We start from the raw sequence: 55838 nt of genomic DNA, 5'->3' as shown, positions 1-55838 counted from the left end.
GCTGGTTGCGATGTCATGCGGATCACCTCCGGGTTGAACCTTGAACGGTTTGCCGGATTGCGATCTGTGCTAGCTAAACCCTCCGAGTGGGTGCAGAATTGTGACATGAAACACACGATGAGCGATGATGAATTGCGCCGCGCAATCCGTGAAATTCAGGATCGAGCCCACGACGCACGCAAGCGTGGGGACGATGTAGCGGCGGAAGAACTCGACCGTACGGTCAAGGGCTATCAAGAGCAGATGATGCAGCGTCTCTAGTGCTCGCTGCGGTCGTCTCTGTGCGGTGTTTGCGCGGAGTGCGGCCGTGCCCCCCCAGGTCGTCTTGCGTGTTTCAGGGCGGCCGCATCGTGCGTGCGTAGACTTTCCCGCATGTCCACAGTACGAGTGCGGGGGAGTGTTCATCCATGTCTGTAAGGTCGCTCGACGGCAAGAAATGCCTGATCACCGGCGCCGGTAGTGGAATTGGACGTGCAACTGCGCTGCGTGCATCAGAGGTCGGCGCCGAATTGTTTCTCACCGATATCAACAGCGTCGGATTGGAAGAGACGGTCGCGATGGTCGGCGCCGGCGGCGGCACGGTCAGCATGGCGAAGGCACTCGATATCTCGGACTACGACGAGGTCGTGAAATTCGGTACCGAGATTCACACTCAATTTTCTTCGATGGATGTCGTCATGAATATCGCCGGCATTTCAGCGTGGGGAACTATCGAGAACCTCGAACATCGGCATTGGAAGTCCATGGTGGACGTCAACCTGATGGGGCCGATCCATGTCATGGAGACGTTTGTTCCACCCATGATTCGTGCCGGCAAGGGTGGACACCTGGTCAACGTGTCTTCGGCTGCCGGACTTTTGGCCCTGCCGTGGCACGCCGCCTACAGTGCGAGCAAGTTCGGCCTTCGCGGGGTGTCCGAGGTGCTGCGATTCGATCTGAAGCGGCACGGAATCGGGGTCAGTCTGGTTGTGCCGGGTGGGGTGAAGACGCCATTGGTGGGAACCGTGGAAATAGCGGGTATCGACAGGAACGACCCGCGGGTCGAAAAACTCACGCACCGGTTCGAGGCGCGTGCTGTCTCCCCGGAGAAGGTGGCGTCGTGCATTCTGCGGGGAATCGAGAAGAATACGTACCTCGTATATACGTCCAATGACATCCGATTCGGATACTGGTGGGCGCGCAAATTCGCCCTGCCTTACGAGTTCGTGATGCAAAAAGCGAACGACCAGTTCAGTAAATTGCTCAAGCGATGAGCGTTAACTCCGCCGGGACTTTTATCTAGTCGAATAGGGACCAAAGTCATGCCGAAGAGTTTTCACTTCGATATCGAATTCAAATATCCGATCGACGACGTGCATCGAACTTTGACCGACCCGAATTATTGGAAAGGCAGACTCGGAGACCTTTATGCCACCTCGGACATCGAAGTTCGAGACGGATCGATCGAAGTATCCGTGTCCGAGGAAATCGACTCCGCCTCCCTCCCGAGCCTGGTCGCCAAGGTTGCGCCGAGTCGGCTCGGTCTGAAACGGGTCGATCGGTGGGGACCTCTGTCGGACGGGCGTGCAGCAGGGTCGGTCACCGGAATCGCGCGGGGACTGCCGATCCGAATCGAGACGACGCTCGATCTCACCGCCGCCGAGTCCTGCACGCGGTTGGTCGTCGACGGAACGGCTGAGGTGAAGATGCCGATCATCGGCGGCCAGATCGAGAAGTTGCTGAAGAAGACCGTCGAGGACTTGCTGGGGCGCGATCGGGACGCCGTTGAGTCATTTCTCGCCTGAGCCTGCACCGAAATCTACTTCCAGAACGCGCGCACCCGGGCCGGCGGATGCGAGTTGATCGTGCGGGTTGGCGAGGGCGCACCCCTCCAACGAGAGGCACCCGCAACCGATGCAACCGGTGAGGTTGTCCCGTAGACGTTCCAGTTGCTCGATGCGTAGATCGAGGTGGCGCCGCCACCCGGTCGACAATCTTTCCCAATCTGCGCGGTTCGGGGTACGGCCTTCAGGAAGTGTGCCGAGGGCCTCTCTGATTTCCGACAGCGGAATGCCGACGCGTTGCGAGATTCTGATGAAGGCGACGCGTCGAAGCGTGTCTCGTTGGTATCGGCGCTGGTTTCCGCTGGTCCGGCGACTGACGATGAGGCCTTCTCGTTCGTAGAAATGCAGGGCCGAGACGGCGACACCGCTGCGCTCGGAGAGCTGGCCGGGCGTGAGTTCCTTTGCCTTCCACGACGGCATCTCCATGGCGACTACCGGTCCGTCGCGCGGTGGAGGGTGGCGTGGAGATGATGCGTCAGCGGGGTGTCGCCGTGCGCCATCCACAGGTCGTATGTCAGCGTGTCGCCCTGAACGCGCATGACTCGCCGAACGTCGTGAACCGGTTTTGCGTCGGGTGATGCTGCGAGCGTGAGACGGGTCAAGGCGAGAGTGCCTTCGGAGTCGAGGGTGCCGCGATGGATCTCGACGAATCCGGTGGGCTGGCTGACCAGCAATTCGAGCTCACCACCCGGTGTTGGGCGCAGGTATCCCGATTCCATGTGAAGCGGTCGTCCGTCGGGGAGCCCACGAGTGCGCGACGAGTAGGTGAGAAACGGTTTCGGGGTGGGCGCGAACTCGATCTCCTCGGAGTACTCGAAGTCGTCGATGGTGGGGAAATGTCCGGCTCCAGCGCCGACCCAGCGCCCGGTGAACCTCTCGATTCCGGCGCCGTTCAGCGCCGCCTGATCCGTACTACTCATTGCCTGGTCCTCTCGCCTGCGTCGGATCAGACGTTACGCGGGCCGGTACGACAGCTGCTTGTCCCTGCTGGGTGGGGCCTACGGGATTAGTGTTCACTCATGAACGCTTCTGGCTCCGTCCCCCTCGGTGTCGATTCCGAGGTGGGCCGATTGCGATCGGTCATTCTTCATCGTCCTGGCGACGAGTTGAAACGATTGACTCCGCGCAACAACGACGAGCTGCTGTTCGACGCGTTGCCGTGGGTGGACCGCGCGCAGGAAGAACACGATCAGTTTGCGACCGTCCTTCGTGAGCGCGGCGTCGAGGTACTGCTTTTGTCCGATCTCCTCACCGAGGCGCTCGAGGTCAGTGGCGCAGCGAGGATCCAGGGAATCGCGGCCGCCGTCGACGCACGCAAGATCGGCCACGCGCTCGGGCAACACCTGGCCGCCTACCTGCGAAAGGTGGAGCCGAAGGAGCTTTCGTCGATCCTTACTGCAGGAATGACGTTCGACGAATTGCCGATCGATGCCGACTCGACCTCGTTGGTGCGCAGGATGCATCACGGCGGTGACTTCGTGATCGACCCGTTGCCCAACTTGCTCTTCACCCGTGATTCGTCGTTCTGGGTCGGGCCACGGGTCATCATCACGTCCTTGGCGTTGTCAGCGCGAGCTCGCGAATCCTCGATAACGGATCTCGTCTACGCGCATCACCCTCGATTCAAAGGCGTGCGCCGCGCGTACGAGTCGCACACGGCTCCTGTCGAGGGAGGTGACGTGCTGCTTCTCGCGCCGGGGGTGATCGCAATCGGTGTCGGTGAACGTACGTCACCCGCCGGAGCAGAAGCATTGGCGCGTAGCGTGTTCGACGACGGCCTCGCCCACACGGTGTTGGTTGTTCCGATCGAGCAACGCCGAGCGTCGATGCATCTCGACACGGTCTGCACCATGGTCGAGGCCGACGCGGTCGTCATGTATCCGGCCATTCAGGACACCCTGGCGGCGTTCACTCTGCGCAAGGAAGACGACGGGGTGAGTATTCGCGGTGCGACGCCGTTCCTCGAAGCGGCGGCCGACGCCATGGGAATCGGAAAACTGCGTGTGATCGACACCGGACTCGACACGGTGACTGCCGAGCGTGAGCAGTGGGACGACGGAAACAACACCCTCGCCGTCGAGCCTGGCGTCGTCGTCGCTTACGAGCGCAACGTCGAAACGAACGCCAGGCTGGAGGCCTCGGGTATCGAGGTTTTGCGAATCGCGGGTTCGGAACTGGGGTCCGGCCGAGGTGGTCCTCGGTGCATGTCCTGCCCGATCGCCCGCGATCCGCTGTAAGCCGTCGACGCTGTCAGAGAATTTCTTCCACCTTGGCTGCAGGCCGCGCGAGGACGGTGCCTTTGTCGGTGACCACGAACGGGCGTTCGATCAGAATTGGGTGCTCGATCATCGCGTCGAGGATCTCGGATTCGGATGCATCGGCGAGCCCGAGTTCCTTGTACTGCGTTTCGCGCTTGCGAACGGCTTGGCTGGGCTCGAGGCCGGCGTCGGCGAGGAGTTTTTCCAGCTCGGATCGGGTAGGCGGAGTATCGAGGTACTTCACAATGGTCGGTTCGATGCCGGCGTCGCGGATAAGTCCGAGAACAGTCCGCGACGTGTTGCACCGTTGATTGTGGAAGATGGTTGCAGATGCCATGTCCGTCATTCTGCCTCTGTGTCCGAACTCGTGGGACAAACAGGGGAACAACGGACACCTCCGGCGCGCTGCACTTGAAGTACCGACTTGTGAGGAGAAAACGATGACGGAACATCGAAGTGTGGACGAACGGCGCGTGGTCATTGCCGGTGGGCACGGCAAGATCGCGCAGCACCTGACGTACCTGCTGGCAGGACATGGTGATCGGCCGGTAGCGCTGATCCGCAACTCCGCGCACGAGGGTGCGGTCCGCACACTCGGCGCGTTCCCCGTGGTGATCGATCTGGAATCCTCCACGGTCGAGGAAGTTGCGAAGGTACTCGACGGTGCCGACGTCGCGGTCTTCGCCGCGGGCGCCGGACCTGGTAGCTCGATCGAGCGGAAGGACTCCGTAGACCGAGCTGCGGCGGTGCTGTTGGCCGATGCCGCCGAGAAAGCGGGAGTGCGTCGGTTCATTCAGATCAGCGCCATGGGTGCTGGTGACGAAATACCGGAGAACACCGACGAGATTTTTGCCGCCTACCTGCGGGCGAAGACGGCAGCGGAGGAAGACCTGAAGACAAGGACTTCGCTGGATTGGACGATTCTTCGGCCAGGACTTCTGACAGACGACGACCCCACCGGTGAAGTCCTTCTTGCAGAGCCACCCGTCGATCGAGGCTCTGTGCCTCGTGCAGATGTCGCCGCAGTGATCGAAGCGCTCATCGACGCGCCGTCCAGTGTCGGCAAGATATTGGTTCTGACCTCCGGCCCGCATACGATCCGCGAAGCGATCGAGGGTTTGTGAGAGAGAAGATGCTGTGACCGAGAAGATACGACGAGGGTGACGATGAAGATCGCGATCGAACACGATTCCTCCACAGCTCCGTACGACCAACTGCGGCAACAGATTATCGAGCAGGTTCACGGCGGCGGATTGATTGCGGGAACCAAGATCCCGACGGTGCGTGCATTGGCTTCGGAGCTGGGATTGGCGGCCAACACCGTCGCGAAGGCTTATCGCGCGCTCAGCGATCAGGGCGTGATCGAGACGAGGGGAAAGCAAGGGACGTTCATCGCTTCGGGGACCGATCCGGTGCAGGCGCAGGCGGAGCAGGCGGCGACCGCGTTTGCGCATAAGGTCCGCTCGCTCGAGTACTCCGACACTGAGATCGTCGCCATGGTGGAGTCGGCATTGAGAGGTGCGTGACACATTGATTAAGTTGACGCTTCAACTTAAAGCTGTCAGTCTTGGCTCATGAATTCGTCGATTGCTCGTGACCTCGGACTCCTCATCGCCCGTGTCGGCCTCGGGATCATCTTCATCGCCCACGGTTGGCAGAAGTTCTTCACCTACAAGATCGCCGGAACGCAGGCCGCATTCGAAGGGATGGGCGCCCCGCTCCCCAAGATTTCTGCAGTTCTGGCAGCATCCATCGAACTCGGTGGCGGCATCCTGCTCATCGCGGGTCTGCTGACCCCGCTCGTCGGCGCACTGCTGTTCCTCGACATGGTCGGCGCGTTCTTCATCGTGCACGCCGACAAGGGCGTCTTCATAGACAACGGCGGCTATGAACTCGTCGTCGCACTCGGTGTCGGTTCGCTCTTGATCGCTGTTATCGGCGCAGGACGCATCAGCATCGACGGATTGATCGGCAAGGGCAACGGTTGGGTTAAAACCCCAGCTTGATCGGGGTGAGAAGGCGGGTTCAACGGCTGTTGAGCCCGCCTTCCAGCTTGCTTTTGGCCCACAAAGTGACGAACGTAGTCATCTATGGTGACGAAATCTGATCGATCCGAACAAGATTCCGGGGCCAACGAAGAGCGCCCGGAGACGGGCTTTACTCGGGTAGGCGTTCGGACCGACTACGTGGTGTTTTCCGTGGCGGCCGCAGCGGTGCTGGCTATTGTCGTGTGGGGTCTCGTAGCTCCCGACAACCTGAACTCGGTAACCGGAAGTGTTCTCGGCTGGTTGGTGACGAACATCGGCTGGCTCTTCGTACTCGCAGCTTCGGCTTTCGTGCTGTTTTCCATCTACCTCGCTGTCAGTCGATTCGGCGACATTCCGCTGGGCAAAGACGGTGAGAAGCCCGAGTTCCGAACCGTCAGCTGGATCGCCATGATGTTCAGCGCCGGCATGGGCATCGGCCTGATGTTCTTCGGTGTCGCGGAACCGCTTGCGCACTACGTGACTCCGCCTCCCGGTACCGACGGTGGCGTCGGAACTGCCATGGCTACCACCATGTTTCACTGGGGTCTTCATCCTTGGGCGATGTATGCCGTTGTGGGCCTTGCCATTGCGTACGGGTCGTATCGCCGAGGACGCAAGCAACTGTTCAGTTCGGCCTTCATCCCGTTGCTCGGTCGCAAAGCCGAAGGGCCGATCGGCAAGGTCATCGACATCCTGGCAATCTTTGCGACACTTTTCGGCACCGCAGCATCTTTGGGGCTCGGCGCACTTCAGATCGGCTCCGGTTTCGAGGTAGTCGGCTGGATGGAAGAAGCCGGCGTATTCCTGCTCGTGGCCATCGTTGCGGTGCTGACCCTGGCGTTCGTCGCTTCGGCAGTTTCCGGTGTGGCCAAGGGAATTCAGTGGCTCTCCAACATCAACATGGTGCTAGCGCTGATCTTGGCCCTGTTCGTGTTCGTTCTCGGGCCGACCGTGCTGATTCTCAATCTGCTCCCGACGACCATTGGTGCATACGTTTCCGACCTCGCCCAGATGTCGGCCCGCACGGGTGCATCGTCGAATCCTGAAACCGGCGCGTGGCTTTCGTCGTGGACGATCTTCTACTGGGCATGGTGGGTGTCCTGGACGCCGTTCGTCGGCATGTTCCTGGCCCGCATCAGCCGCGGCCGCACGATCCGCCAGTTCATCGTCGGCGTCATCGCCGTTCCCACGACTGTCAGCTTGCTCTGGTTCGCGATCTTCGGCGGCGCAGGCATCGGCGAGGAACGCGACGGAATCGGCTTGTCCGGCCGAGGCTCGGAAGAGGCTCAACTGTTCGGCATGCTCGACAATCTGCCGTTGGCCGGAGTGACGACTGTCCTGGTCATGCTGCTCGTCGCAGTGTTCTTCGTCTCCGGCGCCGACGCTGCGTCGATGGTGATGGGGACGCTCTCGCAGCGCGGAACGCTCGAACCGAGTCGCTGGGTCGTGGTGTTCTGGGGCATGTTGACCGGTGGCGTCGCGGCGCTTCTGCTGTGGACCGGTGGTTCCGAAGCGCTCGACGGCTTGCAGACCATGACGATCATCGCTGCGGCGCCGTTCGTGCTGGTCATGATCGGATTGTGCTTCTCGCTGTACAAGGATCTTTCGCACGACCCGATCATCATTGCGGCGAAGGAGCAGAAACGTGCTCTCCTACGCCCGCGCCGAGGACGCCGTGTGGGTAAGTCAGTGGAGTAGGACTTGAGCGGAGTAGGACTTGAACCGTGAAGGGGCACCGAACTGCGGTTCGGTGCCCCTTTTGTCGTCCGGTTATTTCCAGCTGGGCAACCACAGATGGTTCTGCCACGATTCCGGCGTGATCGGCATGGCGGTGAGTATCGGCCAGAGGTAGACGAAGTTGGCCACGACCAGACCGATGTACAGACTGACTGCCAGAAGTCCGGTGGTACGACGCTCGACGGACGCGCTCGCCTTGCCCAGTACATCGCCGAGGACCAGCGCAAATCCCATGACCATGAACGGGGCGAGTGCAACTGCGTAGAAGTAGTACATCTGGCGGTCGAGCGTCGCGAACCACGGGAGGTAAGCGGCACCGTAGCCCGTCAGGACCACGGCGTATCGCCAGTCCCTGCGCACGAACGTCTGCCAGATCGCCCACGCCAACATCGGTAGGGCCAGCCACCACATCGCCGGTGTGCCGATCAGCATCACGGCCTTGACGCAGCTGGCGGCCCCGCAACCGGTGACCTGCTCGCCGTCGGCGTAGTAGTAGAGCATCGGTCGTAGCCCCATCGGCCACGTCCACGGTTTCGACTCCCACGGGTGGTGGTTTCCGGCGGAGTTGGTCAGACCGGCGTGGAACTGGAGAACGTTTCCGCTGTAGTACCAGAGTGAGCGCAGCGCGGAGGGAATGAAGCTCCACGTGCCGCCCTCACCGATCTCGTTACCGACGGCGTGACGGTCGACGCCGGTCTCGCTGGTGAACCAGGCCCAGTAGCTAGCGAGGTACACACCGAGCGGAATGATCACCAACGCATACAGAGCAGGCCCGATGTCGCGAACTGCAGTGCCGACCCATGGGCGCTGCACGCGGTAGGCGCGGCGCGCTGACAGGTCGAAGGCAACACTGAGCAATCCGAAGAACAGAATGAAGTACATGCCGGACCACTTGGTTCCGCAGGCCAGGCCGAGCAGGATGCCGGCGCCGAACCTCCACCACCGGAAACCCAGCCGCGGACCCCAGGCAGAGTCGCCGATTCGGCCCTCTTCGTATACCTTCGCCATCCGTTCGCGGACTTGGTCGCGATCGACCACCAGGCATCCGAGGGCGGCGAGAACGAAGAAAGCCAGGAAGATGTCGAGCATCCCCAGGCGTGAGGAGACGAAGGTGACGCCGTCGACGATGAGCAGGATTCCGGCAATCGCGCCGATCAGCGTGGAGCGCGTCATGCGGCGCACGATCCGGATGATTAGCAAGACCATCAGTGTCCCGACCAGGGCCGACGAGAATCGCCACCCCCAACCGTTGTAACCGAAGAGTGCTTCGCCGATCGCGATCATCTGCTTACCGATCGGCGGGTGTACCACCAATCCGTAACCGGGATTGTCTTCGATGCCGCCACCGGTCAGAACTTGCCAGCCCTGCGGAACGTAGTGCTTCTCGTCGAAGACAGGTGTGCCGGCGTCGGTCGGGTAGGCGAGCATCGTGAAGCGTGTGATCGCCGCGATAGCGGTGACGAAAGCGGTGACGATCCAGCCGCGCAATCTGTCGGTCGGGCCGAAATCAGGATCCGGTACCAGCGGGCCGGGACTACGCATTACCCGATCGCTCGTGGCGGGCGTTGGCCGCTCGTCCGTCTGCACAGTCACCTGGCAATCGTAGGCTGTCAGGTATGACTGGTCGCTTGGTACTCGCCGCAACACCCATGGGAGATGTCGGTGACGCGTCTCCGCGTCTTCGGTCTGCTCTCGCAACCGCCGACGTCGTTGCTGCGGAGGACACACGACGCACCAAGTCTCTGGCGTCCGCGCTCGAGGTAACCATCACCGGGAAGATCGTCAGTTTCTACGATCAGGTCGAGATTTCCCGGCTGCCCGCGCTGGTCGCCGACGTCGCCGAAGGCAAGACCGTCCTGCTGGTCACGGACGCGGGCATGCCGTCGGTCAGCGATCCCGGATATCGCCTTGTCGCCGCCTGCGTAGCCGAGAACCTCGCCGTCACGTGCTTGCCCGGTCCGTCGGCGGTGACGACGGCGCTGGCACTCTCCGGATTGCCCGTCGAGCGGTTCTGCTTCGACGGGTTCCCGCCGCGCAAGCAGGGGCAGCGCAAGACGTGGCTCTCTGCCTTGGCAACCGAGCAGCGAGCGTGTGTGTTCTTCGAAGCGCCTCATCGCCTTGCCGACTGCCTCGCAGATGCGGTGGAAGTGCTCGGGCCGAATCGCCGCGCAGCCGTGTGCCGGGAATTGACCAAGACCTACGAGGAAGTGAAGCGCGGCACTCTCGGGGAGTTAGCTGCTTGGGCCGCCGAGGGCGTTCGCGGTGAGATCACGGTGGTGCTCGAAGGCGCAGTGCTGGTGGCATCTGATCCTGCCGATCTGGTCGACGAGGTGGAAAGGCTGGTCGAGGGGGGAGCACGATTGAAGGACGCGTGTGCTCTGGTCGCAACGGCCGGAGTCTCCAAGCGTGAGTTGTACGAGACGGTCCTGGCCGCTCGAAAGGACTAGCGGGAGCGGTTCACGGCGGGTGCGCCGGGATGCAGGTTGGCGTCGTCGGCTGCAGCCTGGCCGGCGTGCCAGCCTTCGGCGTCCACGGACCGTCCGCGAGTCTTGCGGGTTGTCGGGAACAATCGATCGAATTCGGCGTCGACGGCCTCGGATGTGGTGGCGAGGATCGGCAGAAGATCCGCGACGTCCATCGATGCCGCGTCGGCCGCTTCGGCGGTGGCTTTGGTGCCGGCGTCACGCAGGCGGTGTCCGATGCGGCTGGCGAACCCGGCCAGGAATCCCTTGCGGAACGAGGTGGTGCGTGAGCCGCCACGATTGCTCGAGTCGGCGAATTGCATTGCACGGGTTGCCTGTACGAGCAGGGAAGTGAACAGCATGTCGACTTGCTGAAGGTCGACCGGAGTGCCGACGACGGTCGCGAGTGCAATGTCGCTGAACCAGACAGTCCTGACTCGATTCGATTCGCCGATCTCGGTCAGGAGGTGAACCTTTTCCTTCACGTACGGGTTCTCGATGTGAATGCGTCGGGCATTGACGGATGTGTCGGTGACCCCGGCGCGACTGTGGAGCAGTGCGGAGTCGATTGCGTACCGGGTCATCAACTCCTGGGCCTTCGCGGTGAAAATCTCGGCTTCTTCCGCGAAGTTGGTTGCTTCCGCTTTGGCGAGTAGTCCACGAATTCGCTTGAGTACCTTGGCGTCGACCTCGGTATCGCCGACGCCGGCATAGCTGGTATCGGTGCGTTGCGACGGCCAGGTGGATGGTGGCGCGAGCAACACCGTCCACTGAGGTAGGCGCATCCACGATCGCGCGACGTCGACGATCTGCGAAACGAGGAAGTAGGGATCCTGGAACAGAAGGCCGGCCGCGAGGGAGCGAAAAACGTCGTCGTCCACGGTGATTCGAGAAGCGATGTGCCGAGACTTCGGATACTGCTCGCCGATTGTCTGCAACTGCCCCACCCATTCGAGCGGAGCGCGATCGGAGGCGCGGGATGCGTTCGCGTCGAACAGGATGGTGGTGGCAGCGAGATCGGCGTCGGACGCGTCTTTGCTTCGGCGAGCCAGATGGATCAGATCCGCCGGTTGCCATCCGCGTTCGTAGGCGGCCGTCAGTTCGCTGACGAGACCCTGCGCCGCAGAGACGGATTGAGGGCTGACCTCCTGAGTGGACACCCGTGCTCCGTTCCAAGGCAGTGTCTGCGCCGAAGCGCTGGTTCGAATGTATGTTCTATTCGTCGTCATGGCTGGAGTGTGCACGTGGGGTCCGACACATCCGCCTGTAACCGGATATCTCGGACCCCACGTGCGGCACTCTCGCTTAGCTCATTCCTCGACGAAGCGGGGGAAAACTGGCGCCGGAGCAGGCAGTTTCCGGTTCGCGTCGATGCGAACCGCGATGTCGGTGAACTGACGGTTCTCTTCGCTCTGACCGAGTAGATCGAGGATGCGTGACGCCGCGTCGGGCATGACGGGCTGAACGAGAAGGCCGACGATACGGACAACTTCGATCGTCACGTAGAGGACCGTTGCCATCCGTGCCGGATCGGTCTTGCGCAGAACCCACGGTTCCTGCTTGGAGAAGTACCGGTTGGTCTCTCCGAGGACGCCCCAGATGGCTTCCAACGCGAGATGCAGTGCTTGCACGTCGAACTCGCTGCGGCACTTGGCAAGCAAGGCATCCGCCGACGCCAGCATCGCCAGGTCGTCCTCGGTGAACTCACCGGGGGTGGGGACCTGGGCGTCGCAGTTTTTCGCGACCATCGTCAGTGAACGCTGCGCGAGGTTGCCCAGTTCGTTGGACAGGTCGGCGTTCATGCGAGTCACGATTGCTTCGTGGCTGTAGCTGCCGTCCTGGCCGTACGAGATCTCGCGGAGCAGGAAGAAGCGGACCGCGTCGAGGCCGTACTGATCGACCATCGCGATCGGATCGACCACGTTGCCGACCGACTTCGACATCTTCTCGCCCTTGTTGTACAAGAACCCGTGGACGAAGACTCGTTCCGGCAGTTCGATGCCGGCAGACATGAGGAACGCCGGCCAGTACACGGTGTGGAACCGTGTGATGTCCTTGCCGATGATGTGCAGGCTCGCGGGCCAGAACTTCTTGAACTCCTCCGAGTCGACGTTCGGATAGCCCACGCCGGTCAGGTAGTTGGTGAGTGCGTCGACCCAGACGTACATGACGTGGTCGGGGTCTCCGGGAACCTCGACGCCCCAGTCGAACGTGGTGCGCGAGATCGACAGGTCCTTGAGGCCGCCCTTGACGAAGCTGACGATCTCGTTGCGACGTGTCGCGGGGGCAATGAACTCGGGATGCTCTTCGTACAGAGCGAGCAAACGGTCCTCGTAGGCCGAGAGACGGAAGGTGTAGTTGGACTCCTCGGTCCACTCCACCGGAGTGCCGGTCTCCGTCGACTGACGGGTGCCGTCGTCCAGAAGCGTGGTCTCGGCTTCGGTGTAGAAGGCCTCGTCACGAACCGAATACCACCCCGAGTACGTGTCGAGGTAGATGTCGCCCGATGCGGCCATCTTTTCCCAGATCGCCTTGCTGGCGATCTGATGATCGGCGTCGGTGGTGCGGATGAACCGGTCGTACGAGATGTTCAGGACCTTGTCGAGGTTCTGGAACACGTCGGAGTTCCGAGCCGCGAGTTCGCGGACGTCGATGCCCTCTTTGATCGCTGTCTGCTGCATCTTCAGACCGTGCTCGTCGGTGCCGGTCATGAAGAACACTTCATGACCGTCCAACCGCTTGAAGCGGGCGAGCGCGTCCGAGGAGATGTACTCGTACGCGTGGCCGATGTGCGGAGCGCCGTTGGGATACGCGATCGCTGTCGTGATGTAGAACGGCGATCGTTCCGCGCCTTCCGGGGCAGCGGAGTCCGGGCGCGGGGTCTGGGAGGGTGAGGCAGGCACAGTCATGGTGGGCTTACTCTATCGGGCGTGAGCAAAGACCGTCCCGCCCCCGATGCCCCTGAGCCCTTGTCGCCTCTGATCGACGCACATACGCACCTCGACGCCTGTGGTGCGCACGACGCTGCGACCGTGGCCGGAATTGTCGATCGAGCCGAGGCCGTCGGCGTCGGACGGGTCGTGACGGTGGCCGACGACCTTGATGCCGCACGCTTTGCCGTCGACGCTGCGAACTGGGATTCGAGGGTTTACGCAGCCGTCGCAATCCATCCGACCAGGGCGAACGTCCTCGATGTCGATACCAGAGCCGAGATAGAACGGTTGGCGTCCGATCCGCGGGTCGTCGCGGTGGGGGAGACCGGGCTGGATCTCTACTGGCCAGGCAAGCTCGAAGGGTGCGCCACCATCGAGGAGCAGGTCGACGGTTTCCGGTGGCACATCGACCTCGCGAAGCGTCTCGGCAAGACGCTGATGATTCACAATCGCGAAGCCGATGAGGACCTGCTGCGGGTGCTGCACGAGGAAGGCGCGCCGGAGACCGTGGTGTTCCATTGCTTCTCCTCGGATTCGGAGATGGCCCGTGCGTGCATCGACGCGGGCTACGTGTTGAGTTTCTCGGGAACCGTGAGTTTCAAGAATGCGAAGGCGCTGCGTGAGGCCGCGCTGTTGGTGCCCTCGGATCAGCTGGTCGTCGAGACGGATGCGCCGTTCTTGACGCCGCACCCGTTCCGCGGTGCGCCCAACGAGTCGTACTGCCTGCCGTACACGGTGCGCGCACTCGCAGACATCCGCGGCGAGGATCCGCAGGCGCTGGCAGCAGCGTCCACGGCGACAGCGGAGCGCGTCTACAAGCTCTGACGCTATGGTGGTCTGACAGGTAACTCCGCGCCCGGGACCGTCGTGTCCCGGTCCGTCTACTGCGCGGAGTATTCAGATGAATGACTACAACGTGGTCACAGTCCGCATCGAAACGTGGGAATTCGAGTGCTGTGCACCGTTGCCGGTGGTCGGCGAAAAATCTGCGTGGGCTTTGCACCCCATACGTGAGTCGCTGTGGTTCGACGGGACGGTTCATGGAGGAATCTATCCCGACGACGTGGAACCTACGGCCGGGATCGTTCTCTCGATCCGACTCGAGCGCGGCGAGTTTGTCGAACAAGAACCCAGGCACTGGGTATTGGTACCTGGAAGCACCGATCACGTTCGAGTCGAGAAGGCCCCACGGTCTTTTCGCGGAATGTCGTCGCTGGTTGCCGGTCGTCGTGGCTGGATGGAGACGGCCGTTGTCGTCGAGCTTGCTCTTCCCGCGAGGGGATGAGGGCGCACAGCTTCACTGAGCCGACGCCGGTCGACTCTTCGGTCCGGATCGTCAGCGTTCATGTCGACGCGGTCGAAGTCGAGTGCTGCGGGCCGTTTCCGGTGGCCGGTGAACCATGCTCGTGGACATTGACACCGCGATCGCAGGACGACGATTTCGACGGTTGGGTTCACGGCGGGATGCCGGCGTCTGGAGTCGTGACCACGGGTGTGGTGCTCGGGATTCTCGTGGTCACGACGACGTACGAGGAAGTCGGAAGTCCGCGCATGTGGTTGCCCGTCGAAGGTAGCGAGACCTATCGAAGGGTCGAGGCCAGTCCTCGGTGGTTCCGAAGGTTCGGCGACTTCGACTTCGAGCCGCAGAATCGGATCGAGACCGGGCTGGTCGTCGAATTGGCCACCACCCGTGCGCCTTTCCGGTAGTCCCCGCTACCAAAAAGGCGCACAGGGGGCTTGCCCCTAGAGAACCTTCGCCAGGAAGTCCTGGGTGCGCTGCTGCTGGGGGTTGCCGAACAGACTCTCCGGCTTACCTTCTTCGACGATGTATCCGTCGGCCATGAAGATGACTCGGTCGGAAACCTCACGGGCGAAGCCCATCTCGTGGGTCACGACGACCATGGTCATGCCCTGCTTGGCGAGGTCGCGCAGCACCTGCAGAACCTCACCCACCATTTCGGGGTCGAGGGCGCTGGTGGCCTCGTCGAAGAGCATGATGTCCGGACTCATCGCGAGTGCGCGGGCTATGGCAACGCGCTGCTTCTGCCCACCGGACAGGCTGGCGGGCTTGGCATCTGCCTTCTCCGCGAGGCCGACCTGGCCGAGCAGTTTGACGGCGATCTCGCGAGCCTGCTCCTTGGTCGATCGCCCGGTCTGCACCGGAGCGAGCATCACGTTTTCGACGACGCTCATGTGGGGGAACAGGTTGAAGTGCTGGAACACCATCCCGATGTGCTGGCGCACCTTGTCGATGTCGACATCCTTGTTCGTGAGGTCGAACTGGTCGACGCGCACGGATCCGGCGGTGATGTCTTCGAGGCGGTTGAGGCAACGCAGGAAGGTCGACTTGCCGGAACCGGAAGGCCCGATGACGCAGACCACTTCACCGCTCTTGATGTCGACGTCCAGGCCCTTGAGGACCTCGTTGTCGCCGAACGACTTCTTCAGTCCCTTGACCGAAATCTTGACCTCGGTGGCGGACTTGCCCATGTTGACGGCTGTTTCGGTCACTTGTTGATCCTCTTCTCGAGGCGGTTCGACAGCTTGGTGAGCGCCATGATGATGATGAAGTACATGACGCCGATGATCAGCCACATGTTGAACGACTGGAAGTTGCGCGCGATGATGATGCGCCCTGTCTGAGTGAGCTCGGCGAGTCCGATGACCGACAGGATCGACGTGTCCTTGAGGGTGATCACGAACTGGTTGATGTACGACGGGATCATCGTGCGAATTGCCTGCGGCATGATGACTTTTCGCATCGACTTCATGTAGCTGATGCCCAGGCTTCGTGACGCCTCCATCTGTCCCTTGTCGACGGACAGGATGCCGCCGCGGACGATTTCAGCCATGTACGCGCCGGCGTTGAGCGAGAGCGTGATGATGCCTGCGGTGAAGGCGGACATCTGGAAATGCAGGGCTGCCGGGATGCCGAAGTAGATGAAGAATGCCTGCACCAACAGCGGTGTGCCGCGGAAGATGTCGACGTAGGTCGTGCCTATACCTCGGACGAACATGTTGGTGGACACGCGGCAGAGACCGAAGATCGCGCCTAGGACCAGAGCGATCGCGATCGAGACGACCGAGAGAACGATCGTCAACCACAGGCCCTTGAGAAGCTGCGGGTAGGTGCTCTTGATCAAGCCGATGATGGAGTTGTCCGACGTCGACGCGCCCTGACCGAGGTAGGTCGAGACGATTTCGTCGTACTGGCCGTCGTCGCGCAGGTTCTGCAGTCCGGCGTTGAACATCTGGAGCAGTTCGGCGTTCTGGCCCTTGTTGACTGCGAAGCCGTAGCTCGCGCCCACCTCTTTTTCGGTGACCGTCTTGAGGCCGTTGCCCTGTGTGATGCCGTAGGCGAGGACGGGGTAGTCGTCGAAGACTGCGACGGAGTTCCCGGTGCGGACCTCGTCGTACATGCTGGCGGAGTCGGCGAAATAGACTGTGGTGAAGCCGTATTGGTCCTTGATGGACTCGGCGAAGCTGGCGCCCTCGGTGCCGTTCTTGACGGCGACGCGCTTGCCCCTCAGATCCTCGTACGACTTCACGTCGTTGTCGGTCTCGAGGACCGCCATCTGCACGCCCGACTCGAAGTACGGGTCGGAGAAGTCGAACACCTGCTTGCGGGCGTCGGTGATGGACATGCCCGCGATGACGCCGTCGGCCTGCCCGGCCTGCACGGCCTGCAGTGCAGCGTCGAAGCCGAGCTGCTTGATGTCGACCTTGAAGCCTTGGTCCTCGGCGATCGCATTGAGCAGGTCGATGTCGATGCCGACGAGTTTGCCGTCTTCGTTCTCGAATTCGAACGGGGCGAATGTCAGATCGGTGGCGATCGTGTAGGTGCGGCCGGGTTGCGCGCTCGCGATTCCGGGGGCGAACAGCGCTGCGATCAGCGCCAGCAGGATGGCCAGGATCGGCCACCTGGCATTACGTGGTCTGTCGAATCTTCTTCGCACTATCGCCCAGCTTTCTTCTGTCGCGCCCGGGATCGCCGGACTGCTTTGAACCAGACGAGAACATACTGCGCCCAGAGCTGAATCGATACACGGGTATCGGAGCCGGAAAGTGCAGAACACACGACACGCCGTTGCCGTTCCGTGACAAAAGTCGCATTTCGTTGTGATTTGGTTGCCGATACAACGCTCGGTCGTTACCGTATTGTGATCGAACGTCGTCTGCCTTGGGATTTCCTGTGTCGCCTTTTGCCAAGATCAACTCCACGAAGTCACCACTTCTCTATTCAGTGGTGGGTGCGTTGCTTCTGACGCTCATCGTCGGGGGTGCGCTCGCCGTGGTTCGGCACAAGACGATCACCCTCGATGTCGACGGCGACATGATTTCGCTGTCCACGATGTCGAGCAGCGTCGGTACCGCTCTCGAGGACGCCGGATACCCGGTCGATCCCAAGGACGCGCTCGCACCCAGTGCCGATTCCTCCCTGTCCGATGGCGATACCGTCGTACTGCGCCGTGCCCGTGAGTTGGCTCTGACCGTCGACGGTCAGCCGACCACCATCTGGACCACCGCATTGACGGTCGACGAGGCATTGAAGCAGGTAGATGTTTCCGACGACTTCGCAGTCTCAGCTTCGCGCTCGCATCGTCTGCCGCTCGAACGGACCGAGCTCGACGTCGTCAGCCCGAAGACCGTCAGCGTCAGCGACGGTGGCGCTCCCGCTGCGGAGGTCAAGCTCGCCGCCGTGACCGTCGGCGATCTTCTCGCGGCCAAGAATGCGCCGCTCGAGCAGGCCGACTCGGTGGTTCCCACCGCCGACACACCCGTTACCAACGGCCTGACCATCCAGGTCACTCGCGACCGCACGGACACTCGCGTCGAGACGCAGCCGATCGCGCCGCCGGAGAACAAGGTCGAGGATCCCGAGCTAGAGAAGGACAAGACCGTCGTCGAGAACCCGGGTGTTCCGGGTGAGCGCACGGCAACTGTCGAGGTCAAGACCGTCAACGGCGTCGAGGCCGGACGAACCGAACTGTCCGCGACCGTGATCAAGGAACCGGTCGCAGCAGTGGTGAAGGTCGGTACCAAGCAGGCTTCCGCTCCCGCTGTGTCCAACGCGTCGACGTGGGATGCCATTGCTCAGTGCGAGGCGACCGGAAACTGGGCCATCAACACCGGCAACGGTTTCTACGGAGGACTTCAGTTCACCCAGAGCACCTGGGAAGCATTCGGCGGCGGTCAGTACGCAGCTCGCGCCGACCTCGCATCACGTGAACAGCAGATCGCGATCGGCGAGAAGGTCCGCGCCGGTCAGGGCTGGGGTGCTTGGCCGTCCTGCACCAGCAAATTGGGCCTGCGCTGACGCGCTTACACCTCACAGAACACAGGAACCGATGTCACCGTTCGCCAAGATCAACTCGACCAGGTCGCCGTTGTTGTACTCGGCGATCGCCGCTCTTCTCCTGACGGTTCTCGTGGGTGGTGTTCTGGCCGTCGTCCGGCACAAGACCATCACTCTCGATGTCGACGGTGAGCAGATTCGCCTGAGCACCATGTCGACCAACGTCGACGGCGCTCTCGAGGACGCGGGTTACCCGATCGGTGACAAGGATGCAGTTGCTCCCGCGGCCGACGCTTCGCTGTCCGACGGCGACACCGTGGTGCTCCGTCGTGCCCGTGAGATCACGCTGACGGTCGACGGTCAGCCGCAGAAGCTCTGGACCACAGCCTTGACCGTCGACGACGCGTTGAAGCAGTTGGACGTCGCGGCGGATGTGCACGTGTCGGCTTCGCGCTCGCAGCGTCTTCCGCTGGACGGCGCCGCGCTCGACGTGCTGACACCGGTCGTCGCAAAACTGGTCGACGGCGCAAACGCGGCAGCAGACGTGCGTATCGCGGCGCCGACGGTCGGGGAGTTCCTTACCGCCAACGGCACTCCGCTCGAGCAGTCGGACACGGTGGTTCCCGCCGCCGACGCTCCACTGACCGAGGGCCTGGAGGTCACGGTGACGCGCAACCGCACCGAGAACAAGGTCGAGACCTTGCCGCTCGATCCGCCGGATCAGCGCATCGAGGATCCGACGATGAACCAGAGTCGCACGATCGTCGAGAACCCGGGCGTGCCCGGCGTGCGTGACGTGACGTTCGCCGTGAATCTCGTCAACGGTGTCGAAGCCGGACGTACCCAGGTCTCGGAGACGATCACCACACCGGCGCAGCCGAAGGTCGTGCGTGTCGGAACGAAGCCGGGCACCGAGGTGCCGCCCGTGGAGAACGGTTCGACGTGGGATGCGCTCGCACAGTGCGAGGCCACCGGTAACTGGGCCATCAACACCGGCAACGGTTTCTACGGCGGCGTGCAGTTCGATCAGAACACCTGGGAACGACAGGGCGGGTTGAAGTATGCGCCCCGCGCCGACCTCGCCACCCGTGAAGAACAGATCGCGATTGCGACACAGACCCAGCGCACTCAGGGCTGGGGCGCATGGCCGTCGTGCTCGGGTCGCCTCGGACTGGGATAAGTTCTACTGGTGTCAGACGCCGAACAATCGAACGAACCCATCGCTACTCCGCGCGGGCAGGCAGCCCTGCTCGGTCCGGTCGAGGTGCGCGCTCTTGCCGAGGAATTCGGTGTCCGGCCCACGAAACAGTTGGGGCAGAACTTCGTTCACGACGCCAATACCGTGAGGCGCATCGTCACCACGGCAGGCGTGACACGTGACGACGTCGTTCTCGAGGTAGGGCCTGGTCTCGGTTCGCTGACGATGGCGCTGATGGACGTCGTCGATCGTGTGATCGCGGTCGAGATCGATCCCAACCTCGCGGCTCGCCTCCCGAAGACGGTGGCCGAGCGAGCGCCGGAGCTTGCCGATCGACTGACCGTCGTCGAAGCGGACGCGATGCGTGTGCTGCCTTCACAGATTCCCGGCGAGCCGACCGCGCTGGTTGCGAACCTGCCGTACAACGTCGCGGTGCCGGTGCTGTTGCACCTGTTCGCGTCGCTTCCGAGTCTGCGGACCGCACTCGTGATGGTGCAAGCCGAGGTTGCCGATCGCCTGGCGGCTGATCCGGGAAGCAAGATCTACGGCGTTCCCAGCGTCAAGGCCAACTTCTTCGGCGAGGTTCGCCGCGCCGGTGCCGTCGGACGCAACGTGTTCTGGCCGGTGCCGAAGGTCGAATCAGGACTGGTTCGTATCGATCGGTACGCGGAGCCGCCGTGGCCGATGGACGAGAAGCACCGCAAGCAGGTTTTTGCGGCGATCGACGCCGCGTTCGCACAGCGCCGCAAGACTTTGCGTGCCGCTCTCAGCGGTTGGGCAGGTTCGCCTGCCGAGGCCGAACGACGGCTCCTCGCTGCCGGTATCGAGCCTCAGACGCGTGGCGAGATGCTCGACGCAGCAGCCTTCGTTCGGCTGGCTGGAGGCGAATAGCCCCGTGCGCGGTTAAGGAGTGCAGGGACTCCCTAACCGCGCACAGGGGGCTTGCCCCTTATTTGAACCGCCGCAACCTCAGGCTGTTGCTCACCACGAACACACTGCTGAATGCCATTGCGGCACCGGCGAGCATCGGGTTGAGCAGGCCGGCCGCAGCCAGCGGGATCGCAGCCGTGTTGTAGGCGAATGCCCAGAACAGGTTGCCCTTGATGGTCTTGAGCGTCTTGCGGGACAGTCGAATTGCATCGGCTGCCGACCGCAGGTCACCTCGCACCAGAGTGATGTCGCTGGCCTCGATCGCAACGTCGGTACCCGTGCCCATCGCCAGGCCGAGATCGGCCTGAGCCAGGGCTGCCGCGTCGTTCACGCCGTCGCCGACCATGGCCACGACGCGTCCTTCCGCTTGCAGTTTCTTGACGGCGTCGACCTTGTCCGCAGGCATGACCTCGGCGAAGACGGTGCTGATCCCGACCTGATCCGCGACAGTGCGAGCAACGGTGGCGTTGTCACCGGTCAGCAGAACCGGTTCGAGGCCGAGTGCTTTCAACTGCGCGATTGCTTTGGCGCTCGTGTCCTTGACCGCGTCGGCGATCACGAGGATGCCGTGCGCCTTGCCGTCCCAGCCCACCGCGATTGCGGTGCGCCCGGCCTTCTCTGCTGCAGCCTTCGCCTCGCGGAGATTTTCCGGCAACGGCATCGACCAGTCGGCGAGCAGCGCGTCTCGGCCCGCGACGACGGCGTGACCGTCGACCATTCCCTGCACGCCGCGCCCGGCGACGTTCACGAAATCCTCGACCGCAGGCAATTCGCCCACGGCTTCGGTCGCACCCTTCGCGATCGCTGCGGCGATGGGGTGCTCGGAGCGATGTTCGAGTGCGCCCGCCAGCTGAAGGACCTCGTCGACGGTTGTTCCTTCGCCCACCACGGTGTCCAGCAATGTCATCTGACCGGTGGTGACGGTTCCCGTCTTGTCGAGCACGACGGTGTCGACTGCGCGCGTCGATTCGAGCACCTCGGGTCCCTTGATGAGGATTCCCATCTGGGCTCCGCGACCCGTGCCCACCAACAGGGCTGTGGGCGTTGCCAATCCGAGGGCACAGGGGCACGCGATGATCAGCACGGCGACAGCAGCGGTGAAGGCCATCTCGATAGGGTTACCGGTGCCGAGCCAGTAGCCCAGTGTCGCAACGGCAATCGCGATGACGACCGGTACGAAGATACCGGCGATCCGATCGGCGAGGCGCTGAACTTCGGCCTTGCCGTTCTGGGCGTCTTCGACCAGTGCCGCCATCTGGGCGAGTTGGGTGTCGCTCCCGACCCGGGTCGCCTCGACGGTCAAGGTTCCACCGACGTTGACGGTGGCGCCGACGACAGTGTCCCCGACACCGACTTCCTCAGGCACGGATTCACCCGTCAACATGCTCATGTCGACGGCTGAGCGGCCCTCGGTGATGATGCCGTCGGTGGCGATCTTCTCGCCGGGCCGGACGATGAAGGAGTCGCCCGCTGCCAGTTCTTCGGCGGGGATTCGTACTTCGACGCCGTTGCGCAATACCGCGACGTCTTTCGCACCGAGCTCCATGAGTGCGCGTAGTGCGGCGCCGGACGTGCGCTTGGACTTGTGCTCGAAGTAGCGTCCGGCCAGCACGAACGTGATGACGCCCGCGGCAACTTCGAGGTAGATGTTGGCGCTGCCGTCCATCCGGTCGACCGTCAGCCGGAAGGCGTGCTTCATACCGGCTTCGCCCGCAGTGCCGAAGAACAGTGCGTAGAGCGACCAGACGAAGGCCGAGATGGTGCCCAGCGAGATGAGCGTGTCCATCGTGGCCGCGCCGTGACGCAGGTTCACCCAGGCAGCCCGGTGGAAGGGGAGGGCCGCCCACACGATGACCGGTGCGGCCAGTGTGAGGGAGAGCCACTGCCAGTTGTCGAACTGCAGCGCAGGAATCATTGCCATAGCGATGACCGGCACGGAGAGAAGAGTCGAGATGATCAGGCGGGTACGAAGCTCGCGCAGATCACGATCCTGCGGGGTTTCCGCATCCGGGTCGACGGTGTCCGGCGCGCTGGGCGGCTTGGGGAGCGCGGCGGAATAACCGGCGTTCTCGACGGCAGTGACCAGATCTTCGACGGGTACCCCGTCCGGGAAGGTGACCTTGGCCTTCTCAGTCGCGTAGTTGACAGTGGCTGTGACGCCGTCGATCTTGTTGAGCTTCTTCTCGATTCGTGACGCGCAGGAGGCGCAGGTCATCCCGGTGATCGCGAGTTCGACGCTGCTCGAGTTGGCAGCATTGTCGACCGCAGTCGGTGACGTCATCAGTGCCCTCCCTCGTGATTGTCTGGAACTGAAGCTGTGGAAGTGCCTGCATCAACAGTGAATTCGGCGGTCCGAACCACGCCCTCGTGCTGGAAGTCGAGGAACAGTCGGTATGTGCCTTCGCTCGGTGCCTGTGCGTGGAAGGAAATGTCCGGACCAGGAGCTGTGACGCCGTCGCCTGGCTCGCCTTCGGGGTGCACGTGCAGGTAGGCGAGGTCGCCGGTGCGCAGGGCAACGAGGTGACCGAAGGCACCGAGGTACGGATCGAGATCGGTGACCGGGGCTCCGTCGCGAGCAACGCTCAGCGTGATCGGGCCGCCGGCAGTGGTCAGATCACCGTCGAGAGTCACGGTGTATCCGTCGACGGTTGCGGTCGCGCTCTTCGCAGGTAGCGGCGCAGGAGTGAATTCGCCTGCCACGTCGAAGTTTCGGCCGAGTGTCAGTTGGGTGCCGTCGGTGGGATCGAAGTCCGCGAAGACTCGGTAGGTGCCGGCGGCGGGCCAGGCCCAGTCGATCGACCAGGTGCCGTCTGCAGCGAGGGACGGATGTACGTGGCGGAATTCGCTGGTGTCGTTTCGGACGACAATGAGGTGGAGTTTCTTCTCGTGCAGGAGGTCGAAATCGACGACGGGCGTGTTGGTGTCGTCGAGAATCCGGAAGGTCAAGGTTCCCGGCTCCCCAGCTCGACCGGGTGCGGTCACATCGGTGAGTGTGTATCCGCCGGAAGAGACTTCGAGTCCTGCAGGTGTTGCCGAATCCATGCCTGGCATCGATTCTGTGGTTGATTCGTGGGTGCTGTGCTGGGTGGTGGACATGTCTATCGGGCTTCCGATTGCGGCCCCCACGCCGAGGGCGGCGCCGAAGACGGCGACCAGCCCTACGGCGTAGGCGGCAAGTGTTGTCGAGGTGCGCACGGCTGACTCAGCTTGGTACGACTGCGTAGCCGGCTTCGTCGACTGCTGCGACGACGTCGGCTGCGGAGACGGGAGCATCGCTGGTGACGACGACGCGTCCGCTCGCCAGTTCGACATCCACCGCGGTTACTCCCGCGATGTTGCCGATCTCTTCCTTGACGGATCCGACGCAGTGTCCGCAGGTCATTCCGGAAACGGTGTATTCGGCGGTGGTCATCGCAGATCCCTTCGGTTGTGGAAAGCTTATTTTACGGATACCCGGTGTAGGTATCGCTCTGCAATCGAAGGTACCCCCAGGGGGTATGCCTGTCAACGGGCTGGGCAGTGATGAAGGCCTCAGGGAAGACAACACGGCGGATGTGTGGTCTACTTGTGGTGGTCGTAAGTGTTTGTGTTTGTGTTTCCACGCTCGCAAATGGTTAGGTTGCGAGCGTTTGGACATCCTCCACGGATTTGTCTCAGAACGGTCGTAGTAAGTGACCCGGGCGGTCGAAGCGACTGCCTGTTGACACTGTGTTAGAGGAGATTTACATGGCAGAGGGCATCGTGAAGTGGTTCAACTCCGAGAAGGGGTTCGGCTTCATCGCTCCCGAAGACGGCAGTGCTGACGTCTTCGTTCACTACTCCGAGATCCAGAGTGGCGGCTTCCGCACTCTCGAGGAGAACCAGCGCGTGGCGTTCGAGATCGGTCAGGGCAACAAGGGCCCGCAGGCCACCGGCGTTACCATCGTCTAAGACGTCCATGTGAGTCGGGCAACCGACGCATGACGTACTGACAAGACCCCAACTCTTCGGAGTTGGGGTCTTGTTGTATTTGGGTGAAAAACGCTGTCATGCATCGAGATACCGCTGAGTGGCGACTGCCGTTTCCGCCGCGATCGTGCGGCATTCCTCGCGGAGTTCAGGTGGATTCACAACGGTGAAATCGACGTCGAAAGCTCTGAGCCAGTGTGCGATCGATCGCAGAGAAGTGCCCGAAAGCACTATGACGCAACGCCCTTCGTCGGTGGACTCCACCGATCCCCACTGTTCGTTGACCATGGGTGCTATCTGCTCGATGGGTGCATGCAGTAGAACTGTTGCGCGCGTGGAGGAATAGGCCCGAGCGACACCGCGGGAAACGAAGTCTGCTGCACCACCGGCGGGTAGTTCCCGCGGCACGAATCGTGGGCCGGTGGGGATCTTGGGTTCCATCCGGTCGACGCGGAACGACCGCCAGTCTTCGCGAGACAGATCCCAAGCCACCAGATACCACCGAACACCCGACCGCACGAGCCTGTACGGTTCCACCTCGCGCCGGCTCTGGGTGCCGTCGTGAGTGCTGTAGTCGAATCTCAATCGCTCGTGGTTGTGGCATACGGATGCGATGGCGGACAGTACCGACGCATCGACTGCGCTCGCGGCGGGCTCGCGTGGCACGACATCGATCGACAGCGATTCCAGACGGTGTCGCAGCCTCGACGGCATGATCTGCCGCAGCTTCGCCAGCGCGCGCATCGAAGCCTCGCCGATGCCGACCACAGAGCCGGTCGCTCCGGATTGCAGTGAAAGTGCCACCGCGAGCACTTCTTCGTCATCGAGCTGTAGCGGGGGCATCTCCGCGCCGGCACCCAGGCGATATCCGCCACCGACTCCGACTGTCGCGTCGACCGGATAGCCGAGATCGCGGAGGCGGTCCACGTCACGTCGAACTGTGCGCGGGGTGATCGCGAGCTTGTCTGCGAGTTCGGCACCGGACCAGTCTCGACGTGTCTGGAGCAGTGACAGCAACCGCAGTAGGCGAGCCGATGTCTCCTTCATGGGAAGAAGTCTGCCAAACATTTAGGACCCAATGCGTCCTCAATTGAATTTAGGTTGGTCCACATCCGATCAGTCGAGAAGAAATTGGGGCACATCATGAGTCGCATCAACGACGGCAGACCGATGATCGAGACGAAGGCGCTCACCAAGCACTTCGCCCAGGGCAAGAAGCTCGTGGAAGCAGTCAAGGGAGTCACTCTCGACGTAGCGGAGGGCGAGTTGGTTGCCTTGCTTGGGCCGAACGGTGCCGGAAAATCGACGACGTTGCGCATGCTGACCACCTTGCTCGAGCCCACGTCCGGCAGCGCGCGAATCGCAGGATTCGACATCGCTGCGGCACGAAACGAGGTGCGCTCCAGCCTCGGATACGTCGGACAGGGGAACGGAGCCGGCCACAACCAGCGGGTTCGCGACGAGTTGGTGACGCAGGGGTTGTGCTACGGAATGCCCAAGGGTGACTCGCAGGTCCGGGCCGACGAATTGCTGCGTGATCTCGAACTCACCGAGTTGGGCACTCGAAAGGTCAGTACGCTGTCCGGCGGGCAGCGCCGGCGGCTCGATATCGCCCTCGGCCTGGTGCATCGCCCACCACTCCTGTTCCTCGACGAGCCGACCACGGGCATGGACCCGCAGAGTCGGGCCAACCTCTGGGACCACATCCTGCGGTTGCGGCGCGAGATGGGCACCACGATCGTGCTGACCACGCACTACCTGGAAGAAGCGGATTCGATGGCGGAGCGGGTCATCGTCATCGACGAGGGCACTGTCATCGCGGACAACACCGCCGCTGCACTCAAAGCGGATCTTGCGGGGGATCATCTTCTGCTCACCTTCGACAGCGTCGAGGCGGCCGCCGTCGCAGCGTCGGTGGCCGAGCGACTTGTCACTGTGCGTGACGTCACGGTCGAGGCAAACTCGGTGAGTATCCGTGCCGGCGAGGGTGATTCGACGCTCCCGGTATTGCTGCGTGAAGCCGATGCCCGCGGCGCCCGCGCACTCACTGCCGACATCACCAGGCCGACTCTCGACGACGTCTTCCTCACTCTCACCGGTCGCAGTCTGCGCGAGAGCGCCGCTGCGGTCGCTTCCTGAAACACGACAAAGAACTTCGACGAACAGGAATCCGCCATGACAATCACACTCGATACCCCACGTACCGTGCACGGCAACATCGTTCGAGACAGCGTAATCGTGATGGGCCGTGAGCTACGACCGATGTTGCGCGACCCGGTAAGCGTCATCTTCAGCCTCATCCAGCCGCTGATCCTGTTGGCGTTGTTCGGGCCTCTGCTCAAAGGGGTTCCGGGTACCGGTGACGGCGTATGGAATTGGTTCATTCCCGGTGTGTTGGTGATGATCGCGATCTTCGGAACGACGATGACCGGGTCCAACCTCCTGATGGAGATGCAGCAGGGATCGCACGAGCGAATGTTGGTGACTCCGCTCCGACGCTCGTCCTTGTTGATCGGGCGAGCGTGCAAGGAGATGGTTCCGCTTGCCGCGCAGGCGATTCTGATCATTCTGGTCGCACTTCCGCTCGGATTGGACGTCAATGCAGCGGGAGCCGCGCTCGGGATAGTCCTGCTGGGAGTGTTCGGCGTCGGACTCGGTGCGCTCTCGTACGCTCTCGCTCTGGCTGTGCGGGAGCAGGATTGGATGTTCTGGGTCGTTCAGCAGACGCTGATGTTCCCGCTCCTGATCCTGTCGGGAACCATGCTTCCACTCGAGGACGCACCAGGTTGGATGAAGGTCCTCGTGAACATCAATCCGCTCGGCTACGTCGTAGACGCCGAGCGGGCACTCTTTGCCGGAGACTTCGCGTCGAGCAGCGTTCTGGCAGGAATCGTCGGCGCCTTGGGCGTGGCGGTGGTCGGTCTGGGCGTAGGTGTGCGCGCGGTGAAATAGCGTGGGTGTGCTGGCTGTCGGACGGGCTGCTGCGGTCGCAGGTTTTCGCCCAGGTGTTCGCAGCGCCTATTGTTGTTCCTTGTGCTCTCCGTCGTTCCACGCCCCGTAGTCGTCCGGGCCCCGTCCAAGGTGAATCTCCACCTTGCCGTCGGGGACCTGCGAGACGACGGCTATCACGAGCTGACGACGGTTTTTCAGGCATTGTCGCTGGCAGACACCCTCACGGTGGCGCCTGCGGACACCTTGACCGTGCGGGTGATCGGCGACGACGCCGCGGCCGTGCCGACCGATCGCACCAACCTCGTGTGGCGTGCCGCCGAGATGCTCGCCGTCGAGGGTGGCGTGGCCCCGAACGTCGAGATAGTCATCGAGAAAGGCATCCCCGTCGCAGGCGGAATGGCCGGCGGGAGTGCCGACGCAGCCGCCGCTTTGGTTGCGCTCAACGCTTTGTGGAAGCTCGACTTCTCGCGGCCTGATCTCGACGCTTTTGCGGCACGCCTCGGGAGTGACGTTCCGTTCTCGCTGCACGGTGGCACTGCCCTCGGAACCGGCCGCGGCGAACAACTTGTCCCCGTCTTGACCCGCCACACTTTTCACTGGGTGTTGGCGCTGGCCAAGGGCGGCTTGAGCACACCAGTCGTGTTCCGCGAGCTGGACAAGCTGCGGGCAGAAGGCTCCCCGAAACGGTTGGGGAGCGCCGATGCGTTGATCCAGGCACTGACCACGGGTGACGCTCATCTGCTTGCGTCGCTGCTCGGCAACGATCTGCAGGCTGCGGCACTCTCACTCAACCCGGATCTACGACGGACGCTTCGAGCGGGCGTCGAAGCCGGAGCTTTGGCCGGCATCGTCTCCGGCTCCGGACCGACATGCGCCTTTCTCTGCGCCGACGCACAGTCCGCGGTGGAAGTGAGCGCAGAACTTGCGGGAGCGGGGGTGTGCCGCACCGTTCGCGTGGCGAGCGGACCCGTTCCCGGAGCACGAATACTCGACAATGCGGCAAAGGGACAGCACTGATGGCGAATCTGATCAATCTGGAAAACGTGTCGAAGTCTTTCGGCGTCAAGCCGTTGCTCGACGGGGTCTCCCTGGGCGTCGAGGAGGGCGAGCGCATCGGCGTCGTCGGCCTCAACGGTGGCGGTAAGACGACCATGCTCGAAGTCCTCGCGGGTGTGGAGCAGCCGGATTCGGGACGCGTCAGCCGCGTCGGCGGATTGCGTATGGCCGTCGTGACGCAGCGCGGTGTACTGCCTCCCGGCTCCACTGTCGGTGAAGTGGTCCTGGGGCCGCTCGGAGTGGCGCAACACGAATGGGCCGGCGACGCGCGCATCCGTTCGGTGCTCTCGGGTATCGGCATCGACAACCTGGGCGCCGGCGGCGAGCGGTCCGCATTGGATGCCAAGGTCGACGGCCTGTCCGGCGGTGAGCGTCGCCGCGTGGCTCTCGCTGCGGCCCTGGTTCAGGACCTCGACCTGCTGGTGCTCGACGAGCCCACCAACCACCTCGACGTCGAAGGTGTTCAGTGGTTGGCCGAGCACCTCGTCTCGCGTCGCAGCGCGCTCGTCGTCGTGACCCACGATCGCTGGTTCCTCGACACCGTCGCCACCCGCACCTGGGAGGTTGTCGGCGGCGGCGTCGAAAGCTACGAGGGTGGCTACAACGACTGGGTGTTCGCTCGCGCCGAGCGTTCGCGTCAGGCTGACGCTTCCGAAGAGCGTCGACGCAACCTTGCGCGCAAAGAACTCGCATGGCTGCGCCGCGGTGCGCCGGCCCGTACGTCCAAGCCGAAGTACCGCATCGAAGCCGCAGAGGCTCTGATCGCCGACGTTCCGGCACCTCGTGACGCGGTCGCTCTTGCGTCGTTCGCGCAGCGTCGGCTCGGCAAGGTTGTCATCGAACTCGAAGACGCGCGTCTGGAGACCCCGGACGGCCGCGTACTCGTCGAGGATCTGACCTGGCGTCTCGCTCCGGGTGAGCGTGTCGGCCTGGTCGGCGTCAACGGCTCAGGCAAGACGACTCTGCTGCGGACTCTGGCCGGCGAACTCGAGCCTGCCGCCGGAAAGCGCATTCAGGGGCAGACCGTCCACATCGGTTGGCTCAAGCAGGAACTCGACGATCTACCGACCGACATGCGCGTACTTGACGCGGTCAAGGATGTAGCCGAGCGAATCACGCTGGGAGACAAGGAAGTATCGGCGGGTCAGCTGGCTGAGCGGTTGGGCTTCACACCGGCGCGTCAGCGCACCCCAGTCGGTGATCTCTCCGGTGGTGAGCGCCGACGTCTGCAGTTGACGCGTGTCCTCATGGCCGAGCCCAACGTCCTGCTTCTCGACGAGCCGACCAACGATCTCGACATCGACACGCTTCAGCAACTCGAAGATCTGCTCGACGGCTGGGCGGGCACCATGGTGGTCATCTCGCACGACCGGTACCTGATCGAGCGCATCTGTGACACCACTTGGGCGCTCTTCGGTGACCGCAAGCTCACCAACCTGCCCGGCGGTATCGAGGACTACCTGCGTCGGCGCGCAGCAATGGGGGATGGCGACAACCCGTCGGTGGCCTCGACGGCGAGTGGTGCGTCGAAGAGCAAGCAGGTCCGTGACGGCGCCGCGGATCGCGCTGCACGCAAGGAACTTTCGAAGCTCGAGCGGTCCATTGCGAAGTTCGACGACCGAGAGAAGAAGCTGCACGCTTCCCTCGCCGACGCAGCCACCGACCCGGACAAGTTGCAGAAACTCGGCGCAGAACTCAAGCAGGTCATCGCCGACAAGGAAGCCGCCGAAGAGCAGTGGATGGAGCTCTTCGCCGAGCTGGACGGCTAGGGGAACTTCGCCCCGAACCTCTTGAAGATTCGCTCGGGATCCAGGGTTTCCGGAGCATGCCTGCGCAGCAGTGCGTCCAGAACGAGCCCGTCCAGTGCTGCGACCAACTCCGTTGCATCGGACGAGGTCATGCCGCGTTCGACCAGGATGTCGACAAACCGATCCCGACCACGCACCAGTTCCACTGCGAGGTCGGGATCGTGGAATGACGCGATGATCAGTTCGTAACGCGCCCGAGTGCGGCCGGATTCAGGCCCCAGCCACCGGGCCACCTGTTGCTTCGGCGTCTCGCCCGGGCGAGGAAGATCACCGTCCAGAAGGTGTCGCACCACCTCGACTATCAGTCCACGCTGGTTTGCGAAGTAGTGCCGTGCGCTGCCGTGTGGCACGCCCGCCTCGTCTTCGACGCCTCTCATCGACCAGGCTCGAAACCCAACCCGGCCCAGCAGGTCGAGCCCGGCGTCCAGAAGTGCTTCTCGAGTCGATTTCTCCACGCAGAGAAGATACCGTGATATCCTCTTCTCCGCTTGGAGAATTTCTCCGCACGGAGAAGTGGCCGGTGGGTCGAACTGATTGGGGTGAAGCGTGGTCATCTTTTTCGACATCCTGCTTGTGCTGTGCGTTGTTGCGATTGTGTGTTTCGCGGGATACGTCCTCTATCGCGTCGTCTTTGACGGCTAGCTGAATGGTGATGTACTGCAACAGGTCTCAAGTCTTCATGTTCCCGAAGTTGTCCGGTTTGTCTCTGGTTATCGAAAGTATGTTCGATTAAACTTTGAGCATGGACAGTCGGGAAGCGTGGCAGCTGGATGGCGAGGACCTCAAGAGTGAGGTTCTGGATCTGGTGCGCGCCCGACACGAATTGCAGTCGCGGATGGTGTTGCTGATCGTGGAGATGTTTTCCCGTGAGGTTCTCGGCGGGAAGGGTTTTCGGGCGATCGCGCAGTGGTTGCATGGTTCGACGAATCTGGAGATCGGTGAGTGCAGCCTGCTGGTCGGGTTGGCGCGGTTGTTGATGCTCGAACCTGTTGTCGCGGATGCATTCCATCGCGGTGACGTGGATGCGTTGAAGGCGCGGCAGGTGGCGTCGTTTTGTCAGCATCCGCCGAAGAACATGACCCTGGCGGATGTGGACAAGGCCCGCGGGATTCTGTTGGGGTTGGCGTCGAAGAACATCGCCGATTGTGATGCGGTGCGGGCAGCGATCCGGCGGATCGAGAAGCAGTACGGCAAACGCGAAGACGGCGTTCCGGTGGGTGAGGATTCGGAGCGTAACGAGTTCTACGCCTCGAAAGGCTTGTACGGGCGGGTGACCGTGAAGGGCGACCTGGATGCTGTGAACGGGGCACGTCTGATCACGTTGCTGTCGAGCCTGTCGGCGCCGACGCCGGAGAAAGACGGCGTCAAGGACGCCCGCACGCCGGCATTACGACGGGCGGATGGGTTCTGCGAATTGTTGCGGCGGTACGAGCGGGCGGGGCTGGGTCCGATCGAAGGCGGAGTGAAACCGCACATCACAGTCACCGCCAGTGCAAAAGACATGACCGACCTCAAAGCATTGAAGGATCTACTGCCGTCGACTCAGGAACTGGGTTTCGCGTGGACGGATTGGGTAGGTCCGATCAGTATCGATACTGCCCGGATGCTGGCGTGCGACTGCACGGTCACCCGGATTTTGTTGGACGAGAACGGTGTTCCGCTCGACTGCGGCAAAGAAGCAAGGACCGCGACGGTACCCCAGCGGCGGGCGTTGGCGGTTCGTGATGGTGGGTGTGCGTTTCCGGGATGCGGGACACCGTCGGGGTGGTGCGATGCCCATCATATTGTTCACTGGAACGATGGTGGCCCAACGGATCTCGACAATCTGATCTTGTTGTGCGGTCATCATCATCGGACGATGCACCACACCGAATGGCGGGTGGAGATCGGGCCGGATCGCAAATCGGTGTTCTATCCGCCGATGTCTGTTGATCCGTATCAGCAGCCGATCGGCGGGAACAGCCCACCCACCGCGGCGTGAATCGCGACAACTGAAGACGTGAGCACCGGGGCACAACCATGCCCCGGTGCTCACGGCTGTCTACTGTCAGAACGCTACTGTCAGAACGTGAGCGTGAGTCGCCCGTTCTCGTCGCTGATGTGAACAGTTCGCCCGATCGACGGAGGGTTGTCACCGCGAAGCTGGGTCAGTTCGGAGGCATTCTCGGGACCGGTGTGACCGGCGACGCGGCGGCCGTCCGGCGTTGCCGCGATCACGAACCCGATCTCAGGCTCCCCGGTGCGACCGTATTCGACAGAGGCAGTGACAATTTTTGCAGTGCCCTGGTAATCGGTGATCAGTTCCGGAGCCTCCGCGGTCAAAGCGCGTGCGTCGGGATCACCGACGTACCCGTCGGCATGAGCGGCAGACGACAGCAGTACGCAGTGCTGGTAGGTGAGGAATCCACCGTTGCCGTGGACGAGGGCAAGGTTCGCGCCGTCGCGAATTCGCCTGGTGACTTCAGCGACGGAATGCAGGGTGTAGCTGTTGAGCGGTCCGCCGAAGAACGAGTGTCCTCCGGTGACGCTTGGGATCGCGGTATCGGGAAGTCCGAGTTCGCGGATCAACAGCTTGGGCACGATCGGGAAGCAGCTGTAGGCATCGACGATGTCGAGTGCGTCGGCGCCGACTCCGGCACCGTCGAGTGTGCGATGTACGGCGTCATGCATCGCGGCCGAGCTGTCGAAGCTGTTGCGGCTGAGGATGTCCAACGGATCACTCGCACCAGCGCCGCCCCAGAGGTACACCAGTTTGCTTTCATCGATCCCGAACTCGCGGGCCGTCGACAACGAGCAGACGACAACGGCCGCAGCCTGATTGACGAAAGGCATGGCGTTGAGCATCAGCGGGTACGGCTCGGAGACCATCCGATTGCCGGGGCCGACGGTGCCGATCTCGTCTGCCGATCGGATCTCCGACGTCCAGGAGGCGGGATTCTTCGAACCCAGTTCCGAGAATGCGGCGTACATCCGCGCGGACCAGTCGAGCGATTCACCGGCGTCGTGGCCCTCGGCAGCGCTGAAACAGTTCTCGAAGAGCGGGTAGACGCGCGTAGGCACGATGAAACCGGCGCGCTGCATTTCAGGGCTTCCCAGGTCGGTCGGATCGAATCCGGGAGGCCCACCGGGCGCGGCTGTCCACCCGATCGAGTCGGGGGCGACTCCGGACTTTCGCAGCGCGGTGCTGCTGGCGTGCGATTCGCCGCCCACGAGCAGAGCAGCCGAGGATTCACCGCGAGCGATGGCCGCGCCGATCCGATCGAGGAGCGCCGCGGGCCAGTGGCCACCGATCGGCGAGGTAGAGGTGACCGTGGGGGTCGCGCCTAATCGTGAGGCAAGCAGCCCGGGGAGATCGTCGTACGACCAGCTGACTGTCTTGATCGCGAACACGGAATCGATCTGTGTTCGCAGTTCAGCGTGTCCACTGTCGTTCAACGCGGCGACGGTGGCGTCGTGAATCAGATCGAGGGGTTCGCGGTGCCCGTCGGCAGGATTCCAGCGCAGATCGCCGACGCCGACGATGACCGGGATTCGTGATGCGTCAACCATCATGTACCTCTCGTTGCCGACCCGTAGCCGGGAGTTGCAGTCACGATATCGGGGACCCTGGTATGTGTAACTCTGGGGTCACAGTCAACGATTTTCGGGTTCCTATTTAGGTATGCCTAACGAAAGTCCTATACTCGTCTTCATGACAGCTGTGGCAGAGAGAGTTTCGGTGCCCGTGGGGCCGCGTTCCATCGATCACCCCTACTCGATGACAACGGTGACTCTGAAGCTCTCTCATCAGCGGCAGTGGGCCCCGCATCGTCATCCTGAACATGAGCTGATCTGGGGAAACTCCGGTGGAATGCTCACGGTTGTCGCTGACGGCATCACTTGGGAGGTGCCGCCTTCGGCCGGACTGTGGCTGCCTGCCGGGGCGTTGCATGCCGTGAAGGCCGGTCCGGGTACGGAGTTCTTCTGCACCTACTTCCGGCCCGAGGCTCACGAGGCGCCGTCGGGTGTTCCGGGCTTGTTCGGTGTCAGCGCTCTCCTGCGTGAGGTACTCCTGCACATGCATCGGCGGAACATGCCCGACGAGGCGCGCAGTCGCGCCGAGCGGGTGGCCTTCGACATGTTGCAGCCGCTCGAAGTTGCTGCGGTGGAGGTTCCGATGCCGACCGATCCGCGAGCGTTGTTCGTCGCCGAAGCGTTGGTCGCCAATCCGGCAGACCAGCGGTCGCTGTCCGAATGGGCGCTGACGGCTGGCGGTAGCGTCCGTACGCTGACGCGTGTGTTCGCGCAGGGCACTGGAATGACTTTTGCGCAGTGGCGAATTCAGGTACGTGTCCGCGCAGCATTGACGTATTTAGCTGCTGGAGTGCCGGTTTCGGTTGTCAGTAGGCGGGTCGGATACGAAACTCCGAGTGCTTTTGTCGCAGTGTTCCGCCGGGTCACCGGCCGTACGCCCGGCAGCATGATGAACAAGGGGAGTGTGGCGCCCGAATCGGTGCCGTACCTTCTGCACGCTTGAGTTGGGTTGCACCGGGCGGAAGTGCTCGGTGCAACCGTCGCGGTCAACTCCGCGGCGCGGACCACGCTTCCCACAGCTCCGCGTACCGACCCCCGAGGTTGACCAACTCGTCGTGAGAGCCGTGCTCGACGACGCGGCCGTCGTCCATCACCAGGATCTGATCGGCGTCGACGGCCTGTGAGAGTCGGTGTGCCACTGTGACAGCAGTGCGACCTCGGGTCAGAGCGAGAGCGGCATCGTCGAGGACCCTGGCTCCAGCGCTGCCCGCTTCGGCGGTCGCCTCGTCGAGAATCAGCAGCGGCGGATCCAGTAATTCGATTCTTGCCAACGCAAGTTGTTGTGCCTGTGTTGCGGTCAGCCGGTGTCCACCGTCTCCGACCACGGTTTCGAGTCCGTCCGGGAGAGCCCGCAGCCAATCCGACGCGCCGACGGTATCGAGCGCCGCGGTGATGTCGTTGTCGGTTGCCGACGGGTCGGCCAGCCGCAGATCCTCGGCCAACGTGCCGGCGAAGACGTGGACCTCCTGAGTCACGAGGGCCACCGCGCTCCGAGATGTCGACGGTGGCAGTTCGTTCCGGGGCACCGTCCCGATCTTCACGACGCCTTCGGTCGGTTCGTAGGTTCCCGCGATCAGCTTTGCGACTGTAGATTTTCCGGCTCCGGTAGCGCCCACCAGTGCGGTGACGGTTCCTGCCGGAATGGTGATGTCGATGTCTCGCAGAACAGGAGCGTCGCCGCTTCGGTACGAGAATGTGACGCGTTCCAAAGAAGCTGAGCTGTCGACAGGTTCCTGCGGATCGGTCGGTGCGGATGGCACGGGCGCAAGCGTGACTCCGACCAGGCGAGCCATCGCGATTGTGCCTTCCTGCAATTCGTCGAACACGCTGAGAACCGCGCCCACCGGATCGAAGAGGCGGTGGAAGAACAGGGCTGCGGCGGTGGCGGCACCGATGCTGATCTGACCGTCTTTCACCAGCCAGAAGCCGGTGATCAGCACAGCGGACAGGCCGATGAACTCCGCGATGTTGAGCCGGCCGAAGAACCTGGTGCGTAGACGCGTGGTCAACAAGCTCAGCCGGACGGCCGTCATCGATCGAGATTCGATCTGTTCGAGATGCGACTCGGCCAGGCGAAGCGATCCGACGGTGTCGGAGTTGCTCAGCGAGTCCAGGAGCTGTTGCGCACGTGCACCTTCTGCCTCCCGCTCCTCGCGGTAGACCGGTGCCGACCTCGAGAGGTACCAGCGCAGCGCCTGGATCTGGATGGGTGCCGCGATCACCGCGGCGACGGCGAATCTCCAATCGAGGCTACCCAATCCGATCAGGGTCAACACGATGGTCAGTGCCGCGGTGGCAAAAACCGGAAGTGCTTCGGATACGGCCCGGGTCACCAACCGCACGTCGCCGGTGATGCGGGAGACGAGATCTCCGCGCCCGGCCCGTTCGACGTCGCTCTGCGGAAGGTCGAGAACCCGGACGACGACTTCTTCGCGAAGGTCGGCGACAACGCGCTCGCCGACGCCGGCGAGCAGGTAGTTGCTCACTCCGACGAGAAGGGATGAGGCAACCGCGATACCGACCAACGCGAGAGTCAGTGTGCCGATGCGAGAGACAGCGTCGCCGTCTGCGTCGGTCACGGCGTCGACCATGGCGCCGAGGACCAGCGGTGTGAGCAGACCGATCGCGGTCGCGGCGGTCAGGGTGACGACTGCTGCGATCGCGGAAATCCGGTGGGGTCCCATCAACCGAAGTGCCGCGCGCCGCGCTTGTTTCGGTGTTGCGGTGGGGAGTAGTTCGTTCACAGCTCGATCACCCGATCGCAGATATCGAGCAGCACGGGGCTGCTGGTCAGAAGTATTGTGGCGTGCGCCCCGCGTACCTCGGCGATCCCGCGAGCAATGCGCGCTTCGGTGACGGAGTCGACGGCAGTGGTGGGATCGTGCAGGACCAGGACGGGAGCTTCGCTCGCCAGTGCCCTCGCCAACGCGATGCGCTGACGCTGACCGCCGGACAAAGAATTCCCTTGCTCGGTGACTCGGGTTGCGAGGCCGAGCGGCAGTGCCGAGATCACTTGATCTGCCGCAGCAGCGGCGATGGCCTCGTCGTTGCGGCTGCCGATCGGTGCGAGGGCGTCGATGTTGTCGCCGACTGTGCCGATGAACAGTGCCGCGTCGTGCGGTGCTGCCAGAACGTGAGTGCGAAGTTCGTCGATGTGCAGCTCGTGAATGGCGTTGTCGCCGAGATGAATTGTTCCGCTCGAAGGCTCGATTCGACGCGCCAGTGCGTCGACCAACGCATCCGCCCATGCGGCATTCTCGGTGACGATGCCGATGATCTCGCCGCGTTTGACGTCGAGATCGACTGGTGACGCTCCGGCCAACACGACGTCGCGCAGCGTCAGGAACTCGGAGTGATTCAGGGACACAGGTTCACCCGCGGGAGTCACAGCCTCGGTGGTCCCGAGAAGTGCTGCGACGCGGTTGGCGGAAGCACGCGCCCGTGCCAGACCGGCGCCGAAGTAGATGATGTCGATCAACGGACCCCGAAGGAACTGTGCCAGACCAACCACGGCAACGAATTCACCGACCGAGATGCTCCCGGACGCTGCCATCCGTCCGCCCACGTACGCGATGACGGCGAGGAAAGCGCCGGCGATCGCAACGTTGGCGGCGGAGTACATCGCTTGGTATCTCTGTGCGCGAAGGGTTGCTTCCAACGAAGTCCGGCTGGCTGCCCGATACCGCTGCGCTGCAGCATCTCCGGCGCCGATTCCGGAGAGGATTCGGAGTCCGGAGAGTAGATCTGCGGCTAGCGCGCCGGCCTTGGCGCCCTGCCACTGATCGGTTTCGGCTCGGCGTTCGAGCGGCCGACTGACCACCTGCATGAGAGCCAGCACCGGGGGAGTGCCGAGGATGACGAGCAGGCCGAGTGGCACCGAGATCACCAGTAGCGAAATCGCGGCGGTCAGCACTCCGCAGGCGGCCGCAAGTTTGGTGCTCAGCGTGTGCGTGAATCCGGCCACCGAACCCGCGTCGGATGTTGCAATCGAGTAGACCTCGCCCGGCATACGCCGCGGCGACATGCCGTGCGGATCGAGGCCTCGGCGCGCGATGTCCATCCGCAAGCGATGTGCTCCGTGCTCGGTGACGGAATCGGAGATGCGCGCCGCGAAGCGCCAACTGAGCAACAAGCCGGTGAAGAGAATTCCGAGAACGAGGATCCACTTTCCGAGTGCGGCGGCATCGCTGGTCGCCACAGCACGGTCGATGACCGCACCGATCACCACCGGCACCAACGCTTCCGCGACCTGGTGGCCGGTGAAGCCGACGGACGCGGCCGCCAGCTTGGCTCCGCGACCTTCGGAAGCGATCGCGCGTGTGATTACCTGACGCGGCGTGATCGCCGGGCTGGTTGGGGGACCGTTTGTCTCGGCCGAAAGAAGTGGTGTCGAAGGCACTGGGTCCACGCTAGGGATCGTGGGCGGTAGTCAGAAGTCACACCGGTGCCAATACTTGTCGTGAACAGGCCATACGTATTGCGTTGGCCGAATTGCGATAGTAGTTGGCCCCGTTGCAGCGGAGAAGGCATCGACTCATCGACGACACTGCAATAAATTAAGGTCTACCTTACTTAGCGCGGGTTAACTATGTCCGGAAGTCGGATAGATCCTCGTGTTCGGGTCCGGTTCATGTTCCATCGATGTTGGAGATTGTTGTGAGTCTTGTGTTCGGCGAGGTACTTCACAAGGAGTACGTGACCCCGGGAATGGTTCGTATCGTGTTCGGTGGGGAGGAGCTGACCGCCTTCGAAACCACCGGTACCGGTGACGAATACCTGCGCCTCCACTTCCCGGTCCCGGCTACAGGCAAGTTCGTTCTACCGGCGGAAGATCCGGATGCACCGCGCGGTTGGCGATACCCGGAGGGAGAGGAACCGTCCCCGTGCCAGCCGTACACCGTGCGACGGTTCGATTCCGAAACCAGCTGCATGACGATCGACTTCGTCGTTCACGAGGGTGGTATCGCCAGCGACTGGGCACAGAAGGCCGAGATCGGTGACAAGTTGGCGATCGGCGAGTCTCGTGGCCTCTACGAGCCCCCGGCCGACGCACGCTGGCAGGTGTTCGTCGCCGACGCGACTGGACTCCCCGCACTCGGGCGCTTGATCGAACAGTTGCCCGCCGGGATGTCGGCCAAGGCGATCGTCGAGGTGGTGGACGAGTCTCACAAGCAGCAGATCACCTCGGACGCCGACGTCGAGTTCATCTGGCTGGTCGGCAGTGGCAACGGTGTTGCACCGTCGAAGTTGCCGGACGCGGTTCGCGCGATGAACCTGCCCACCGAACTCGGATACGTGTGGGTTGCAGGCGAGAGCACGATGTTCCGTGACATCCGCAAGTACCTTCGCCACGAACTGAAGTTGCCGGGTGAGCAGTACAAGGTCATCGGCTACTGGACGTACAAAGCCGAGGTGTGGAACGCGAAGTACGAGGCCCTCGACGAAAGTGTCCGCGCGGCACTCGATGCGGCCTGGGAATCGGACCGCGACGAGGAAGAGATCCGCGACGAGGTCGAGAAGACTCTAGAGAGCGCCGGCTTGTGACCGTTGGATTCGACAAGAGTGCTGTCGACAGCGGTGCGGCGGACAAGAGCGCAGTCGACAAACACACCGAAGAACTGATCGACGAGTCGCTGCACGAGAAGCAGAAGCAACCGGACGGGCTGGTATCGACCAACTCTCGTCGTATGGCGGGTCTTCTGGTGTGCCTGGTGGTGCTCGCCGCCGTGCTCCTTCTGAGTATCGCGGTGGGATCGAAGACCATTCCGTTCGGCACCGTGATCGACGCGCTGGTGAACTACGACGATTCCAATGATCACGTGATCATCCGTGACCTGCGACTACCGCGTACTCTGCTCGGTCTGATAGTCGGTATGGCACTGGGTGTGGCCGGTGGCCTCATCCAGGCGATGACACGAAATCCCTTGGCTGATCCCGGAATTCTCGGTGTCAATGCCGGAGCAGGCTTCGCGATGGTCGTTGCCGTCGCGGTCTTCGGCCTGACCAGCATCTGGTCGTACATCTGGTTCGCGTTCCTCGGAGCGGTGATAGCCACGGCGATCGTCTACACGCTGGGCTCGATCGGTCGAGGTGGTGCGACGCCCATTCGGCTGACGCTTGCCGGTGTTGCCATCGGCTCCGTGCTCGGCGGCATCTCGTCCGGGATCACCTTGCTCAACCCGACCGCCTTCGACCAGATGCGCCAGTGGAATGCCGGCTCACTCAGCGGGCGTTCGTTGGAAATCGTTCTGGCCGTTGCCCCATTCATTCTCATCGGGCTCTTCCTGGCGCTCGCGTTGGCGCGCCAACTCAACGCGGTGGCCCTGGGTGACGATCTGGCACGTTCGCTCGGTGCCAACATCACTCGTACTCGCATCCTCGGTGTCATCGCGGTGACATTGCTGTGCGGCGCGGCGACAGCTGCGGCCGGGCCGATCGGATTCGTCGGTTTGATGGTTCCGCACGTCGCGAGATGGTTCGTCGGACCGGATCAGCGATGGATTCTCCCGTACACGTTGGTGTGCTCGCCGATTCTTCTTCTCTTCTCCGACGTCGTCGGCCGAATCGTGCTGCGCCCGGGTGAACTTCAGGTCGGTATCGTCACGGCCTTCATCGGCGCTCCGGTGCTGATCATGCTGGTGCGTCGAAGCAAGGTGAGCGGTCTGTGAGCATCGATTTCGGGCGCGCCACCACGGTGGTGCGCTCACCCAAAGAAGGCTGGTCCGCGCGGATCGACGTCCGCACGGTCACAGTCTGCCTCGTCCTCGTTGCGCTTGCATTGGCCATCGGTGTCATCGCGCTCGGTAGTGGTGACTACCAAGTGCCGATCGGGGACGTCCTCGGTGCACTGTTCGGCGAAGCCCCCGCGCGTATCCACATGGTCGTCGTGGAATGGCGTCTGCCCCGAGTTCTGTTGGCGCTGATGCTCGGTGCGGCGCTCGGTATGAGCGGTGCGATCTTCCAATCGCTGACCAGGAACCCGTTGGGTAGCCCGGACATCATCGGCTTCAACTCCGGTGCGTACACGGGCGCTCTGGTGGTCATCCTCCTCATCGGTGGTACTTACTACGAGATCGCAGTCGGTGCTCTGGTGGGCGGAATCGCCACCGCAGCAGTTGTTTATCTCCTTGCGTACAAGCGAGGTGTGCAGGGATTCCGGTTGATCATCGTCGGTATCGCCATCAGCGCGATGTTGGGCTCGGTCAACACCTGGATGATCCTCAAGGCGAAACTTGACGACGCCATGGCTGCCGCAGTGTGGGGTGCCGGTTCGTTGAACGGCCTCGGCTGGACTCAGGTGTGGCCGGTGGTCGTCGTGCTGGCCATCCTCGTTCCGCTGATCCTGGTGTTGGGCAGGCGGATGCAGATGCTCGAGATGGGCGACGACGCCGCCAAGGCGCTCGGCGTCCGGGCCGAACCCACGCGGCTATCCCTGGTTGTTCTCGGCGTCGCCCTGACGGCCATGGTGACAGCAGCGGCCGGTCCCATCGGGTTCGTCTCGCTGGCGGCTCCGCAGTTGGTGAGGCGATTGACCGGTAGTGCCGGAGTGACCCTGCTGCCGTCGGCAGCAATGGGTGGCGCGTTGCTGATGGTCAGCGACTGGGTGGCGCAGCGAGCTTTCGCGCCGACACAGTTGCCGGTCGGCGTCGTCACCGTCTCCATCGGTGGCATCTATTTCGTATGGCTTCTCGCGCGAGAGGCACGTAAGCAGTGATCGGTGAAGGAACGAGGAACAGCGTGAACGAGACAAGTACGGCCGCCGTCGTGGTCGAAAGGACGAATCGGCTTCGCGCCGAGGACGTCACGATCGGTTACGACAAGCGCGTCATCTCGGAACACCTCGACGTCGAAATCCCCGACGGTGGCTTCACCGTCATCGTCGGTCCCAATGCCTGCGGCAAGTCGACGCTTCTGCGTGCGCTGTCCCGGTTGCTCAAGCCGACCACCGGCAAGGTCCTTCTCGACGGTAAGGCGATCACGTCGTACCCGGCAAAGGAAGTTGCGAGGCGACTCGGGCTTCTGCCGCAGACGTCGATCGCGCCGGACGGAATCAAAGTCGCCGATCTGGTTGCGCGAGGGCGTTATCCGCACCAGAAGCTGATCCGCCAGTGGTCCCGAGAGGACGAGGCCGCCGTCATCAAGGCGATGGAGGCAACCAAGGTCACGGATCTGTCGGCCAGGCCGGTCGACGAACTGTCCGGTGGTCAGCGCCAACGTGTCTGGGTAGCTATGGTTCTCGCGCAGCAGACTCCGTTGGTGCTACTGGACGAGCCGACGACGTTCCTCGACATCGCGCACCAGATCGAGCTGCTGGAACTCTGCCGCGATCTGAACGAGAACGACGGACACACGCTGGTGGCGGTGCTTCACGATCTCAATCACGCGTGCCGCTACGGAACTCACATCATCGCGATGAAGGACGGCGCGGTGGTCGCCGAGGGCCCGCCCGCGGAGATCATCACCGAAGAACTGGTGCAGGAGGTGTTCGGCATGGCGTGCCGCATCATCGACGATCCGGTTTCCCACACACCGCTGGTCATTCCGCTGGGACGCGAGCGTCAGCGAAACATCGAAGGAGCAAAGGTATGACACTCGTCCTGGATGCGCAGGTTACCGACACGGAGTGGGCTCAGATCGTCGACCGCATTTCGCGACGCCGATTCTTCGGTGGCGCAGCTGGTGTGGCTGCAGCATTGGCGCTGAGCGCCTGCGGAAGCTCCGATGGCGAATCCGACTCTGCCAGTGACACTCTCCCGTACACGTGGGCCGAGTTCAGCGGCGACGTTCCGCGCGACCCGAAGCGTGTGGTGGTGCTCGACGGCCGCGTCGACCTCGAATTCGCGATGATGATGGACTACCCGATCGTCGGATCGGGCAACTTCTGGTTCCCCGACGCCAAGGCAGGATTCCAGTTTCCCGGCCGCACCATCGAGGACGCGAGCTTCGTCAACGTCGCCGGCGACTTCTCCACCAACTTCGAGGCTCTGCTCGCTCTCGAGCCCGATCTGATCGTCATCACTGCGATCGGATACACCAGTGACTGGTACGGCACCGAGCGATTGTCTTCCATCGCGCCGCTGTTGGTCGTCGGCGACGACGTCGAACCGATTGCCGGGCACCCGGTCGACTGGCGAGGTGCTCTGATGGCGCAGGCGAGCCAGCTCGACCGGGTGACGATCGCCGAGGCTTCCATTGCGGAGTACGACGACAAGCTCGCGAGACTGCGACCGATGTTGCAGGAGAAGCTGGGCGGAAAGAAGATCGTGTTCGGCGTTCAGACGCCGACGGGCTTCCTTGTGCATCAGCGGAATCTGCGAATCAGTGTTGCACTCGATGCCGGCCTGGACGTGCTTTTCCGTGACGACGACAATGCAGAGAACTCGTTCGAGTTGTCGTTCGAGCAACTCGACACCTTGGCTCCGGCGGATGTGATCATCGCTCAAGCACGCGATCAGGAAGCGCTCGACGCGATCAAGACGCAGCCGACGTGGCAGCGGTTGCCTGCAGTTCAAGCGGGCAACGTGTTGACCAGCGACGCGCGATACAACCAAGGATTTGCGCTCACCGCGGCCATCTTCCTCGACGTTCTCGAGGAAGCGGCCGGGCGAATCACTGCTGGGCAGTAATTCAGGCGACGTTGCGGGCCTGGTCGAGTAGTTGTGCAACCTGCTCGAACCAGGCGCCGTAATTGGCGTAGGTGTTGGGACGCTTGTCGTCGAAGTCGATCACCTGGTTCGCGGTCACCGCGGGCAGCTTGACGAACACAGGTGATGCCGCGAATGCCTCTGCCGACTTCGCGAACTGGAACACGATGTCCGCCGGATAGTCCGGTACCTGTTCCCAGCTGAGATCGGCCCAGCCCTTGTCGCCTCCCGGACCGGTGAACTTCACGCCCAGTTCCTTCAGGTAACCGAACTGAGCGAGCGCAGTTGTGCCTGCGTACAACTCGGAGCTGTCACCGTTCAGGGCGAGGACTTCGATGTCGTCGACCTTGGCCGCAGCAGTTCGGATGCGCTCTGCACCGGATTCGAATGCTTCCTTGCCCTCGCGTGCTGCGGCTGTGTCGGTGTTCCCGCCGAGTGCTTCGGCGAGTGAGGCGTACTCGTTCAACACGTCCGGTGTCGAGGCTCCGGAGAACTTGACGCCGACAAACGGTGCAACATTGTTGACGGTCTTGCCCATCGGCTCGTCCCACCAAGTCCATCGTGTCGGGTCGTCGCTGTTGCCGTACCCGATGACCAGGTCTGGGTCCAGCGCCGCAAGAGCTTCCGCGCTGAGTTCACCTTCACGGCCGACGACGGTCATCGTCGACTCGTCAGCGCGATCGGTGACGTCTGGATTGCCGACGCCGTAACCGAAGATGCCGACCGGCCGAATGCCGTAGTCCCACAGAGCCGCAGCGGAGTACGCGTCGACGACGATCCGCTCCGGGGCGTGGTCGAGGGTGATCGTGTTTCCGTATCCCGTTGTGTAACTCCAGGACTGGTCGGCAGACCTGGTCTCGGTAGAGGGCGCTGCGTCGCTACTTCCGCAACCGGCGAGTAGGAGCGTGGCGACGGCGGGTAGTGTGGCGAAGCCGGCGAGCCGGCGATTGATTTTCATGAGAACCTTCCGAACATGGCGAAATAAGCTAGGTAAGCCTAACCTGACATGTCATTCGGGTGTTCTCGGGGTCAGTTGCCCTGCCACATCTGAAGCCATTCGCTCCAGGACGGGGGAGTGATCGTTGGTCGAGGTGTTCCGCCACGAAGTCCGTCGAGCATGAAGTCGAGATAGCGCGTGTGTATTTCGGTGGCTCGATCACCCTCGATCGGCAGAGTCGGCCGCAGATGCACTGTCATGAGCATGACGTCAGCAGCAGTGAAGTCGGGCGGGACTTCGCGAGCGTCGATGCAGACGTCGACCATCGATTGCAGTGCGGCCTCCAATTCTTCGGCGGCACGAGTGACTTCGGCGTGTTCAGGTAACTTGCCGCCGAGGACCGGAATGAGCGGTCCCACTGATTCGGTGAGATATCGCGAGAAGAACGTCTTCAATACGGCTTCATCGGTTTTCGCGGTGCTCATGCACTCTCGGGCGAGGGTGGCGAGGTGGTCGATCGCCCAGACGCGCAGGGATTGCGCCAGTTCCTCCTTGCCTCGGTATCGGCGATAGATGCTGCCTACTCCCACTCCGGCCCGGGTGGCAATTGCCGATACCGGTGCATTCCAACCCTGTTCGGCAAAAATCTCGCGCGCTGCTCGCAGTACGGTGACGTCGTTGTCTGCGGCTTCTCGGGCGCGTCCGGGGAGGCTCGCATTCTCTTTCGCCATTCCCACAGGCTAGCAATGCATGGTTACTCAATCGGAACGGAGTGTTCCGTTCCGATTCGATTCATGATTGGAGGAAGGTGTCGATGACAACCTTGGCGGAGGCGCCCACGCGATCCGGGAGCCGGGTGATCGCCGCGCTTGCGGGGGCGGTACTCGTCTACTCGCTCATGCAGACCATGCTGGTACCGGCGTTGCCGGTGTTGGGTGAGCATTTCGACACGTCCGTGGCGGTGACCGGCTGGATCCTGACGGCGTACCTGTTGGCGGCCGCGGTGATGGCTCCGATAGTCGGCGCGATGGGTGACCGATTCGGCGACAAGCGAGTCCTGGTGATCGTCCTGATCATCTTCGCTCTCGCGACATTTGCCGCGGCAGCCGCCCCGAATATCGGGGTGCTGCTTGTCGTTCGAGCTGTCCAGGGAGTGAGCATGGCGAGCTTCCCGCTTGCGATGGCAGTACTGCGGAGAACGGTAGTAGGTCCCGAGTTGTCTTCAGGGATAGGTTGGCTCGCTGGGACTTTGGGAATCGGTGCCGGAAGTGCACTGGTGATCGGCGGTGTCATCCTCGAGTATCTCAGTTGGCAGTGGTTGTTCGTGATCACCGGGATCTTGATCGTGCTCGCATTGGTCGCAGTGGTGGCCGTGGTTCCGGGCTCGCATCGCCGCCCGGGTATGCCGACGGACTGGGCCGGTGCCGGCGCTCTGGCGTTCGGATTGGTGAGCCTGCTATTGGCGATCACGAAAGCCTCCGACTGGGGAGTTTTGTCGCTCGGATTCTGGGGTCTGGTGGTAGTCGCGTTCGTTTCGTTCGCGACACTGATTGCCGTCGATTCCCGCCACGACGCGCCGATCGTCGACATGCGAGTTTTTCGGGACAAGCCGATGATGATCACCAGCGCACTCACCCTGGTGTTCGGGTTCGTGCCGTACATTTTCTATCTCTGTCTGCCGCGGATCCTCCAGGCGCCGGAAACGTCCACGTATGGAAGCGGATTCACCGTTGTGCAGACCGGCTTGGCGCTCTTGCCCGCCGCTGTCCTCGTCTTTCTCGGTGGCCGCTTGACGCCGGCTCTCGCGCGGCGATTCGGGCCGCGGGTGCCCGCTGTCATAGCGCTGGCCCTCATGGCGGCGGGCGCAGTCGGACTCGCGATCTGGCCGAGTTCGGTGGTTGCGATCGTGGCGTTCTTTTCCCTCGTCGGATCGGGGAACGGCGTGGGGTTCGCGGTCTGTGCTCTGTTGGTTGCCTCGATCGTCCCGCCATCGGAAATGGCAGCAGCCAGTGGAGTCAACAGTGTGATCAGAACCGTCGGTTCGGCGGTGGGCGCCCCGGTGACCACAGCGGTCCTGGCGATCGGCATTTCCGGCGACTCGTTCGCGCTGGCGTTCGTGATGGGTGCCGTCATCAGTGTTGTCGCCTGTCTGCCGGCGATTGCACTTCCAGCGACGAGGACTGCACAAAAGGCGTGACTTATTGTAGGCTCCCCTAATCGAGACAGCGTGTAACTAAAGCGGGGAGAGAAGGATGCGGCAGCAGTGGGGCCTGCGAGCAACGGCACTCGCAGCGACAGCAACGGCGCTTGTCGGTTGCTCCGTGGGCGGCGATGACGCAGACGCATCGGAAACAGGCGAGTCGTCGGCCGTACCTGCACCTCAGAAACTGCTCGCACTGGACGAGTTCGCAGCGCTCAACGCACTCACGCTCGGGGTCAAGCCCGATACGGTCTTCGCCACGCTGCAGTCGCAGGCGGCGAAGGAGATATTGCAGAGTGAGGGGATCGAGGTCGTCGACAAACCGACGTTCTTCCAATCACCAGATGTGGAGCAGATCGCGGCCGTTCATCCTGACCGAATCCTGCTCAGTGATGTCGGCTCGTTGACGTCGATCACCGTGCAGGCCAACGAGATTGCCCCGACGACGGTGCTCGCCTATGCGGCGCCGTGGCGCGAAGTTCTGAATACCGCGGCGACTGCACTGGGTCGAGAGTCCGAAGCTCGCGAAATCGTGTCGAGGCTCGAGGCCAAATTTGCCGAAGTATCCGGAACGGTCGAGGCGCAACCGCAGACACTGTCAGTGCTGGTGGGATTCTCCGGCGGCATCTACACCGTCATCCCACAGTCGCCGATGTCCTCGATCATCGAGGAAGCCGGTTTCGGGCGCCCGCAAGCCGAACTCGACGCGAAGATCGGCCCCAACACAGGTGTTGCCACGTCTTCGGTGTCCGGCGAGGAGGTCGGACAGCATGCGGCGGACGCGATGGTCGTGACCTCGGGCAACATCTACGACGGCGCTCTAGTTCACGCAAATCCACTGTTCAACGAGATCTCCGCAGTAAAGGCCGGACGCACGGCAGACGTGAGCGGTGAACTTTGGTTCGGCAGTTATCCTTTCGCGGTCTACTGGATCCTCGAAGACCTCGAGGCTCTTGCCGATCGCACTCTCACCGGCGCGGAACTCCAAGGCCGCATCGCATCCGACGCCGACGCAGTTACCCGATGGAAGGCGTTCTCGAAATGACGACGACACAGGCCACGAAAGCAGACATTTCATCTGAAGAGGCCGACGCATCACAAGGAGCGACGGCCGAAGCCTCGCAAGCCAAAGCTGAAGCGGCGGCGCACAAGAGCGCGCTTCGCGAACTCCTTGCGCCAGTTCGTACACGGACCACCATCGCGATGGTGATGCAGGTGATCGCCGCGGTCGCGGCCATCGTGCCGTACGTGGCCATCGCCGAGTTGGGTAAGACGCTGATCGTGGGCGGCGACATCGACTCGTCTCGCGTCTGGACGATCGTGTGGGTGGTCGTCTTGGGTCTGGGTATGCGTGCGTTCTTCGGAGGCGGTGCATTGATCGTGACGCACTTCGCCGATGTCAATCTTCAAGCTGTGCTTCGGCGTCGAATCGCAGCGACACTGGGTCGACTTCCACTGGGCTGGTTCACCTCCCACTCGTCCGGAACCGTGCGAAAAGCCGCGCAGAACGACATCTCCGATCTCCACTACCTGGTTGCGCACAGCGCCGTCGAGACCACCGGCGCCATCGCGGTGCCGCTCGTCGGGCTCGGCTACGTGATCTCGATCGACTGGCGTCTGGGACTGGTCGCGATTGCCACCCTCCCGATCTACATGATCGCCTACGCGATGATGACCAAGGACATGGCCGTCAAGATGAGCCGGATGAATGAGGGCATCGCGGCCATCAGCAACACCATCGTCGAGTTCGTCACCGGCATCGCAGTGGTCAAGACCTTCGGTCAGGACAAGCAGTCACATTCTCGATACCGCGACGCTGCCAAGGCGTTTGCCGTCTCGTACGAGGGCTGGGTTCGCCCGATGCTCCGGACCGAGGCGCTGGCCTCGATTGCGTTGAGCGCACCGGTTGTGCTGGTGGTCAACCTTGGCCTCGGCTCGTGGTTCGTTCACTCCGGATGGGTGTCACCCATCGATGTGCTGACCAGTTCTCTTGTCGCGATGGTGATTCCGGTGTCGGTGACGACCATCGGTTTCGGTATGCAGGCTCGCCGTGAGGCAGCCGCCGCTGCGGCGCGACTGATCGCGCTGTTCGCAACCGACGCTCTGCCGGAAACCGATCATCCGAAAAAGCCTGTGGGGAACGAAGTTCGATTCTCCGGAGTTTCCTTTGCATACGACGACGGCGCCGACGTTCTGACCGACATTGATCTGACGCTGCCGGAGGGTACGGTGACGGCGCTGGTCGGACCTTCGGGTTCGGGTAAGTCGACGCTGGCAACGCTGGTTCCGAGGTTCCACGACGTGCGTGCCGGATCCGTGGCCATCGGTGGTGTCGACGTCAGGGAAGTCGCTACCGACGAGCTGTACCGCCACGTCGGATTCGTTCTGCAGGACGTGCAGCTGGTCGAAGCGACCGTGCTCGACAACATTCGGCTTGCCCAACCGCAGGCGACTTCGGCCGAGGTGAAGGCCGCTGCCGCAGCCGCGCAGATCGACACCCGAATCGAAGCGCTCCCGAGGGGGTACGACTCGGTGGTCGGGGTCGACGCCAGATTCTCGGGTGGTGAAGCCCAAAGAGTCTCCATCGCGCGTGCGATTCTCGCGGACACTCCTGTTCTCGTGCTCGACGAGGCAACCGCGTTCGCCGACCCGGAGTCCGAAGCCGATATCCAAGAAGCGCTGTCGCGTTTGACGGTGGGGCGCACCGTGCTGGTGATCGCGCACCGGTTGGCTTCGATCGTGAGTGCCGATCAGATCGTGGTCCTCGACGCCGGACGGATCGTGGAGAAGGGCACGCACGATCAGCTTGTGGCGAGTGGTTCAACCTATGCGCGGATGTGGGCGAGTCACAGTCGGGCCGACTCGATTGAACACAGTCGGGCCGACTCGATTGAGCACAGTCGGGCCGACTCGATTGAACGCAACATCGCAGGTAAGTCTGACGCAGCAGGAAAGGCCAACTCATGATTCGCGACCTCTTCCGGATACTCGGCCCGCAGAATCAGGGCCGCTATCGCGAGTTCCTGGTGTGGGCAGTGTTGTACGGCGTGATGCAGGGTTTGGCAGTGGCGCTTCTGGTCCCTGCGGTGCAGGCACTGTTCGATCAGAGCTGGGGCAGTTTCGTTCGGTGGCTCGCCGCCATGGCCGTATGCGCTGTGATCAGTTCGATTGCGCACTACCTGCAGGCGATGAAGGGTTTCGAGTCGGCCCTCACTCTGCTGCGGACGATGCATCTGCGCCTGGGAGATCATCTCGTCACTCTGCCGCTCGGCTGGTTCGGCGCCGGCCGACTCGGGCAGGTATCGCAGGTTGCCAGCAAGGGCACCATCTCGGTGATGGGGGCCGCTGCGCACCTGATGACACCGATCATCTCCGGAATTGCCAGCCCGGCAACCATTGTCGTGTGCATGTTGTTCTTCGACTGGCGGCTCGGGCTCGCGCTGGTAATCAGCGTTCCGATTCTCTTCGCGGCAGCACGATTTGCCTCGACGATGACTGCCAAGGCCGACGATCGGGCTCATGCAGCGGCCGTCGAATCGAACAATCGAGTGCTCGAATACGCGCGTTGCCAACCGGTCCTGCGTGCTTTCGGACGCACCCACGGGGTGTACGAACCGCTCGACGACGCGATCGAAGCGCAACACACTGCGGGTCGTTCACAACTGTGGTTCGTGGTGATCGGGTCCGTGGTCAACGGGATCGCCCTGCAATTCGTGTTCTCTGCCGTGATCATCTTGGGCGCGTTCCTCGCGCTCGGCGGCGACATCGATCCGGTCACGTTGATCGCGCTACTCGGACTGACCGCACGGTTCATCCAGCCGCTGGGTGAGATCGGCGAGTTCGGCGGTGCAATCAGAATGGCACGCAATGAAATCCGGCGAATGTCCGAGATCCTCGAAGTTGAACCAATGGTCGAACCCGATACCAGCGGGACGGCGACGGGGGAGACGGCAGTGCAGTTCGACGCCGTCGACTTCGGATACGCGGACGGTGTGCAGGTTCTGCGAAACATCTCCTTCGACGTGCCACGGAAGTCGTTGACGGCGTTGGTCGGTCCGTCAGGGTCCGGCAAAACCACCGTCACCCGGTTGATCTCGCGCTTCTACGACGTCGACTCCGGTGTGGTGCGTGTCGGCGGCGTCGACGTGCGGGACCTCACGAGTGCCGACCTGATGTCGCAGCTGTCTCTGGTCTTCCAGGACGTGTACCTCTTCGACGACACGTTGATCGCGAACATCCGCCTCGGCCGCCCCGAAGCCACGGACGAGGAAGTCTTCGACGTGGCTCGGATCGCGGGCGTCGCGGAAATCGTCGAGCGGCTTCCGCGGGGTTGGGACACCCGTGTCGGTGAGGGCGGGACGGCACTGTCCGGTGGAGAGCGGCAGCGGGTCTCCATTGCGCGCGCACTCCTCAAACGCGCACCTGTCGTTCTGCTCGACGAGGCGACGGCCGCGCTCGATCCCGAGAACGAGGCACACGTGCAGCGTGCGATGCAAGAACTCGCCAGGGAAAGCACACTGCTCGTGATCGCTCACAAACTGTCGACCGTCGTGGCCGCAGATCAGATCATCGTGCTCGGTGACGACGGATCGATCGTCGAAGTGGGAACCCACGAAGTTCTGCTCGCAGCCGGTGGGAACTACGCCGCGTTCTGGAACCAGCGCCACCGTGCGTCGGGATGGCGGTTGGTGGCAAGCTGAGCAGAATGCAGACCGGAAAGAAGACGGGGCGGCCGCCGACGTTGTCGACAACGGACATCGTCGAGGCCGCCCTGGCCGGTGATCTGAGTGAACTGACCATGCCGAGCGTGGCAAAGCGGCTGGGCGTCAGTCATTCTGCACTTTATCGCTACTTCGCAGACCGCGAAGCGCTGCTGCGTGCCTGCTCGGATCATGTTGTGCGTCAGACTGTATGGCCCGATACGAATCGTCCGTGGCGCGAATTCCTGAAGGATTTCTGCGACGTTCTGTGGTCCTCGTTCGAGCGCTATCCAGGTCTGGCCCAGGTCGGTCTCGCAGTTCCGGGCACGCCGCCGGCGATAATCGAGATCGTGGAGAAACTGGTCGGTTCGTTGACTGCGCAAGGCTTCACACCCCACGATGCGATATTGGCGGTGGACTTCATCTCCGAGGTGACCATGACGCAGTTCGCAATGATGGCGGCGATGGACAAGACCGTCAGCTCCGCCGATTCACGTTCCGCGCGACAGGCGTATCAGGAAAGTTGGAATGCATCGGAGTCGTTGATCGAGGGAATCGGCGACGAATCGACGTGGCACGGGCGAGGTTGGTTGGACGAGAAGATCACGATCATGCTCGACGGCCTGGAAAAGCGTGTTATCGGCTGACATTTCTACTAGCTTTGAGAGTAATGCCCGTTTCGGTTTGATACAGGCTAATGTGCACACATAGGACGGGTGGTTGCTGCACCGGGAGGCGGGGATCATGGATCTCGAAGCGATTGTTCTCATCCAAAGACTCAAGTACCGATACGCACGCGCCTTGGACACCAAATCGTGGGTCGAATTCGCCGACACTCTGACCGTCGACGCCACCGCGATCTACGGAGAACAACTCAGTTTCGATTCCCGAGATTCGTTCGTCTCCTTCCTCGAGAACACTCTCGGATCACACATCATCACCGAACATCAGTGCGGGCAACCCGAGATCGACGTCGACGGAGACACCGCAACCGGGATCTGGTGCCTCGCGGACACAGTGGTAATCCCCGAAGACGGCATGCTGCTTCGCGGATCGGCCTTCTATCACGACAGATACACCCGCTGCAGCGACGGTGAATGGCGAATCTCCCACACGAGCTACGAGCGGACCTGGGAATCGGTGGTGGCGCTCGCCGACATGCCGAGTTTCCGATTGACGTCCAACAAGTGGGCGCTGCTGCAGCAACCGTCGTTCGGCGACTCGGTCGTTCGCAACGTCTCCTGAGGTCGCCCGCGATTAGAGTCGGCTCATGGTTGATGCAGATTTTTCGCTGCCTGACGTACGGACGTGGATTCGCGGTATCCCCGCGCTGACCGGAACTCCGCCGCCCGCGCCCGAGTGTTTTCCGGAAAAGCCGGGGGAGTTGTTCCTCGACTGGCTCCGTGCGGCCGTGGCCTTCGGCGTCGTCGAGCCACACGTGTGTGCGCTCTCGACCGTGGACGGCGACGGTATGCCTGATTCTCGCTTCCTCATCCTCAAGGACGTGACCGAGGGTGGGTTCTGGTTCTCTGGTTCAGCTGCTTCGCCGAAAGGTGTTGAGCTGAAAGAAAATCCGCGAGCATCGCTCGCCTTCTACTGGCGCGAGACGGGTCAACAGATCCGGATTCGCGGAACGGTTCGCGAGGGCGACGACGCACTTCGACGCCGAGACTTCGTCGAACGCTCCGTCACCGCGCGAGCGGTGGCGACGGCAAGTAAGCAGAGCGAGGTGCTCGAAGACTTAGGGGCGTACGACGCGTCGGTGGCCGCTGCGGAAGCAAGCATCAGCGACGACCCAGGGTTCGTGTCGAAGGACTGGCGTGCGTGGTGCCTCGAGCCGGAGTCTGTCGAGTTCTGGCAGGCAGACTCCGGGCGTCGACATCAGCGGTGGTTGTACCGGCGCGGCTCGGACCGAGCATGGACACGAGCAGTGCTGTGGCCCTAAGGGGCAGCTGGGCCCAGATCAGCTCGCGCTGATCTCCGGCGATACGAGGTTGACGACGATCGACTGTCCGCCCAGCTTGGCGTGGATTTCGGGATGTTCGAACCCCGAGGACAACAGGTAGCTGCCGAGCATCGTGAGCAACTCGTCCAGATCCGTCGTGGGATCGGAGGAATGTGCGCTCGAGGGTGAGGCCTGATTTGCGATGAGTTCGGTGTGGGTGAGTCGACCGGCCACTCGAACGGCGGCTACGCCCATCGCGTCGCGACGTACGACGGTACGACTTCGAGTTTCGAGCGTCCTCGATGATTCGCGTGTTGAAGCTGGCACTGAAAGGTCCTCTCCGCTGCTGTGTGCGGCCGTGGTTCGGGCAGGAAGCGGAAACGTGAATGCATCGGATTGCTTGGGTGCGGTCGACAGAAAATCCGCTGTGGCGGTGGCACTGCTGGAACCGTTACCCGTGGAAAGGTTGCTCCCAGAACCATTGCTTGCAGAACCATTGCTTGCAGAACCATTACTTGCGGAACTATTGGCTCTCGATCCGTTGCCGGAACCGTTGGGGCCCGCTATTCCGTGAGAATTCTTGTCTTCCATTGTTTCGCTCCTGATGCCCGTAAACAGACCGCCGGTTTGCTTAATCGACGCAAACATACCAGGAGTTGGTTTACGGTCACACCCCTTGTGGAGTTCGGCGTTGAATGCGCAGCCACATTGCGAAGCCCCACAGGACGAAGAATGCATAGACCAGATAGAGGATCGCCGAAGGGTAATAGCCGGCTCGGAAAAGAAGGGGAACACCAACGGCGTCGACGCCGATCCAGATGAGCCAGAATTCGGTCCAGCCGCGCGCCATGCCGTATGTCGCGAGGATGGAGCCGGTGAAGATCCAGGCCTCCGCCCACGCTCCGTACGAGCCGAGGAGGTCGAAGATCCAGGCGAAAGCGATTGTGCCGCTGGTCATGACGGCGATCATGGCGACGCGCTCGCGAGTTGTCGCCCAATGGGGCAGGACTGCGCGACCGGAGTCGCGTGCCCCGCGTCGCCACTGAGTCCACCCGTAGACGCTGACGGTGATGAACAACAACTGACGGCCGGCCTGGCCGTAGAGATTGAGCTCTTGCGGCGTGTGGAAAAGTGCGCCCATGAACACCGTGAACAACAAGGCATTTCCGGCTATACCGACGGGCCACGCCCATACCGAGCGTCGCGCGCCCGCGATCGCGGAGCCGATTCCGAACGCGTTTCCGATGATCTCCCGCCAGAGAATCGTGGCGCTGCCGATGTGCAGTTCGGCGTCGAACAGCGCCTCGATCAGGCTCATCAGTCCGCAGCAGCGACGAGGGGTTCGAGCGTCAGATCCGGGAGTTCCTTCTGGATGTACTGCAGGCGCCACTTGTCACTGACCAGGGCGAGCAGAACACCGTCGGAACGGGTGAAGACCTCCACACCTCGTTGACGGTTCAGTTCGACCTCGGACGCGGCGTCGGTACGGCGAGCCAATGCGTAGCCGAGCGGTTCCATCTTGGCCTCGACGTTGAACTCGGCCTTCATGCGTGCTGCGACGACCTCGAACTGCATCGGGCCGACGGCCGCCATGACGGGGGAGGCGTCGCCGCGGATGTCGTTGCGGAGAATCTGGACGACGCCCTCGGAATCGAGTTGGTCGACAGCACGGCGGAACTGCTTGTACTTGCCGGCGCTTTCGGCGCGCAGGATCGAGAAGTGTTCCGGCGCGAACGACGGGATCGGCGGGAACTCCACCTTCTTCTCGGTGTACAGCGTGTGGCCGGGTGCGAGTGCGGTGGCGTTGACGAGGCCGACGACGTCGCCGGGGAACGCGGATTCGACGGTGGAACGTTCACGTCCGAACACCGTCTGGGCGTACTTGGTCGTGAAGGGCTTGCCGGTTTGGGCGTGTGTGACAACCATGCCGCGCTCGAACACGCCGGAGACGATGCGCATGAACGCCAGACGGTCGCGGTGCGCGGTGTCCATACCGGCCTGCACCTTGAAGACGACCGCACTGAACGGATCGGTGACCTCGCGCGGCTTGCCGCTGAGGTCTTCGCGCCCACGCGGCGGCGGCGCCAATTCGACGAGGGTGTCGAGGATCTGGCGGACGCCGAAGTTGAGCATCGCGGACGCGAAGATCACCGGGGAAGTCTGACCGGCGAGGAACATCTCCTGATCGTGGTCCTGGCCGGTAGCGGAGAGCAGTTCACTCTCCTCGGCCGCGGTCTCCCACTCGGAGCCTTCCTTGGCGAGCGCCGCGTCGGCGTCCATGACCTCTTCGGGGGCGATCTTCGCGCCGCCTGCGGTACGGGTGAAGCGGACGTACTCGCGAGCCTCACCGTCTTCACCGCGCCGCAGCAGTCCGCGGAAGTCGCCGGCGATGCCGACCGGCCAGTACAGGG

55 protein-coding genes (1 of these 55 only partly in view) are annotated in these 55838 nt (G+C 62.7%); 34 read left to right on the top strand and 21 right to left on the bottom strand.

The annotated features are described in order from the left end of the window. Window positions 1-105: 105 nt before the first annotated feature. The 3 genes from PCS43_RS14365 to PCS43_RS14355 all read left to right on the top strand — a co-directional run bounded on the left by PCS43_RS14365 (window position 106) and on the right by PCS43_RS14355 (window position 1784). On the top strand, window positions 106-261 hold the full coding sequence (locus tag PCS43_RS14365; RefSeq protein ID WP_003946253.1) for a hypothetical protein: 156 nt from the start codon (window positions 106-108) through the stop codon (window positions 259-261). 146 nt (window positions 262-407) lie between these two features. Beyond that, window positions 408-1253, top strand: coding sequence for an SDR family oxidoreductase (locus tag PCS43_RS14360; protein WP_007729029.1), 846 nt, complete (start codon window positions 408-410; stop codon window positions 1251-1253). Window positions 1254-1301: 48 nt separating this feature from the next. Next, complete coding sequence (locus PCS43_RS14355) at window positions 1302-1784, top strand: DUF2505 domain-containing protein (RefSeq protein ID WP_030536322.1); 483 nt, start codon at window positions 1302-1304, stop codon at window positions 1782-1784. On the opposite strand, the gene soxR is transcribed toward PCS43_RS14355, so the two are convergent. Both soxR and PCS43_RS14345 read right to left on the bottom strand, forming a co-directional pair. Further along, complete coding sequence (gene soxR / locus PCS43_RS14350) at window positions 1770-2249, bottom strand: redox-sensitive transcriptional activator SoxR (protein WP_003946250.1); 480 nt, start codon at window positions 2247-2249, stop codon at window positions 1770-1772. The genes PCS43_RS14355 and soxR overlap by 15 nt on opposite strands. 5 nt (window positions 2250-2254) lie before the next feature. Continuing rightward, a complete protein-coding gene (locus PCS43_RS14345; RefSeq protein ID WP_003946270.1) occupies window positions 2255-2743 on the bottom strand; it encodes an FABP family protein in 489 nt (162 codons plus the stop codon). Window positions 2744-2842: 99 nt separating this feature from the next. Between PCS43_RS14345 and arcA the strand changes: the two genes are divergently transcribed. After that, window positions 2843-4060, top strand: a complete 1218-nt coding sequence (gene arcA / locus PCS43_RS14340) for an arginine deiminase (RefSeq protein ID WP_003946210.1) — start codon at window positions 2843-2845, stop codon at window positions 4058-4060. Between the two features lie 13 nt (window positions 4061-4073). Here the strand turns inward: arcA and arsC are convergent, their stop codons facing one another. Then, complete coding sequence (gene arsC, locus PCS43_RS14335; RefSeq protein WP_003946209.1) at window positions 4074-4427, bottom strand: arsenate reductase (glutaredoxin); 354 nt, start codon at window positions 4425-4427, stop codon at window positions 4074-4076. Between the two features lie 94 nt (window positions 4428-4521). Between arsC and PCS43_RS14330 the strand changes: the two genes are divergently transcribed. From PCS43_RS14330 to PCS43_RS14315, 4 genes are all read left to right on the top strand, one after another. Further along, complete coding sequence (locus PCS43_RS14330) at window positions 4522-5205, top strand: SDR family oxidoreductase (protein WP_050654500.1); 684 nt, start codon at window positions 4522-4524, stop codon at window positions 5203-5205. 42 nt (window positions 5206-5247) lie between these two features. Further along, the gene (locus tag PCS43_RS14325) at window positions 5248-5607 is read left to right on the top strand and encodes a GntR family transcriptional regulator (RefSeq protein ID WP_209909570.1); all 360 of its coding nucleotides are present in this window, start codon (window positions 5248-5250) and stop codon (window positions 5605-5607) included. Between the two features lie 48 nt (window positions 5608-5655). After that, on the top strand, window positions 5656-6087 hold the full coding sequence (locus tag PCS43_RS14320) for a DoxX family protein (protein WP_003946228.1): 432 nt from the start codon (window positions 5656-5658) through the stop codon (window positions 6085-6087). 84 nt (window positions 6088-6171) lie between these two features. Further along, a complete protein-coding gene (locus tag PCS43_RS14315; protein ID WP_003946258.1) occupies window positions 6172-7806 on the top strand; it encodes a BCCT family transporter in 1635 nt (544 codons plus the stop codon). A gap of 72 nt (window positions 7807-7878) precedes the next feature. Here the strand turns inward: PCS43_RS14315 and PCS43_RS14310 are convergent, their stop codons facing one another. Next, window positions 7879-9387: a dolichyl-phosphate-mannose--protein mannosyltransferase gene (locus PCS43_RS14310; RefSeq protein WP_003946230.1), complete on the bottom strand. Its 1509-nt coding sequence runs from the start codon at window positions 9385-9387 to the stop codon at window positions 7879-7881. Between the two features lie 74 nt (window positions 9388-9461). Here PCS43_RS14310 and rsmI point away from each other — a divergent pair, with 74 nt between their 5' ends. Continuing rightward, window positions 9462-10292, top strand: a complete 831-nt coding sequence (rsmI, locus tag PCS43_RS14305) for a 16S rRNA (cytidine(1402)-2'-O)-methyltransferase (RefSeq protein ID WP_003946264.1) — start codon at window positions 9462-9464, stop codon at window positions 10290-10292. On the opposite strand, the gene PCS43_RS14300 is transcribed toward rsmI, so the two are convergent. Both PCS43_RS14300 and metG read right to left on the bottom strand, forming a co-directional pair. Beyond that, window positions 10289-11467, bottom strand: a complete 1179-nt coding sequence (locus PCS43_RS14300; protein WP_209909566.1) for a DUF2786 domain-containing protein — start codon at window positions 11465-11467, stop codon at window positions 10289-10291. The two genes, rsmI and PCS43_RS14300, sit on opposite strands and share 4 nt — an antisense overlap. A gap of 150 nt (window positions 11468-11617) precedes the next feature. Continuing rightward, complete coding sequence (gene metG, locus PCS43_RS14295) at window positions 11618-13216, bottom strand: methionine--tRNA ligase (protein ID WP_162113684.1); 1599 nt, start codon at window positions 13214-13216, stop codon at window positions 11618-11620. A gap of 21 nt (window positions 13217-13237) precedes the next feature. On the opposite strand from metG, the gene PCS43_RS14290 reads away from it, so the two are divergent. The 3 genes from PCS43_RS14290 (at window position 13238) to PCS43_RS14280 (ending at window position 14947) form a co-directional block, all read left to right on the top strand. Next, entirely contained in the window at window positions 13238-14065 is an 828-nt protein-coding gene (locus PCS43_RS14290; RefSeq protein ID WP_209909563.1) for a TatD family hydrolase, read from the top strand. A 76-nt stretch (window positions 14066-14141) separates the two neighbouring features. Beyond that, window positions 14142-14525: a DUF6578 domain-containing protein gene (locus tag PCS43_RS14285; protein WP_064443912.1), complete on the top strand. Its 384-nt coding sequence runs from the start codon at window positions 14142-14144 to the stop codon at window positions 14523-14525. After that, a complete protein-coding gene (locus PCS43_RS14280) occupies window positions 14522-14947 on the top strand; it encodes a DUF6578 domain-containing protein (protein WP_073512741.1) in 426 nt (141 codons plus the stop codon). Before PCS43_RS14285 ends, PCS43_RS14280 begins: the two co-directional genes overlap by 4 nt. Window positions 14948-14983: 36 nt before the next feature. Here PCS43_RS14280 and PCS43_RS14275 read toward each other — a convergent pair whose 3' ends face one another. Both PCS43_RS14275 and PCS43_RS14270 read right to left on the bottom strand, forming a co-directional pair. Then, window positions 14984-15751, bottom strand: coding sequence for an amino acid ABC transporter ATP-binding protein (locus tag PCS43_RS14275; protein ID WP_003946239.1), 768 nt, complete (start codon window positions 15749-15751; stop codon window positions 14984-14986). Continuing rightward, on the bottom strand, window positions 15748-17196 hold the full coding sequence (locus PCS43_RS14270; protein ID WP_003946214.1) for an amino acid ABC transporter substrate-binding protein/permease: 1449 nt from the start codon (window positions 17194-17196) through the stop codon (window positions 15748-15750). Before PCS43_RS14270 ends, PCS43_RS14275 begins: the two co-directional genes overlap by 4 nt. Window positions 17197-17432: 236 nt before the next feature. Between PCS43_RS14270 and PCS43_RS14265 the strand changes: the two genes are divergently transcribed. Genes PCS43_RS14265 through rsmA form a run of 3 tightly spaced genes read left to right on the top strand, consistent with a single transcriptional unit; the run spans window position 17433 to window position 20625 of the window. After that, on the top strand, window positions 17433-18557 hold the full coding sequence (locus PCS43_RS14265; protein ID WP_042921286.1) for a resuscitation-promoting factor: 1125 nt from the start codon (window positions 17433-17435) through the stop codon (window positions 18555-18557). Between the two features lie 31 nt (window positions 18558-18588). Beyond that, window positions 18589-19716 (top strand): resuscitation-promoting factor, encoded by a 1128-nt coding sequence (locus PCS43_RS14260; RefSeq protein WP_007729017.1) that lies wholly within the window; start codon window positions 18589-18591, stop codon window positions 19714-19716. A 9-nt stretch (window positions 19717-19725) separates the two neighbouring features. Further along, the gene (gene rsmA, locus PCS43_RS14255; RefSeq protein WP_003946263.1) at window positions 19726-20625 is read left to right on the top strand and encodes a 16S rRNA (adenine(1518)-N(6)/adenine(1519)-N(6))-dimethyltransferase RsmA; all 900 of its coding nucleotides are present in this window, start codon (window positions 19726-19728) and stop codon (window positions 20623-20625) included. A 58-nt stretch (window positions 20626-20683) separates the two neighbouring features. Here the strand turns inward: rsmA and PCS43_RS14250 are convergent, their stop codons facing one another. The 3 genes from PCS43_RS14250 to PCS43_RS14240 are packed head-to-tail and all read right to left on the bottom strand — an operon-like array spanning window position 20684 to window position 24076. Continuing rightward, the gene (locus PCS43_RS14250) at window positions 20684-22945 is read right to left on the bottom strand and encodes a heavy metal translocating P-type ATPase (protein ID WP_007729016.1); all 2262 of its coding nucleotides are present in this window, start codon (window positions 22943-22945) and stop codon (window positions 20684-20686) included. Further along, the gene (locus tag PCS43_RS14245) at window positions 22945-23859 is read right to left on the bottom strand and encodes a hypothetical protein (protein WP_007729015.1); all 915 of its coding nucleotides are present in this window, start codon (window positions 23857-23859) and stop codon (window positions 22945-22947) included. Before PCS43_RS14245 ends, PCS43_RS14250 begins: the two co-directional genes overlap by 1 nt. A 7-nt stretch (window positions 23860-23866) precedes the next feature. Next, a complete protein-coding gene (locus tag PCS43_RS14240; protein ID WP_003946267.1) occupies window positions 23867-24076 on the bottom strand; it encodes a heavy-metal-associated domain-containing protein in 210 nt (69 codons plus the stop codon). A gap of 314 nt (window positions 24077-24390) precedes the next feature. Between PCS43_RS14240 and PCS43_RS14235 the strand changes: the two genes are divergently transcribed. Next, window positions 24391-24594, top strand: coding sequence for a cold-shock protein (locus PCS43_RS14235; RefSeq protein ID WP_003946232.1), 204 nt, complete (start codon window positions 24391-24393; stop codon window positions 24592-24594). A 96-nt stretch (window positions 24595-24690) separates the two neighbouring features. Here PCS43_RS14235 and PCS43_RS14230 read toward each other — a convergent pair whose 3' ends face one another. Then, entirely contained in the window at window positions 24691-25659 is a 969-nt protein-coding gene (locus PCS43_RS14230; RefSeq protein ID WP_003946249.1) for a helix-turn-helix transcriptional regulator, read from the bottom strand. Window positions 25660-25755: 96 nt separating this feature from the next. On the opposite strand from PCS43_RS14230, the gene PCS43_RS14225 reads away from it, so the two are divergent. From PCS43_RS14225 to PCS43_RS14210, 4 genes are all read left to right on the top strand, one after another. Next, window positions 25756-26751 carry an ABC transporter ATP-binding protein gene (locus PCS43_RS14225; RefSeq protein ID WP_081377543.1) on the top strand — a complete coding sequence of 332 codons (996 nt, stop codon included), beginning with the start codon at window positions 25756-25758 and terminating at the stop codon, window positions 26749-26751. Window positions 26752-26787: 36 nt separating this feature from the next. Beyond that, window positions 26788-27564 (top strand): ABC transporter permease, encoded by a 777-nt coding sequence (locus tag PCS43_RS14220; RefSeq protein WP_209909560.1) that lies wholly within the window; start codon window positions 26788-26790, stop codon window positions 27562-27564. Between the two features lie 81 nt (window positions 27565-27645). Next, window positions 27646-28581 (top strand): 4-(cytidine 5'-diphospho)-2-C-methyl-D-erythritol kinase, encoded by a 936-nt coding sequence (locus PCS43_RS14215; protein ID WP_030536307.1) that lies wholly within the window; start codon window positions 27646-27648, stop codon window positions 28579-28581. Continuing rightward, window positions 28581-30389 (top strand): ABC-F family ATP-binding cassette domain-containing protein, encoded by a 1809-nt coding sequence (locus tag PCS43_RS14210; protein WP_003946255.1) that lies wholly within the window; start codon window positions 28581-28583, stop codon window positions 30387-30389. The genes PCS43_RS14215 and PCS43_RS14210 overlap by 1 nt, the downstream gene beginning before the upstream one ends. Here the strand turns inward: PCS43_RS14210 and PCS43_RS14205 are convergent. Further along, entirely contained in the window at window positions 30386-30883 is a 498-nt protein-coding gene (locus PCS43_RS14205; protein ID WP_064444236.1) for a TetR/AcrR family transcriptional regulator, read from the bottom strand. The two genes, PCS43_RS14210 and PCS43_RS14205, sit on opposite strands and share 4 nt — an antisense overlap. Window positions 30884-31170: 287 nt before the next feature. On the opposite strand from PCS43_RS14205, the gene PCS43_RS14200 reads away from it, so the two are divergent. Beyond that, entirely contained in the window at window positions 31171-32409 is a 1239-nt protein-coding gene (locus tag PCS43_RS14200; protein ID WP_065351237.1) for an HNH endonuclease signature motif containing protein, read from the top strand. Between the two features lie 80 nt (window positions 32410-32489). On the opposite strand, the gene PCS43_RS14195 is transcribed toward PCS43_RS14200, so the two are convergent. Then, complete coding sequence (locus PCS43_RS14195) at window positions 32490-33980, bottom strand: acetyl-CoA acetyltransferase (protein WP_209909557.1); 1491 nt, start codon at window positions 33978-33980, stop codon at window positions 32490-32492. A gap of 139 nt (window positions 33981-34119) precedes the next feature. Here PCS43_RS14195 and PCS43_RS14190 point away from each other — a divergent pair, with 139 nt between their 5' ends. Continuing rightward, window positions 34120-34944: a helix-turn-helix domain-containing protein gene (locus tag PCS43_RS14190; protein ID WP_007729004.1), complete on the top strand. Its 825-nt coding sequence runs from the start codon at window positions 34120-34122 to the stop codon at window positions 34942-34944. 43 nt (window positions 34945-34987) lie between these two features. On the opposite strand, the gene PCS43_RS14185 is transcribed toward PCS43_RS14190, so the two are convergent. Together PCS43_RS14185 and PCS43_RS14180 are read right to left on the bottom strand one after the other, a co-directional pair. After that, a complete protein-coding gene (locus tag PCS43_RS14185; protein WP_193595072.1) occupies window positions 34988-36745 on the bottom strand; it encodes an ABC transporter ATP-binding protein in 1758 nt (585 codons plus the stop codon). Further along, on the bottom strand, window positions 36742-38400 hold the full coding sequence (locus PCS43_RS14180) for an ABC transporter ATP-binding protein (RefSeq protein ID WP_270923061.1): 1659 nt from the start codon (window positions 38398-38400) through the stop codon (window positions 36742-36744). Before PCS43_RS14180 ends, PCS43_RS14185 begins: the two co-directional genes overlap by 4 nt. 257 nt (window positions 38401-38657) lie before the next feature. On the opposite strand from PCS43_RS14180, the gene PCS43_RS14175 reads away from it, so the two are divergent. Genes PCS43_RS14175 through PCS43_RS14155 form a run of 5 tightly spaced genes read left to right on the top strand, consistent with a single transcriptional unit; the run spans window position 38658 to window position 43627 of the window. After that, entirely contained in the window at window positions 38658-39545 is an 888-nt protein-coding gene (locus PCS43_RS14175; protein WP_270923060.1) for a siderophore-interacting protein, read from the top strand. Then, window positions 39542-40669, top strand: a complete 1128-nt coding sequence (locus tag PCS43_RS14170) for a Fe(3+)-siderophore ABC transporter permease (RefSeq protein ID WP_003946222.1) — start codon at window positions 39542-39544, stop codon at window positions 40667-40669. The genes PCS43_RS14175 and PCS43_RS14170 overlap by 4 nt, the downstream gene beginning before the upstream one ends. Continuing rightward, on the top strand, window positions 40666-41715 hold the full coding sequence (gene fepG, locus PCS43_RS14165; RefSeq protein ID WP_003946259.1) for an iron-enterobactin ABC transporter permease: 1050 nt from the start codon (window positions 40666-40668) through the stop codon (window positions 41713-41715). Before PCS43_RS14170 ends, fepG begins: the two co-directional genes overlap by 4 nt. A gap of 23 nt (window positions 41716-41738) precedes the next feature. Next, window positions 41739-42590 (top strand): ABC transporter ATP-binding protein, encoded by an 852-nt coding sequence (locus tag PCS43_RS14160; protein WP_050794099.1) that lies wholly within the window; start codon window positions 41739-41741, stop codon window positions 42588-42590. Further along, a complete protein-coding gene (locus tag PCS43_RS14155) occupies window positions 42587-43627 on the top strand; it encodes an ABC transporter substrate-binding protein (protein WP_007728999.1) in 1041 nt (346 codons plus the stop codon). The genes PCS43_RS14160 and PCS43_RS14155 overlap by 4 nt, the downstream gene beginning before the upstream one ends. A gap of 1 nt (window position 43628) precedes the next feature. On the opposite strand, the gene PCS43_RS14150 is transcribed toward PCS43_RS14155, so the two are convergent. Beyond that, complete coding sequence (locus PCS43_RS14150; RefSeq protein WP_030536302.1) at window positions 43629-44603, bottom strand: ABC transporter substrate-binding protein; 975 nt, start codon at window positions 44601-44603, stop codon at window positions 43629-43631. Window positions 44604-44674: 71 nt separating this feature from the next. Beyond that, window positions 44675-45313: a TetR/AcrR family transcriptional regulator gene (locus PCS43_RS14145; protein ID WP_030536301.1), complete on the bottom strand. Its 639-nt coding sequence runs from the start codon at window positions 45311-45313 to the stop codon at window positions 44675-44677. Between the two features lie 83 nt (window positions 45314-45396). On the opposite strand from PCS43_RS14145, the gene PCS43_RS14140 reads away from it, so the two are divergent. The 7 genes from PCS43_RS14140 to PCS43_RS14110 all read left to right on the top strand — a co-directional run bounded on the left by PCS43_RS14140 (window position 45397) and on the right by PCS43_RS14110 (window position 53427). Further along, the gene (locus tag PCS43_RS14140) at window positions 45397-46779 is read left to right on the top strand and encodes an MFS transporter (protein WP_030536300.1); all 1383 of its coding nucleotides are present in this window, start codon (window positions 45397-45399) and stop codon (window positions 46777-46779) included. 55 nt (window positions 46780-46834) lie between these two features. Further along, window positions 46835-47827, top strand: a complete 993-nt coding sequence (locus PCS43_RS14135) for an ABC transporter substrate-binding protein (RefSeq protein ID WP_058037023.1) — start codon at window positions 46835-46837, stop codon at window positions 47825-47827. Then, a complete protein-coding gene (locus tag PCS43_RS14130; RefSeq protein WP_238592662.1) occupies window positions 47824-49749 on the top strand; it encodes an ABC transporter ATP-binding protein in 1926 nt (641 codons plus the stop codon). Before PCS43_RS14135 ends, PCS43_RS14130 begins: the two co-directional genes overlap by 4 nt. Further along, window positions 49746-51482: an ABC transporter ATP-binding protein gene (locus PCS43_RS14125; RefSeq protein ID WP_064443917.1), complete on the top strand. Its 1737-nt coding sequence runs from the start codon at window positions 49746-49748 to the stop codon at window positions 51480-51482. Before PCS43_RS14130 ends, PCS43_RS14125 begins: the two co-directional genes overlap by 4 nt. Before the next feature lie 5 nt (window positions 51483-51487). Beyond that, the gene (locus tag PCS43_RS14120; protein WP_235867843.1) at window positions 51488-52129 is read left to right on the top strand and encodes a TetR/AcrR family transcriptional regulator; all 642 of its coding nucleotides are present in this window, start codon (window positions 51488-51490) and stop codon (window positions 52127-52129) included. A gap of 97 nt (window positions 52130-52226) precedes the next feature. Further along, window positions 52227-52727 (top strand): nuclear transport factor 2 family protein, encoded by a 501-nt coding sequence (locus tag PCS43_RS14115; protein WP_003946235.1) that lies wholly within the window; start codon window positions 52227-52229, stop codon window positions 52725-52727. Between the two features lie 25 nt (window positions 52728-52752). Beyond that, complete coding sequence (locus PCS43_RS14110) at window positions 52753-53427, top strand: pyridoxine/pyridoxamine 5'-phosphate oxidase (RefSeq protein WP_209909549.1); 675 nt, start codon at window positions 52753-52755, stop codon at window positions 53425-53427. Between the two features lie 18 nt (window positions 53428-53445). Here the strand turns inward: PCS43_RS14110 and PCS43_RS33455 are convergent, their stop codons facing one another. The 3 genes from PCS43_RS33455 to PCS43_RS14095 all read right to left on the bottom strand — a co-directional run. Continuing rightward, window positions 53446-53754: a hypothetical protein gene (locus PCS43_RS33455; RefSeq protein ID WP_306669658.1), complete on the bottom strand. Its 309-nt coding sequence runs from the start codon at window positions 53752-53754 to the stop codon at window positions 53446-53448. A gap of 340 nt (window positions 53755-54094) precedes the next feature. After that, window positions 54095-54745, bottom strand: coding sequence for a nicotinamide riboside transporter PnuC (gene pnuC / locus PCS43_RS14100; protein ID WP_050654516.1), 651 nt, complete (start codon window positions 54743-54745; stop codon window positions 54095-54097). Next, on the bottom strand, window positions 54745-55838 hold the 3' portion of the coding sequence (locus tag PCS43_RS14095; RefSeq protein WP_135000451.1) for a peptide chain release factor 3. 511 nt of this gene lie beyond the right edge of the window; only the last 1094 of its 1605 coding nucleotides appear in the window; its start codon lies off the right edge, out of view; the stop codon is at window positions 54745-54747. Before PCS43_RS14095 ends, pnuC begins: the two co-directional genes overlap by 1 nt.

It is taken from the genome of Rhodococcus sp. C-2 (assembly GCF_027854095.1).
Classification (GTDB): Bacteria; Actinomycetota; Actinomycetes; order Mycobacteriales; family Mycobacteriaceae; genus Rhodococcus_F; species Rhodococcus_F qingshengii.
Note: the sequence above shows the minus strand (reverse complement) of the source record. Positions and strands in the feature narration are given on the sequence as shown.

What these genes read in the sequence shown, in the direction of transcription:
- PCS43_RS14365 (WP_003946253.1), top strand. Translation starts at nt 106, where the DNA reads ATGAAACACACGATGAGCGATGATGAATTGCGCCGCGCAATCCGTGAA.
- PCS43_RS14360 (WP_007729029.1), top strand. Translation starts at nt 408, where the DNA reads ATGTCTGTAAGGTCGCTCGACGGCAAGAAATGCCTGATCACCGGCGCC.
- PCS43_RS14355 (WP_030536322.1), top strand. Translation starts at nt 1,302, where the DNA reads ATGCCGAAGAGTTTTCACTTCGATATCGAATTCAAATATCCGATCGAC.
- soxR (WP_003946250.1), bottom strand. Translation starts at nt 2,249, where the DNA reads ATGGAGATGCCGTCGTGGAAGGCAAAGGAACTCACGCCCGGCCAGCTC.
- PCS43_RS14345 (WP_003946270.1), bottom strand. Translation starts at nt 2,743, where the DNA reads ATGAGTAGTACGGATCAGGCGGCGCTGAACGGCGCCGGAATCGAGAGG.
- arcA (WP_003946210.1), top strand. Translation starts at nt 2,843, where the DNA reads ATGAACGCTTCTGGCTCCGTCCCCCTCGGTGTCGATTCCGAGGTGGGC.
- arsC (WP_003946209.1), bottom strand. Translation starts at nt 4,427, where the DNA reads ATGACGGACATGGCATCTGCAACCATCTTCCACAATCAACGGTGCAAC.
- PCS43_RS14330 (WP_050654500.1), top strand. Translation starts at nt 4,522, where the DNA reads ATGACGGAACATCGAAGTGTGGACGAACGGCGCGTGGTCATTGCCGGT.
- PCS43_RS14325 (WP_209909570.1), top strand. Translation starts at nt 5,248, where the DNA reads ATGAAGATCGCGATCGAACACGATTCCTCCACAGCTCCGTACGACCAA.
- PCS43_RS14320 (WP_003946228.1), top strand. Translation starts at nt 5,656, where the DNA reads ATGAATTCGTCGATTGCTCGTGACCTCGGACTCCTCATCGCCCGTGTC.
- PCS43_RS14315 (WP_003946258.1), top strand. Translation starts at nt 6,172, where the DNA reads ATGGTGACGAAATCTGATCGATCCGAACAAGATTCCGGGGCCAACGAA.
- PCS43_RS14310 (WP_003946230.1), bottom strand. Translation starts at nt 9,387, where the DNA reads ATGCGTAGTCCCGGCCCGCTGGTACCGGATCCTGATTTCGGCCCGACC.
- rsmI (WP_003946264.1), top strand. Translation starts at nt 9,462, where the DNA reads ATGACTGGTCGCTTGGTACTCGCCGCAACACCCATGGGAGATGTCGGT.
- metG (WP_162113684.1), bottom strand. Translation starts at nt 13,216, where the DNA reads ATGACTGTGCCTGCCTCACCCTCCCAGACCCCGCGCCCGGACTCCGCT.
- PCS43_RS14285 (WP_064443912.1), top strand. Translation starts at nt 14,142, where the DNA reads ATGAATGACTACAACGTGGTCACAGTCCGCATCGAAACGTGGGAATTC.
- PCS43_RS14280 (WP_073512741.1), top strand. Translation starts at nt 14,522, where the DNA reads ATGAGGGCGCACAGCTTCACTGAGCCGACGCCGGTCGACTCTTCGGTC.
- PCS43_RS14260 (WP_007729017.1), top strand. Translation starts at nt 18,589, where the DNA reads ATGTCACCGTTCGCCAAGATCAACTCGACCAGGTCGCCGTTGTTGTAC.
- PCS43_RS14250 (WP_007729016.1), bottom strand. Translation starts at nt 22,945, where the DNA reads ATGACGTCACCGACTGCGGTCGACAATGCTGCCAACTCGAGCAGCGTC.
- PCS43_RS14240 (WP_003946267.1), bottom strand. Translation starts at nt 24,076, where the DNA reads ATGACCACCGCCGAATACACCGTTTCCGGAATGACCTGCGGACACTGC.
- PCS43_RS14235 (WP_003946232.1), top strand. Translation starts at nt 24,391, where the DNA reads ATGGCAGAGGGCATCGTGAAGTGGTTCAACTCCGAGAAGGGGTTCGGC.
- PCS43_RS14230 (WP_003946249.1), bottom strand. Translation starts at nt 25,659, where the DNA reads ATGAAGGAGACATCGGCTCGCCTACTGCGGTTGCTGTCACTGCTCCAG.
- PCS43_RS14225 (WP_081377543.1), top strand. Translation starts at nt 25,756, where the DNA reads ATGAGTCGCATCAACGACGGCAGACCGATGATCGAGACGAAGGCGCTC.
- PCS43_RS14220 (WP_209909560.1), top strand. Translation starts at nt 26,788, where the DNA reads ATGACAATCACACTCGATACCCCACGTACCGTGCACGGCAACATCGTT.
- PCS43_RS14210 (WP_003946255.1), top strand. Translation starts at nt 28,581, where the DNA reads ATGGCGAATCTGATCAATCTGGAAAACGTGTCGAAGTCTTTCGGCGTC.
- PCS43_RS14200 (WP_065351237.1), top strand. Translation starts at nt 31,171, where the DNA reads ATGGACAGTCGGGAAGCGTGGCAGCTGGATGGCGAGGACCTCAAGAGT.
- PCS43_RS14195 (WP_209909557.1), bottom strand. Translation starts at nt 33,980, where the DNA reads ATGATGGTTGACGCATCACGAATCCCGGTCATCGTCGGCGTCGGCGAT.
- PCS43_RS14190 (WP_007729004.1), top strand. Translation starts at nt 34,120, where the DNA reads ATGACAGCTGTGGCAGAGAGAGTTTCGGTGCCCGTGGGGCCGCGTTCC.
- PCS43_RS14155 (WP_007728999.1), top strand. Translation starts at nt 42,587, where the DNA reads ATGACACTCGTCCTGGATGCGCAGGTTACCGACACGGAGTGGGCTCAG.
- PCS43_RS14150 (WP_030536302.1), bottom strand. Translation starts at nt 44,603, where the DNA reads ATGAAAATCAATCGCCGGCTCGCCGGCTTCGCCACACTACCCGCCGTC.
- PCS43_RS14145 (WP_030536301.1), bottom strand. Translation starts at nt 45,313, where the DNA reads ATGGCGAAAGAGAATGCGAGCCTCCCCGGACGCGCCCGAGAAGCCGCA.
- PCS43_RS14140 (WP_030536300.1), top strand. Translation starts at nt 45,397, where the DNA reads ATGACAACCTTGGCGGAGGCGCCCACGCGATCCGGGAGCCGGGTGATC.
- PCS43_RS14135 (WP_058037023.1), top strand. Translation starts at nt 46,835, where the DNA reads ATGCGGCAGCAGTGGGGCCTGCGAGCAACGGCACTCGCAGCGACAGCA.
- PCS43_RS14130 (WP_238592662.1), top strand. Translation starts at nt 47,824, where the DNA reads ATGACGACGACACAGGCCACGAAAGCAGACATTTCATCTGAAGAGGCC.
- PCS43_RS14125 (WP_064443917.1), top strand. Translation starts at nt 49,746, where the DNA reads ATGATTCGCGACCTCTTCCGGATACTCGGCCCGCAGAATCAGGGCCGC.
- PCS43_RS14120 (WP_235867843.1), top strand. Translation starts at nt 51,488, where the DNA reads ATGCAGACCGGAAAGAAGACGGGGCGGCCGCCGACGTTGTCGACAACG.
- PCS43_RS14115 (WP_003946235.1), top strand. Translation starts at nt 52,227, where the DNA reads ATGGATCTCGAAGCGATTGTTCTCATCCAAAGACTCAAGTACCGATAC.
- PCS43_RS14110 (WP_209909549.1), top strand. Translation starts at nt 52,753, where the DNA reads ATGGTTGATGCAGATTTTTCGCTGCCTGACGTACGGACGTGGATTCGC.
- pnuC (WP_050654516.1), bottom strand. Translation starts at nt 54,745, where the DNA reads ATGAGCCTGATCGAGGCGCTGTTCGACGCCGAACTGCACATCGGCAGC.